The following is a 55,904-nucleotide window of genomic DNA, read 5'->3' on the forward strand; positions in this document are numbered from 1 at the left end:
GCGTGTGAGGGGGCGTGTTTTGTGTGTCCCGCCTTCGGGGGAGCGGTTGATGGTTGTGGGGTTTCGGTTGTGTTTCGCCCCCCCGGGGGGCGCCGCCCCCGAGGCCGTGCTGGAGCTGCCGGATGCGCCGGAGGGCGGGGCGGCGGAGGTGCGGGGCGGGTCGGTTACAGCCCCAGGTCCTTGATGATCTTGGCGACGTGGCCGGTGGCCTTGACGTTGTACAGGGCGTGCTCGACCTTGCCCTGTTCGTCGACGATGACGGTGGAGCGGATGACGCCGGTGACGGTCTTGCCGTACAGCTTCTTCTCGCCGAAGGCGCCGTAGGTCTCCAGGACCTTCTTGTCGGGGTCGCCGACGAGGGTGACCTTGAGGTTCTCGGCCTCGCGGAACTTGGCGAGTTTCTCGGGCTTGTCGGGGGAGACGCCGATGACGTCGTAGCCGTGGCCCGCGAGGAATTCGAGGTTGTCGGTGAAGTCGCAGGCCTGCTTGGTGCAGCCGGGGGTGAGGGCGGCGGGGTAGAAGTAGACGATGACCTTGCGGCCGCGGTGGTCGGCGAGCGAGACCTGCTTGCCGTCGGCGTCGGGCAGGGTGAAGGCGGGGGCGGTGTCGCCGGGCTGAAGTCGCTCGCTCATGGCTCTCCTCATGGCTGGGTGGCTGTGCCCCCGAGCGTAGCCACGTCCCCGATCGGGGGTGCTGTGGGGCGTACCCGCGACGGAGCTGACAGACTGTCCATCACGGAACATCGACATGACGGAGGCAGCGCGGTGTCGGAAGCCAGGACCCCTGCGCAGATCGAGGCGGACATCGCCCGTAGGCGGCGGGAGCTCGCCGTGACGCTGGACGAGATCGGGGTGCGGGTGCACCCGTCGACGATCGTCGGTGACGCGAAGGCGAAGGTGGCCTCGACCGTGGACCGCACCGCGGGACGGGCGTACGTCGCGGTCAACCGTGTGGTCTCCGACGCGCGGGCGCAGTTCGTCTCGCCGGACGGGGCGCCGCGGGTGGAGCGGATCGTGCCGGCCGCGCTGCTGGTGGTGGGCGTGGTGGGGCTATTGACCCTGTCCTCGCGCCGTCGCCGGGACTGAGTTCCTCCGTACGGACCGGGTCCGGCCCGCCTCCGTACCGGCGACCCCTACTTGTGCGGTCCCGTGCCCGCGGGGGCGGGCCGGGCAGGTACCGTCTTGGCGTGAGCGAGAACCCCACCCACGACAAGCTGCCCATCCGGATGCTGCACGACCGGGTGCTGGTCCGTACCGACATCCCGGAGGGCGAGCGCCGGTCGACCGGCGGCATCGTCATCCCGGCGACCGCGGCGGTCGGCCGCAGGCTGGCCTGGGCCGAGGTCGTCGCGGTCGGGCAGAACGTACGGACGGTGGAGCCGGGCGACCGGGTGCTGTACGACCCGGAGGACCGGGCGGAGGTCGAGGTCCGCAGCGTGGCGTATGTGCTGATGCGGGAGCGGGATCTGCACGCGGTGGCGGCGGAGCGGCTGGAGGGTTCGGAGGACTCGACGGGGCTGTATCTGTAGCGGTCCGCGGCGGCTGGGCGCCGTCCGTGGCGCGGGGGCTGGTGGCTGAGGTCACCAGCCTTTTTCGTGGGGTTTTTGCTACGGTTGCCGGGAACCCGACGAGACGCGCCGTACCGGGTAGGCAAAGACGACGCACCCCTGTTGAAGCTCGTTTTCACGGAGGTGCCGTCATGGCATGGATTCTGCTCACGATCGCCGGTCTGCTTGAGGTCGGCTGGTCGATCGGGATGAAGTACACCGAGGGTTTCACCCGGCTGTGGCCGAGTGTGTTCACGGTCGTGGGTATCGCGGCCAGCATGCTGCTGCTCTCGCAGGCCGCCAAGACGCTGCCGATCGGCACGGCGTACGGCGTGTGGGTGGGCATCGGGGCGGCCGGCGCGGCGGTGCTCGGGATGGTGGTGCTCGGCGAACCGGCGACCGCGGCGCGGATCTTCTTCGTCTGTCTGCTGCTGGTGGCGGTCGTCGGTCTGAAGGCGACCTCGGGCCACTGAGGGCTCGTCCCGGCCGCCCGGCCCCTCCTGGTCTCCCGGCCGCCTGGCCGCCTGACCCCCTCCTGGTCTCCCGGCCCGCCTGGTCTCCCGGCCGCTGGGTGGTCAGGAGGCCAGCAGGTCGTCCAGCTCGGAGGCGAAGAGCACGGCGGGGTCGATGCCCATGCCGGTGAAGTGGCCGGCCAGTTCCAGGGACAGGACGCCGTGCACCCGGGTCCAGGTCGTCAGCGCCCGGCGCAGCGTCGCGGGCGGCGCGGAGTGTCCGTGTGCCCACTGGCGGTGGTCGGCGAGGTGGGTGTCGAGCGCCGTCGCGGGGCGGTCCGCGGGCGGTCCGCAGGCGTCGAGGAGCGTCGCCATGATCTCGGCCGCGATGGCGGTGACGTCGTCGGGCGCGTGGTAGCCGGGGACGGGTGTGCCGTAGATGAGGAAGTAGCGCTGGGGGTCGGCCAGGGCCCAGTCGCGCAGGGTGTGTGCCTGCCCGGTGAGGTCGGCGCCGTCCTCGGCGGCGGCGCGGACGGCGTCGGCGATGCTGCGGTACGCGTCCCTGATGAGCGCGGTGATCAGTTCGTCGCGGCCGGCGAAGTACCGGTAGAGCGCGGGGCCGCTCATGCCCATCTGTTTGGCGATGGCGTTCAGGGAGAGGCCGGACGCTCCCGAGGCGGCGATCTGCTGCCGCGCGTGGTCCTTGATCTCCGTACGTACTTGGTCCCGGTACCGCTCACGGGGCGTCGCCTTGGCTGCGGCCATTACCCACCACGTCCCCTCTGGCTGTGCTGGCTGCTCTGGTGTGCTTTTCCTTGGGTGACAACTTATCGCCACGGATAGAGCATGCAGCGAACCGGTCCGACGGCACCTTGACAGCTTAGTGTTGACTCATCATTCTTGTTAATGCTTATAACTGTAGTGATCATTTATAGGTGCGGGCTGTGGTCCGCACCGTCCGCGCGATCTTCGAGGTTTCTCTCATCCGCGCCGGCCACGGCGCACGACGCTCCAGGAGAGCAGTCATGATCAGAGCCCGTAAGCGCTTCCGACCCGCCGCCGTCGTCATCGCCCTGGCGGCCACGGCGGCCCTCGCCGCCCCGGCGGTCGCGCTGCCCGCCCAGGGCGGCCGGCAGTCCTCCGCCGCGCGTATCAGCTGGCGCGACTGCGAGGACCGGGATTTCCAGGGCATGCGGTGCGGCACGATCCGGGTGCCGGTGGACTGGTCGCGCCCGGGCGCCGGCAGTCTCACCCTCGCCCTCGTCCGCCGCCCGGCCGACGACCAGGCGCACCGGCAGGGCACCCTGCTCATGAACGACGGAGCCGGCGGGTCGTCGATCGAGCAGCTGCGCCTGGCGATACGGTCCGGCTTCCCCTCGTACGCGGGGGCCATGACCGAGAGGTTCGACATCGTCGCGGTGGACCCGCGCGGAGTGGGGCAGAGCACGCCGGTCCGCTGCTCTGAGCCGCTCAAGCCCGCCGGTGTCAGCTACTTCCCGCGCGACCGGGCCGCGTTCGACACGCTCGTCGCCCACAACCGGGCCTTCGCCGAGAACTGCCTGCGCGAGAACGGCCCGCTCGTCGCCCACACCGACCTGACCAGCACCGCCCGGGACTTCGAGGCGGTACGGATCGGACTGGGCGAGCGGCGGCTGAACTGGTACGGCATCCACTACAGCACGCTGCTCGGGCGCACCTACGCCGATCTTCACCCCGGCCGGCTGCGCACCATGGTCCTCGACACGGCGCTGGACGACACCGGTTCGCCCACCGAGCGGATCGTCAAGGAGGCGGCGACCGCCGAGGACGCGTTCAACCGCTTCACCGCCTGGTGCGCCGGCTCGGCGAAGTGCGCCCTGCACGGCGAGGACGCGGCGGCCGCGTACGACGCCCTCGTCGCTCGCGCCGACCGCACCCCGATCCCGGCCCCCGGCGCGGGCCACCGGCCGCTGACCGGCGAGGACATCCGCGGCGCCACCCAGGACTACCTGTCCCTGTCCGCGTTCACCTGGCCCGCGCTGGCGCGGGCCATGGCCAAGGCCAGGACCGGCGACGCCACGGACTTCACCGTCGTGCCCGACGCCACGCTGGACCGCGTCCAGGTCCTGGTGCCCGCCTGCCTGGACAGCGCGCGCCCGGTGGCCACGTTCGGCGAACTGACCCGGCTGCGGCAGCGGGTGGCGCGCACCTCGCCCCATCTCGGCGGCGCCGTACGGTCGTGGACCGCGCTCGCCGGCTGCCTCGGCTGGCCCGTACCGGCCGTCCCCGTCGACGCCGGCGACCCGGTGCGGGGCGCGCCGCCCGCGCTGGTCCTCCAGTCCACCCACCAGGCCCTGGCCCCGCACAGCGCGGGGTACGCCATGGCGGATCAACTGCCCGGCAGCGTCGTCCTGAGCCGTGAAGGCGACGACTACAGCATGGTCCTGTTCTCCCGGTGTGTCCGCGATGCCGCCAACCGCTACCTGACCACCCGCGCCCTGCCCGCGCCGGACACCACCTGCACCGACTGAGCCGCGCTCCGGCACCGCCCATGGCGCTGTCGGCGCGGCGTGGAATCTAGGGATCGAGCAGCGAGTCCTGGTTGCCGAACGCGCCGTCGTCGTCGGGGCCGGGGGTCTCGGGCGGCGGGGTGGGGGCGCCCGTGGGCCGGGTCGGGGCCTCGGTGGGCGGGGTGTCGGAGGTCGGCGGTGAGCTGGGGGTGGTGGGGTCGGAGGAGGTCGGGGGGCCGCTGGTGGCGGTGGGTTCGTCGGAGGCCGAGGAGGCGGGCGGCTCGGAGGGCGTGGACGGTTCGTCGGAGGGGGCCTCGGCGCCGCCCTCCAGGTTCAGGTCGAAGTCCTCGGCGGGCTCGTCCCCCAGCGCGGCGGCGGTGTACGCGGCCCAGATCTGGGCGGGCGGGCCGCCGCCGTTCATACGGGGCTGGCCGGCGGCCCCGTACAGCGGCTTCTGGACGGCGCTGTCGGGGTCCTGGCCCATGACCGCGACGACGGTGGCCAGGTCGGGGGTGTAGCCCGCGAACCAGGCGGCCTTGTCGTCGTCCGCGGTGCCGGTCTTGCCCGCGGCGGGCCGTCCGGCGGCCTGGGCGGCGGAGCCGGTGCCGTTGTCGACGACGCTGCGCAGGATCGAGGTGGTGGTGTCGGCGGCGTCGCGCGGCACGGCCTGCTTCTTCCCCCGGCCGGGCAGGTCGACTTGCTCGGCGCCCTTGGTGGCCTTGGTGACCATCGTGTACGTGCCGTGCTCGCCGTGGCCCGCCAGCGTGGCGTACGCCTGGGTCATGTCGAGGACGCTGGCGGTGGCGACGCCGAGGGCCATGGAGGGGAAGGCGTTGAGGTTGGGGGTCTTCTTCGGCAGGCCGAGGGCCGTGGCGGTGTCCTTGACCTTCTGGGTGCCGACGTCCTCGGCCATCTGGGCGTAGACGGCGTTGACGGACTTGTCCATGGCCTTGGTGACGGTGACCCGGCCGTAGGAGACGTCGTCCTCGTTGGGCGGCGCGTAGCCGACGGGGCCGTTCGGGCCCTGCACCGGGCGGCGGTTGGTGCCGTCGTAGCCGGTGTTCGGGGCGATGGCCCGGCCGTCCTGGGTCTTGGAGCCGTTCTGCACGGCGGAGGCGAAGATGAAGGGCTTGAACGTCGAGCCCACCTGGTAGTCGCGGCGGGTCGCGTTGTTGACGTACTGCTTGGTGTAGTCGACGCCGCCGTAGAGGGCGACGACCTTGCCGGTCGCCGGGTCGATGGACGCGCCGCCGGCCCGTACGTACGAGTCGACCTTGCGGGAGTCGCTGAGCTTGTCCATCAACTGCTCGCGCACCGCGGTGACGAAGGCGTTCTGGCGCTTCTTGTCGATGGTGGTGGTGATGCGGTAGCCGCCGGTCGCCAGCGTCTGCTCGTCGATGAGCTTGTTGCCGGTCAGGTAGGACTTGACGGCCTCGACGAGATAGCCGCGCTGGCCGGACATGCCGGCGGCGGGCTTGGCCTTGCCGGGCACCGGGAACGTCATGGCGGCCCGCTCGGACGCGCCGAGCCACTTCTCCTTGACCATGCCGTCGAGCACGTAGTTCCAGCGGTTCACGGCCCGCTGCTTGTTCTCCGGGTGGGCGACGACGTCGTAGGCGCTGGGCGCGTTGAGGAGCGTAGCCAGATAGGCGCCCTGCGCGGTGCTCAGGTCGCCGACGTCCTTGCTGAAGTACGCCTGGGCGGCGGCTTCGATGCCGTACGCGTTCCGGCCGAAGTAACTGGTGTTCAGATACCCCTGGAGGATGCCGTCCTTGCTCTCCTCGCGGTCCAGCTTGATCGCGATGAAGAACTCCTTCGCCTTCCGGCTGAGGGTCTGCTCCTGGCCCAGGTAGTAGTTCTTGACGTACTGCTGGGTGATGGTGGAGCCGGACTGCTTGCCCTTGCCGATGACGGTGTTCCACGCGGCCCGCAGCATCGCGCCGGGGTTGACGGCCGACTCGGAGTAGAAGCCGCGGTCCTCGGCGGCGAGCGCCGCGTGCTGCACGGTCTTGGGGACCTTGCTGAGCGGCACGTTCTCGCGGTTGACCACGCCGTCGCGGGCGAGTTGGGAGCCGTCGGCGTAGAGGTAGACATTGCTCTGCGCGACGGCCGCGTCGTTCGGCTTGGGGATGTCGACCAGCAGATAGCCCGCGATCAGGCCGCCCGCGATGAGCAGCACGATGAGCAGGAAGCCGCCGAGGAGCATGCGCCAGGTGGGCAGGAGGCGGCGCCAGCCGGTGCGCCTGGGGCGGCGTCTGCCCGCCTTCTTGGGCGGCCAGCCGTCCGTCGTGGCGGCACCGTCGCCGGGCGGCTGCTGCTCTGGCTGCTGGTCGCTCATGTGTGGGGGGACTCCTCGGCCGCCGCCGGGGTTCGGCCCGGCGGGACGGATTTGTGGCGGGCGGTTCCCATATGTCTAGTACGTCCCATAAAACACTCTCGCACCATGCGTTCCGTGAATAGGGGGCGGCACGCACCTGTGACACCTCTGTAACGAGCCGTTCGGCCCCGGCTGTCCACCCCAACGAGTGAAAAATGTGTGGCATCGGCCGCGACCGCGTGGCTAGGCTCTGATCTTTTGCTGCCAGGTCCCCCCGCTGAGCGGGTGCGGGGCCGAGGCGGGGCCGAGAGCCGCCGGAGAGACGGCGATCCGAGCGGGAGGGGAGCACGAGATGCGGCTGTACGCAGCCGTCGCGGTGAACGGCTTCCGGCGGTACGCGACCTACCGGGTCGCCACCGCCGCGGGCGTCTTCACCAACACCGTATTCGGGTTCATCGTCGCCTACACCTTCATCGCCCTGTGGAGCGAGCGGCCCCACCTCGGCGGCTACGACCAGTCGCAGGCCCTCACCTTCGTCTGGGTCAGCCAGGCGCTGCTCGCCGCGTGCGCGCTGCTCGGCGGCGGCTTCCAGGACGAGCTCCAGGAGCGCATCCGCTCCGGGGACATCGCCGTCGACCTCTACCGGCCCGTCGACCTCCAGCTGTGGTGGCTCGCGAGCGAACTGGGCCGGGCCGCCTTCCACCTGCTCGGCCGGGGCGCCGTGCCGCTGGCCGTCGGCGCGCTCGCCTTCGACCTCTCCCTCCCCGCCTCCCCGCTGACCTGGCTGGCCTTCCTCCTCGCGGTCTTCCTCGGCATCGTCGTCAGCTTCGCCGTCCGCTACCTGGTGGCCTTGTGCGCCTTCTGGCTGCTCGACGGGGCCGGGGTCAGCATGGTCACCGGGCTCGCCTCGATCTTCTTCTCCGGCCTGCTGCTGCCGCTCAACGCCTTCCCCGGCGGCTTCGGGGAGTTCGTACGGACGCTGCCCTGGGCCGCGATGCTCCAGGTGCCCGTCGACGTACTGCTCGGACAGGCCACCGGCACCGGGCTGCTGACGGCGCTGGCGTTCCAGGCGGGCTGGGCGGTGGCGCTGCTCGGGGCCGGCCGGGCCGTCCAGGCGCTGGCCACCTCGAAGGCGGTGATCCAGGGTGGTTGACGGAATCCGGGCGTACGGGCTGATCGTCGCGATGTGGGTCCGCTCGACGATGGCCTACCGCGCGTCCTTCCTGATGACGACGGTCGGCAACTTCCTCGGCAGCGGCCTCGACTTCGTCTCGATCCTGTTGATGTTCTCCCACATCGAGGCGCTCGGCGGGTTCACACTGCCGGAGGTCGCGCTGCTGTACGGGGCGACGAGCACCTCGCTCGGCCTCGCCGACCTCTGTCTCGGCTCGATGGACCGGATCGGGCAGCGCGTGCGCGACGGCACGTTCGACACCCTGATGGTCCGCCCCGTGCCGGTCTTCGCGCAGGTCGCCGCCGACCGCTTCGCGCTGCGCCGGCTCGGCCGGATCTCGCAGGGCGTGCTGGTGCTGGGTTTCGGACTGGCGCGCGCGGACGTGGTGTGGACGCCGCTGAACGTGCTGCTCATCCCGGTGATGGTGGTCAGCGGCGCGGTGATCTTCGGATCGGTCTTCGTGGTGGGCGCGGCCTTCCAGTTCTGGGCGACCGAGGCCGCCGAGGTGCAGAATTCCTTCACCTACGGCGGCAACACGCTGCTCCAGTACCCGCCCACCGTCTTCGCCAAGGAGCTGGTCCGCGGGGTGACGTTCGTCGTGCCGCTCGCCTTCGTCAACTGGCTGCCCGCGCTGCGCCTGCTGGGCCGCGAGGACCCGCTGCACCTGCCCGGCTGGGTGGGCCTGTGCGGACCGCTGGTCGCGGCGGCGATGGCCGCGCTCGCGGGGCTGGCCTGGCGGAGCGGGCTCAGAAGCTATCGGAGCACGGGAAGTTGAGGGTGGAGGCGCACGATGCACGACAGCGACCGCACGACGCACGGCGATGACCCCGAGCGGTTCATCGAACTGGACGGCGTGCAGAAGGTCTTCGACGTACGGCGCAAGGCCGGGCTGCTGCGCCGCGAGAAGCGCGAGGTACGGGCCGTGGACGGCATCAGCTTCACCGTGCCGCGCGGCCAGATGGTCGGCTACATCGGGCCCAACGGGGCCGGGAAGTCCACCACCATCAAGATGCTGACGGGCATCCTGGTGCCCAGCGCCGGGCGGCTGCGCGTCGCGGGCGTCGACCCGTCGCGCGAGCGCACCCGGCTCGCGCGCCGCATCGGCGTGGTCTTCGGGCAGCGCACCACCCTGTGGTGGGACCTGCCGTTGCGCGACTCGTACCGGCTGGTGCACCGCATGTACAAGATCCCCGACGCCCGGTACCGGGAGAACCTCGACCGCTGCGTCGAACTCCTCGACCTCGGCGACCTGCTGGACGTGCCCGTACGGCAGCTCTCGCTGGGCCAGCGGATGCGCGGCGACATCGCCGCCGCGCTGCTGCACGACCCGGAGGTGCTCTACCTCGACGAGCCGACCATCGGCCTCGACGTGGTCAGCAAGGCCAAGGTCCGGGAATTCCTGCGCGATGTGAACGCCGAGCAGGGCATGACGGTGCTGCTCACCACGCACGACCTCACCGACATCGAGCAGCTGTGCGAGCGCGTGATGGTCATCGACCACGGGCGGCTCGTGTACGACGGCGGGCTGAGCGGCCTGCACGCGGTGGGGGAGAGCGAACGGACCCTGGTGGTGGACCTGGAGCGGGAGCTGCCGCCGATCGAGGACGTGCCGGGGGCTCGTACGGTCAGGGTCGAGGGGCCGCGGCAGTGGCTGGCGTTCGCGGCGACGAGCAGCGCGGCGCCGATCGTCGCGGCGGTCGCGGAGCGGTACCCCTTGGTGGATCTGTCGGTGCGGGAGCCGGACATCGAGGCCGTCATCGCGAAGATGTACGCGGAGCGGTCGGCTTCGTGACCTGCCCTCGGCTGCGCGTCGCGGGCATCGATCCGTCTCGGGAGCGCACCCGGCTCGCGCTTGCGTACAAGTAGCGCCCGGCCCTCTGAATGGGTCGGGCGCTGCTCTGTAGTCGGGATCTTGGTGGGTGGCTACGGACGGAGGAACTCCCCGTCCGACATGCCGCCCGCGAACGCGTCCCACTCGCCGGGGGTGAAGACGAGAGCGGGGCCGTTGCCCTTGTCCTTGCTGTCCCGCATGGCTACGCGGCCATCATCGAGGAACGCTATCTCGACGCACTGGCCGTTGTTCTGGGAGCGGCTGGACTTATGCCACACCGCGCCCGCGAGGTCTGAACTCATCATCGCGCAAACTCCTTTGCCGCTTGTCGAAGCATGTTCTGCGTGTTCTTGGCGTCCAGGGTCGCGTCCCAGATCGACGTGAACGCCTGGTCGTACCGCTCGATCTCTTGTGGCTTGTCGAGGTAGAGGTCACCGGTGAAACCCTCCATGTAGACGGTGGGCGGCTCCATCGGTTGACCGTCACCGCTGACAGGGAAGCGGAGGATGGTGAACGGGCCGGACATGAGTCCGTGATGCAAGCCTGCTGCGAACGGCACGACCCGCAGTGAGACGTTCGGCATGTCCATCGTCTCTGCCAAACGGTCCAACTGGCGAGCCATGACGTCACCGCCGCCGACCGGCTGGTGAAGAACCGCTTCACCGAGCGCCAGTTCCAAGGTAGGCGGGGCGGTCACCCTGGTCAGCAGCTCTTGACGCGCCAGTCGGACATGCACCCGCCGTTCGATCTCGTCGGACGCAACGTCGGGGTTGTCCGCCTGAATCAAGGCGCGGGCGTAGTCATCCGTCTGCACGAGGCCCGGAACCAGGTCCTTGATGTACTGACGCAGACTCGTCGCCGCGCCCTCCAAGCCGATGAACAGGTCGAACCCTTCAGGGATCACGTCACCGTAGGAGTGCCACCACCCTCGGTTCTTTGTCTCCTTGGCCAGGCCCATAAGACCCTTGGTCAACTCGGCGTCCGCGCCGTACACGCGGCACATGGCCTCAACGTCCAGGCTGCGCATGGACGTTTGCCCCGTCTCGATGCGCCAGATCTTCTGATCCGACCATTCCAGGGCCGTCGATGCCGCACGTACGGTCAGCCGCGCGCGATTGCGCAGCTCACGCAGGTGTCGCCCCAACTGACGGCGAGGCACGGTCGAGCCGCTTGCCGCTTCCACCACGTGGTGTACCTCCGATCTGGAATCCATCTTACATCCGAAATGGAAACCTACATCTACCCGATGTGGAATAGGGGATATGAGTTCGAATATGCGACTCCGGATTCTCGATATGGAGTGTTGCATATTCGAATAGTCCAGTGCTTCACTCGGTAACGCAGGGCATGAACCGCAGCGCTGAGAGTGAGCGCGGGCAAGGGAGGGCAGGACGTGAAGCCGCTGATGTTTGGCTATATGCGCGTACCGAGTGACATGCCTGACGAGGAGGTGCACCAGAGGCAGGCGGACATGACCGTGTACGCCGACGCCGAAGGTTTCACCCTCGCGACCGTGTTCCACGAGCTGTTGGACGGGCGAATCGACGCCTTCGGCGAGATGATCGAGGCCATCCAGCGCGCGGAAGCCCGCCACGTGATCATCCCGTCCTACCGCGACCTGGCCATTACCCGAGCGCTCCAGAACGCCATGATCCTGAACATCGAGCACGTATCCGCGCAGGTCGTGAGCTTGGACGAGTGCGCGTGAACCAGAGCCAGGACGACGAAGAACCCTTCTACTTCTCCCAGCGCGCCCGCTTCATGGATCAGCTCAGCTTTGCCGCTGTCGGCTCGGCGGTGAGTATGTCCCGCCACTTCATGAGGCTCACGCTCGGCAAGTGGCACGCCCGCTCCATCGAAGGGGACGCCACCCTCGTCGTCTCCGAGTTGGTCACGAACGCCGTGAAAGCGACCGGCGTTCTCGACCGCCGGCCAACGTGGCTGGAGCTGGAGACCTTGAACCTCGTGACCGTGCGCTTGGTCGGCCTCGACACCAGCGTCGTCATCGAGGTGTGGGATACATCCAAGGGAATGCCCGTCCTCCAGAAGGCGGACGACGACACCGAAGGCGGGCGCGGTCTCCTGCTCGTCCAGGAGACGACGAAGTGCTGGGGTTCCTACCGCACGCCGCGGGGCAAGTTGGTTTGGGCTGAGATCACGGTGCCCGAGGCGACTCCTGCCGTGCCGCCGCACCGCCGTAGGTCGGAGCGCTCCAACGTAGGGCCGGCCGCGCGGGCTGATCCCTGGCTCTTACGCCGCGTGCTCGTCGGCCTCCGGGCCGTCTGACCAACACTCGCCCCGGCAGAGAGAAGACGACGGGCACCCGCTGGTGGATCTGTCGGTGCGGGAGCCGGACATCGAGGCCGTCATCGCGAAGATGTACGCGGAGCGGTCGGCTTCGTGACCTACGGTCGATAGGCTGTCCGGTATGAGCGAACTCCCTGAGATGCGAGCCTCCGACGCCGAGCGCGACCGCATCGCCGAGGCCCTGCGGGAAGCGCTCGCCGAGGGACGGCTGGACATGGAGGAGTTCGACCAGCGGCTGGGGTCGGCGTACGAGGCCCGTACGCACGGCGAGTTGGAGGTCCTCGTGCGCGACCTCCCGGCGCCGGGCCGGGCCGGGGCGGACGTCTCCCGCAAGGCATCGCCGTCCGCCGCCGACCCGGCCTGGGCCGACCGCATCGGCGGCCGGGCCACCTCCCGCTGGGCCGTCGCGATCATGGGCGGCTTCCAGCGCGGGGGCGGCTGGACCGCGCCGCGCGTCTTCACCTCCGTGGCGTTCTGGGGCGGCGGCCAGATCGATCTGCGTGAGGCGCGCTTCGAGGACCGCGAGATCGTGATCCGCTGCTTCGCGATCATGGGCGGCATGGAGGTCGTCGTGCCGCCCGACGTCGAGGTGCACGTCAACGGCATCGGCATCATGGGCGGCTTCGACGACAAGGCCAGCGGGCCGGGCACGCCCGGCGCGCCGCGCGTCACCGTCACCGGCCTGGGCTTCTGGGGCGGCGTCGGCGTCACCCGCAAGGAGCGCAAGGCGGTGCGCGAGGAGCGGCGCAAGTCGCTGGAGTAGGGGTGAGGGCGGCGCGTCAGAGCGTTGCCGCCGCCCCCTTCTTGAGGCTGTTCAGATCCACCGCGCGGGCCATCGCGCGGTAGCCCTGGTCGCTGGGGTGCAGATGGTCGCCGGAGTCATACCTCGGGTTGAGGCGCTTCGGTGCGGCCGGGTCGCGCAGGGCGCGGTCGAGGTCGATGACGTCGTCGTAGACGCGGCCCGCGCGGATCTCCGCGTTGACCGCCTCCCGTACGGCCTCCAGCCGCGGGTCGTAGCCGCGGTGGCCGCCGAACGGCATCAGGGTGGTGCCGTACACCGGCAGCCCGCGCGCGTGCGCCCGCGCGACCAGCTCCCGCAGGCCCGCCACGATCCGGCGGGGGTCCCTCTGCTGCGGCAGCCGCAGGATGTCGTTGACGCCGAGCTGCGAGATGACGGCCCGTACGCCCGTCCGCGCGAAGACGTCGCGGTCGAGCCGGGAGAGGGCGCTGGGGTTGGCGGAGGCGCGGCCGTGCATGCCGCTCAGCAGGACGCGGTTGCCGCTGATGCCCTGGTTGAGCACGCCGTAGCGGGGCGCGTCCGGCTCGGTGCGCAGCCGGGCGGCGAGGAAGTCGGTCCAGCGGTGGTTGGCGCCCGCGGTGGAGGTGACGCCGTCGGTGATGGAGTCGCCGATGACGGCGACGGCGCCCTGGGCGTTCTTGTTCCACACGTCGACGCCGGTGAGATAGCGCCAGTACGGGCTCTGGCCGGTGTACGCGGTGCCCGCGCCGTCCTCGGTCCGGTCGCCGTGCGCGAGGTAGGAGGTCTGGCGGGCGTGCGGATGGTAGGTGACCGACCCGGAAGGCGTCGGGGAGTAGGTGGTGACCAGCAGGTCCGCGGCCGCGGGCACGGCGAGCCGGACGGGGTCGCTGACGACCGAGCGGCCGGCCGGGATGGTGACGCCGGTGCGGTTGCCGAAGGTGAGGCGGCGCATGGTGCCCGGTGCGGCGCCCGGGTCGCTGGGGGCGGCGGCCAGGGCCAGGGACGCGTGGGTGATGGCGAGCGGCTGGGTGCCGTAGAGGTTGGAGAGCTGGATACGGGCGCTGGTGCCGCCGATGCTGGTGTGCACCACGTTCCGTATCGACATGCCCGCGAAACCGCCGAGCGTACGGGGCTCGGCGGCCGACGCCGACGTGCCCCAGGTGCCGACCCAGGAGCCGGTGGAAGCGGGGGAGGCGGAGCCGCGGGACTCCTGCGGCGCCGCTTCCGACCGGCCGTCGCCGGTACGCGCCCCGATGAATATGGCGGCCGACATGAGGACCACCACGGCCGCCAGCGCGGCCAGCACGGCATAGGCCGAGCTGCGGGGCATGGGGGGCCTGGACATGGGCGGACTCTCCTCGCAGGGGCGCAGTCGGTACGGGATCAGCGGCGCCGTCGCAGTCCGATCGGTCTCCATGATCCCATGGCGGCGCGGGGGACTGCCCGGCGGACAGCGCGGTACCTGGGCAGCGCACCGCGAACCAGGGCGGCCGCCTGCGGCGCGGCCCCTACAGCTGGGACGCCGGGAACTCCGGGTCCGTTCCCCGAGTACCTCGTACAGGGACAATTGCCGAAGGACGGCTCGAACGGGTGGAGTGGATGGAACCGACGCACACGGAAAGATCGGCGAGGACCGCCGGGGCGGATGCCGCTGGGGCTGACGCCGCTGGGTCCGGCCCCGCCGGAGCAGGCACTGCCGGGGCGGCCGACGCCCCGGCAGACGGGTTCACGTACAGCGCCGCGGATGAGGAGAAGCGGCGCGGCGTACGCCGGATGAAGACGCTCGCGACGGGGCTGCTGCTCGCCGTCGCGCTGGTCTATGTACTGGCCAAGTGGGCGCAGTCCGCCGGGGCCGGGGGCTGGACGGGGTTCGTGGCCGCCGCCGCGGAGGCGGGCATGGTCGGCGCGCTCGCCGACTGGTTCGCCGTCACCGCGCTCTTCAGACGGCCCATGGGGCTGCCCATCCCGCACACCGCGATCATCCCGACGAAGAAGGACCAGCTCGGGCAGAGCCTCGGCGAGTTCGTCGGGGAGAACTTCCTCTCCGGCGACGTGGTGCGGCAGCGGCTGCGCGCGGTGGGCATCGGCTCCCGGCTGGGCGCCTGGCTCGCCGAGCCCGAGCACGCCGACCGGGTCACCGCCGAACTGGCCACGGCGCTGCGCGGCGCGCTGAGGGTGCTGCGCGACTCCGATGTGCAGGCGGTGGTGGGCGAGGCGATCACCCGGCGGGCCGACGCGCAGGAGATCGCGCCGGGCGTCGGCAAGATGCTGGAGAAGGTCGTCGCGGACGGGGGCCACCGCAAGCTGGTGGACCTGGTGTGCGTACGGGCCCACGACTGGCTCGTCGAGCACAGCGCGTCGGTGATGGACGCGGTCACCGGCGGTGCGCCCGGCTGGACGCCGCGGTTCGTGGACCGCAAGGTCGGCGACCGGGTGTACAAGGAGCTGCTGCGGTTCATCACCGAGATGCGGGACATGCCGGACCACCCGGCGCGGGGGGCCGTGGACCGGTTCCTGCGGGACTTCGCGGGCGACCTCCAGGCGGACACCGAGACCCGGGCGCGGGTGGAGCGGCTGAAGTCGGAGGTGCTGGGCCGCGGCGAGGTGCAGGACCTCATCGCCTCCGCGTGGAGCTCGGTGCGGGCCATGATCGTGGCGGCGGCCGAGGACGAGCGCAGCGAGCTGCGGCTGCGGGTCCGGGCGGCGATCCTCTCGCTCGGCAACCGGATGTCGGGGGACGAGCGGCTGCGGGCGAAGGTCGACGGGTGGCTGGAGGACGCGGCCGTCTACGTCGTGACGACCTACCGGGACGAGATCACCTCGCTGATCACGGACACGGTGGCGGGCTGGGACGCGGAGCACACGTCGAAGAAGATCGAGGCGCACATCGGGCGGGACCTCCAGTTCATCCGCATCAACGGCACCGTGGTGGGCGCCCTCGCGGGGCTGTGCATCTACGCGCTGTCGCAGGCGTTCGGCGGGTGAGGATTCTTCGGTGGTGAGGGGCCTTCGGCGGTGAGGAGCCTTCGGTGGTGATGGTTCGTCAGGGGTGATTCGTCTTCGGCGGGTCGTTTCTCTGGCGGTCCGCGCCCGCAGGGCCTACCGTGCGGCGGATGCGGGAGCGGATTCCGGTGGTGGTGCGGGGGCGGCGGGGCCGGCGGCCCCTGGGGGCGCGGCTGCTGTGGGGCGGCGCGGAGCTGGTGGTGACGCTCGGGGCCGTCGTGCTGCTGCTCGTCGCCCACCAGCTGTGGTGGACGAACCGCGAGGCGCGGGCGAGCGCGCGGGACGAGGTCGCGGAGCTGGAGCGGGGGTGGTCGGCGGGGGCCCCTTCCGAGGATCCGGCGGACCCCGAGGCGCCGCCTTCCGCCGACGGGCGGGGCACCCCGTCCGCCGAACCCTCCGTGTCCTCGGGCGAGGTGACGACGGGCACCGGCCGTAGTGCGCCCCGCCGGGACGCCGCGTACGCCGTCATCCGCATCCCGAAGATCGGCGTCACCGCGCCCGTGGCGCAGGGCATCAGCAAGGCGGGCGTCCTCAACAAGGGGTACGTGGGGCATTACGTCCACACCGCGCAGCCGGGGAAGCGGGGGAACTTCGCGCTCGCCGGGCATCGCAATACGCACGGAGAACCGTTCCGCCGCCTCGACCGGCTGCGGCCCGGGGACACCGTGCGGATCGACACCGACACCGCCCGCTACACGTACACCGTCGAGCGCACGCTGCCGCAGACCTCGCCCTCCGACGGCACGGTCATCGCCCCGGTCCCGTACAGCTCGGCGCACCCCGCCTACCGCTACGCGGAGCCCGACTCGTATCTGACGCTGACGACCTGCACGCCGGAGTTCACGTCGACGTACCGGCTGGTGGTGTGGGGGAGGTTGACGGCGACGGAGCCCCGTTAGGGTCTGCGTCGTGCTGAAACGTCCCGCCCTGTTGTGGCTGCTGGTGCCGTACGCGCTCTTCCTGGGCGCGCTGCCGCTCGTCGACCGCGTCCATCCGACCGTGCTCGGCCTGCCTTTCCTCTTCTTCTGGCTGCTCCTCGCGACGCTGCTGACGCCGCTCGCGGTCTGGTTCGCCTGGCGCTCCGACCGGCGGCGGCACAGCCGCGCCGGGCACGGGCGCGGCCCTGACGGGCACGGGCGCGGCCCTGACGGGCACGGGCGCGGCCTCGACGGGCACGGGCGCGGCCTCGACGGGAACGGGGGCGCCGCGTGAACGCCACCGTCGCGACGTCCGTCTTCGGCGTCTTCATGGTGCTCACCGTGGGCCTCGGGCTGCTCGCGGTGCGCGGGCGCGGCTCCGGCGGCGGGCTGGCCGACTGGTCGGTGGGCGGCCGGAGCCTGGGCCCGGTCTTCATCTGGGTGCTGATGGCGGGCGAGGGCTATACGAGCTTCAGCTATCTGGGCGCGGCGGGCTGGGGGTACAACTACGGAGCTCCGGTCCTGTACGTCATCGCGTACATGTCCTGCGGCTACGCGCTCGGCTACGTCGTCGGGCCCATGCTGTGGTCGTACGCCCGCCGGCACGGCCTCGTCTCGATCACCGACATGGTCGCGCACCGCTACGGGCGGCCGTGGCTCGGCGCGTTGGTGGCGATCCTGGCGACCGTCTGCCTGTTGCCGTACATCCAGTTGCAGATCATGGGGATGGGCGTGGTCGTCACGACGATCTCCTACGGCGCGATCAGCCTCAACTGGGCGTACTTCGTGGCCTTCGCCGTCACCACCGGCTTCGTGGTGGTCAGCGGGCTGCGCGGCAGCGCCTGGGTGTCGGTGCTCAAGGACGTGCTGGTCGTCGGGACGCTGGCGTTCCTGGCGATCTATGTGCCGCTGCACTACTTCGACGGCTACGGGGCGTTCCTGGACCGGATCGTGGCCGAGAAGCCGCAGTGGCTGACGTTCAGCGGGCACGGGGGCAGCGGGATGGGCGAGGGCTGGTTCGTGACGACGACGTTCCTCAACTCCCTCACCGTGGTGATCTTCCCGACGACCGTCGCGGGCTATCTGGGCGCGCGCAGCGCGGACGGGCTGCGGCGCAACGCGGTCTTCCTGCCCTTCTACAACGTGCTGCTCTTCGTGCCGATGCTGCTGGGCATGGCGGCGATCTTCGTGGTGCCGGGGCTGGTCGGCGCGGACTCCAATCTGGCGCTGTTCAAGCTGGTCGTGGACGCGCTGCCGGCCTGGGCGGTCGGGGTGGTCGGGGTGGCGGCGGCGCTCTCGTCGATCGTGCCGATGGCGGTGTTCATGCTGGTGATCGGGACGATGTGGGGGCGCAGCGTGCTGGGCGCGGTGCCGCGCCTGGCGACCCGGCAGAAACTGTTCTCGCAGGTCGTGGTCGTCGTGGCGGGCGCGCTGGCGCTGCTGCTGACGTACACCATGCCCCAGACGCTGGTGCGGCTCTCGCTCATCTCGTACGAGGGCATGGCACAGCTCGTGCCCATGGTGCTGCTGGGGTTGGTGTGGCGGCGGATCACGCTGTGGGGCGCGCTGAGCGGGCTCACCGTCGGGGCCGTCATCGTCTGCGCGCTGGTCTTCACCGACCACGACCCGGTGTGGGGGATGAACGCGGGGATCGTCGCGCTGGCCGCGAACGCCGTCGTGACGCTCGCCGTCAGCCGGTGGGGACCGCGTACGGCCGACCCGCGGCCGGACGAGGAGGTGCTGGCCCGGGACGACGAGGACTTCGCCGGGCCGGGCGGGAGCGGGGACGGGGGCGGGAGCGGGGGCGCGGAGGAGGCCGCGGTCAGTAGCCGTCCGTAGCGGTCGCCGCCTTGGTGACCTTCTCGCCGTCGCCGGAGACGGCGAACCACAGGCCCATCTTTCCCTGGCCGTTGACGTCGCCGGCCTTCTTGTCGCCGGTGAACCAGTAGACCGGCCAGCAGTCGACGGCGAGCTGCTTGGTGCCGTCGGGGCGGGTCACGGTGGAGATGAGCTTGGCCGGGATGCCGGTGAGTTTCGTCTTGTCGGCGGGGGTCGCGGGCTTCCAGGTGTCGAGGCAGGCCCCGGTGCAGCCGAACCTCATCGGCCAGGCGCTGTCCTTGTTGAAGCGGTAGAGGGTCCGGCCCCGGCCGTCGGTGAGGATCTTGCCGAGGGCGGGGTTGTCGGAGAGGGCGACTCCGGCGGCGCCGTTCGCGGTTGCTCCGCCGGGCTTCGCTCCGGTCTTCGCTTTGGCCTTCGTCCCAGCCTTAGCCCCGGCCTTAGCCCCGGCCTTAGCCCCAGCCTTCGTCCCGGCCTTCTTTCCGTCCGGGGCCAGGGCGTGCCAGGTGCCGCCCACCCCCTGGCCCTTGGCGACACCGGGTTCGGAGTCCTTGGCGTAGCGGTACACCGGCCAGCCCGCGAGGGTGAGCTGCGCGGTGCCGTCGGCCCGTGCGACCCGGCCGAGCTGCCCGGCGGCGATGCCCGCGGACGCGGTGGCGTCGTCGGCGGGGACGGCCGGCCACGCCTTCGCGCAGTCGCCGTCGCAGGCGGATGCGGGCGGTTCGGCGGTGTCCTTGTCGAAGCGGTAGAGGACGGCGCCCTTGCTGTCGGTGACGACGGGGCCGATGCCGGAGACGTTCCGTACGGCCAGCTTCTTGGCGGCGGCGCCCGCCCCGGCCCCTGCCTTGGGGGCGCCGCTGCCGTAGCCGGACCCCGACCCGGACCCGTAGCCGTCGCTGTCGTCGCCGGAGCCCGGTGCGAGGGAGGAGCTTTTGCCGGCCGGTACGGACTTGCCGCTGCCCTGGTACGAGTCCCCGCCCCCGCAGCCCGCGGCGGTCAGTGCCAGCACCGCGACGGCCGCGCTCGCGAGCGCCGTGTGACGTCGATTGCCCATGATCTCTCCTCTGCCGGTTCTGCCGGTTCTGCCGGTGATCCGCCGGAGCGTGCGCGCCTCCGCCGTCGCTGTGGGGATACGGGGGCTGGGAGGGGGCTGCTCAACCGCTGCGGGAGTTGTCACATCACGTCGTACGGCGGGCAGTTCACGGCGGAATGCGTGGCGTGCGGACACCGATCGGCCCTGAGAGTGAACAAAGGCGTCCGGAGTGGGGAACCAGGTAGCGGCAGATTCGGTCGCCGGAGTACGGGGCGATTGTCAGTGGTGCCCGATAGAATCTGAGGAACAGAACATCACCGCGTGTACGGCATAAGGAAGGGAGAGGTCATGAATTCGGTCTTGCGCGCGCACATGGGTCTGCTCCTGTTCCTTGTCGCGGGCCTGCTCCTCTCCGAGAGCGGCTGGCTGAGCGCGGTGGCGCTCGCCGCCACCACCGCGGTCGCGGCGGCAGTGCTCACCTGTGCGGTCATTTCGGCCCGTACGAGCTATCCGCTCGCGACGAACCGCGTACGTACCGCGATACGGGACCGGGAGCGCCGGACGGCGTTCCTGGCCCAACGCGATCCCGATGCACCCGGCCGTTCCCGGCCGCGAGCGCCGGGCCGTCCCCTCCCGACGGCCGCGTAGGCGCCTCTTCTTTCTCATACCTGTCTGATCTTTCTCGTTTCGCTTCCGCCCTGTTCGGGCCGATTCGATCCGATCCCCGTATGCGACGCGGAGCCCGTGCGGCTCGTCACGCCGATATCCCATTCCGGCACGACGAGACCTCGTGGAGGGCTCACCCATGTCCGTATTCACCTCGCCATTCGCCGCACTCGGCGCGTTCCTCTCCCACTGTGCCGGCCTACTCGAACCGCTCTTCGGCGCGTCCGCCACGGCCGCCGCGGTCGTCCTGCTCACGCTCTGCGTCCGGCTCGCCCTGCACCCCCTGGCCCGCTCGGCCGCCCACGGTGAGCGGGTGCGCGCCGAACTCGCTCCGCGGACGGCCGAGCTGAGGCGCGAGCACAAGAAGGACCCGGAGAAGGCGCAGCGCGCGGTGGGCGAGCTGTACAAGGAGGCCGGGGCCTCGCAGTTGGCGGGCTGCCTGCCGATGCTGGTCCAGTTGCCGGTCTTCTCCGTGATGTACCACCTCTTCTCCTCCGGCTCCGGCGGTGCGGGACTCCTCGGCCACACACTGCTGGGCGCTCCGCTCGGCGGCCGGTGGGCGGGGGCGCTCGGCGACGGCGGGGTGTTCGGGCCGCGGGGGCTGGTCTACCTGGGGCTGTTCGCTCTGGTCGCTGCGGTGGCCACGTGGACGTACACGCGTGCCCGCAAGACGGCCGCCGCCTCGGCCGCGCTCGCGCCGGCCGGCGGACCGGCCGGTGAGCCCGCGATCCCCGGGATGGCGGGGATCGGCAAGCTGCTGCCGCTGATGTCCTTCGGCACGCTGGTCAGCGTCGCGGTGGTGCCGCTGGCGGCCGGGCTGTATCTGGCGACGAGCACGGCCTGGACGGCGGCGGAACGGGCGCTGCTCCAGCGCGTACGCACGCCGCGTCCCGAGGCGGAGCGGCGGCCCGGCGCGGGGGCCTGATGAGCCGTCAGTGACACCGGTTCGGGGGAATGGGTGAGCGTGTCCTCTCTCCTCGATGCCAGCAAGATGCATATTTCCATACATGAAGAGGAAAAAGACTGAAAAGCTGAAGAAAGCGGGCCTGACGGGCGCGCTGGCAGGCGTCATCGGCATGCTGATGGTCTGTCTGTTCGCTTCCTGGGGTGTGGCGAAGCCGCTGCCGGAGGGACTGGGGCCCTGTGTGCCGGGCGGTTGTCCAGGCGGCCATCCGGACCTGGACAACGGAGCCGTCGTCGGCCGTGACGACGGCATCGGCACCTTCGTCGGCTTCGTCGGCGGCGACTACCTCGCCGGTGGATCGGCGGCGGAGGCCGAGGGCAGGCTCGTCGCCCTCGGCGCGATCGCTCCCACGGCGGTGCACGACCCTGGTGCCGCCCGGCCCTACCGGGGGCCGCGGCCCGAGCTGACCGGAACCGCGGCCTGTTACGCGTACGACCGGGGCGTACCGCGCAAGGCCACCGGCACCGCGGTCAACCAGGGGCACGAGACGGTGTTCACCGGGGACGGCACCTCGAAGCTCCAGGTGTTCGACGTCGACTTCGACATGGTGGGCCGCGACGGCGGCGACCAGGGCATCACCTTCACCGGCATCCCCGAGGGCGCCACGGTACTGGTCAACATCACCGGTCCGGCTCGCACGATCAGCTCGTACACGGGCGCCCTGCCGGGCGGTCTGCGTGAGCGGCTGCTGTGGAACTTCCCCGACGCCACGCAGGTCACCCTCAAGGGCAGCGCCCAGTTCCAGGGCAGCGTGCTGATCGGCCGGCCGGAGAGCATCACGACGGTGTCGGTGCCGGGCGTGAACGGCCGGTTCCGCACCGCCGGTTCGCTGACGCACGCGTCGACGCCGGGAGCGAAGCTCCACCGGTACCCGTTCAACGGGGACCTGCCGGAGTGCGCGGGGAAGTCGCCGTCTCCGTCGGTGACTCCTTCGAAGGCTCGGTCGGAGAGCCTGCCCGAGAGCCGGTCGGGGAGTCCTTCGGAGTCACCGTCAGCGTCCTCGTCGCAGAGACCGTCCGAATCGCCTTCGGAGTCGCCCTCCGCGCACCCTTCGAAGCCCCCGTCCGCGTCGCCCTCCGCGAGCCCTTCGAAATCCCCCTCCGCGAGCCCGTCGGAATCGTCGCCGTCGGAATCGCCGTCCGAGACTCTGTCCGAGACTCCGGCCGAGTCCCCGTCGCGGAACCACCCCGCCCCCGCCCCCGGCCCCGATGGGACGACCGGCGGCGGTGAGGCGCTCGCGCGCACCGGTCCGCCGATGGCCGAGACGATGCTGGTCGGCGCGTCGGTCGCGGCCGTCGGCGCGGGTGTCTGCCTGGTGCTCCTCTTCCGCTCGCGCGGACGCCGCTCATGAGGCCGGGACGCGTGGTGTCGGAGGGTCAGCCGAGGTAGCGCTCCAGCGCGTCGACGACCAGCGCGTGGTCTTCGGCCTGTGACAGGCCGGAGACCGCGACGGTCCCGATGACGCCCGTACCGCGCAACCGGATCGGGAACGCGCCGCCGTGCGCCGCGTACCGGTCCAGGTCCAGCCGGGAGGAGTCCTCGAAGGTGCGGCCCTTGGCGCGGAAGCGCGCGCCGACGAGGTAGGAGGACTCCGCGTACCGCTCCACGACACGGCGCTTGCGGTCGATCCAGGCGTCGTTGTCGGCCGATGTGCCGGGCAGCGCGCAGTGGAAAAGCTGCTGGGCGCCGCGCCGGATGCCGACGGTGACGGCCGCGCCGCGCTCGCGCGCCAGCTCGACGAGGAGGGCGCCGAGCCGCCAGGCGTCGTCGTTGCCGAAGGCGTCGAGGACCAGCCGCCGCTCCTGTTCCGCCAGCTCCGCGACGGCCTGCTCCGCCTCGGCTTGCTCCGTCTCGGCGCTCACTCGGCCGCTCCGGCGGTGGCGATACGGACTGTACGGGCCTCGGCGGCGCTGGTGCGGGCCGCTTCCAGTACCCGCAGCGTCGCCGCCGCCTCGGCCGCGGTGACCGGCGGCGCGGCGCCTTCGTGCAGGGTCTCGGCGATGGCCGCGTAGTACGCGGGGTAGTCGCCCGGCAGGGTCGGTACGAGGTCGCCGCCGCCCGTCTGCGGTGACTCGCCCGAGCCGATCCGGCCCCAGGCCGACTCGGGCTCCACGCCCCAGACCGGACCGTCGTCGCCGGGCCGGCGGCCCTCGCGCAGGGCGGCCTCCTGCGGGTCGAGCCCGTACTTCACATAGCCCGAGCTGGTGCCCAGCACCCGGAAGCGCGGGCCGAGCTGGGCGGTGGTGGCGCTCATCCACAGATGGGAGCGGACGCCGCTCGTGTGGGTGAGCGCGATGAAGGTGTCGTCGTCGGCCTGGGCGCCGGGGCGGCGCACGTCGGCCTCGGCGTAGACGGCGGCGGCCGGGCCGAAGAGGGCGAGGGCCTGGTCGACCAGGTGGCTGCCGAGGTCGTACAGCAGCCCGCCGAGCTCCGCCGGGTCGCCGGACTCCCGCCAGCCGCCCTTGGGCCGGGGCCGCCAGCGTTCGAAGCGGGACTCGAAGCGCAGCACGTCGCCGAGCTGCCCGTCGGCGATGAGCTGCTGGACCGTACGGAAGTCGTTGTCCCAGCGGCGGTTCTGGAACGGGCTCAGCAGCAGCCCGCGGTCGGCCGCCAGGGCGGCCAGCTCCTCCGCCTCGGCCGCGGTCGCGGCGAGCGGCTTGTCCACGACGGCCGGGAGCCCGGCTTCGAGCGCGGCGCGGGCGAGCGGCACATGGGTGCGGTTGGGGGAGGCGATGACCACCAGGTCGAGGTCGGCCGCGCGGCTGAAGAGCTCCTCGGCCGTGTCGACCGTACGGATCCGGGGGTGCTCGGTGAGCGCCTGCTGCCGCCGCTCGGGGCTGGCGGTCACGACGGTGTCGAGGGCGAGACCGTCGGTGGTGGCGATCAGGGGGGCGTGGAAGACGGAGCCTGCCAGGCCGTAGCCGACGAGGCCGACGCGGAGAGGGGAGCCAGTGGTGCCATCCATGCCGACCACTTTGACAACGCTGTTGCCAAAGTGCAAGCGACAGAGACAATGGGTCGGTGCGCAGAAGTAATCCCGGAGCCAATCTCACCGCTTTGCGCGGGCACAACGCCGCTCTCGTGCTCGGCCTGCTGCGCGACGCGGGCGAGGGCGGCGTCAGCCGTCTGGAACTGGCGGGCCGTACGGGCCTCACCCCGCAGGCCGTCAGCAAGATCACCGCGCGGCTCCGCGCGGACGGCTTCGCGGCCGAGGCGGGCCACCGCGCCTCCACGGGCGGCAAGCCCCGCACGGTGCTGCGCCTGGTCCCCGACGCCGGGCACGCCATCGGGCTCCATCTCGACCGGGACGAGCTGACCGCCGTACGCACCGACCTGGCGGGCCGTACCGTCGCGGCCCGCACCGCCCCGCTCGACTTCGGCGCGGGGGCGGCGGCGGTCGTGGAGACGGCGGCGCTGGCGGCCGAGGCGCTGCTGGGGGAGGCGCCGGCGGGGGAGGGGCGCGCCGTGCTGGGGGTGGGCGTCGCGGTCCCCGGGCCGCTCGACCACCGGGACGGCGTGCTGCGCCGCGTCACCGGCTTCCCGCGATGGGACGGCTTTCCGCTGCGCGCCGCCCTCGCGGCGCGGCTGGCGCTGCCCGTCGTCGTCGACAAGGACACCAACGCCGCCGCGCTCGGACTCGCGCTGGGCGGCGGCGCCGGTGCGGACTCCTTCGCCTATCTGCACCTCGGTACGGGCCTGGGGGCCGGGCTCGTGCTCGGCGGCGGGGTGTACCGGGGCGAGCGCACGGGCGCGGGCGAGTTCGGCCACCAGGTCGTCCAGCTGGACGGCCCGCCGTGCGGGTGCGGCGACCGGGGCTGCGTCGAGGCGCTGTGCCTGGCGGCGGTCGCGGCCGGTGACACGGCGGGCGCGGCCCGGCTGCTCGGGGTGGGCGCGGCCAACCTCGTACGGCTGCTGGACATCGGCCGGGTGCTGCTCGGCGGCCGCACCCTGCTGCGGGCGGCGGACGCGTACGTACAGGGGGTGGGCGCGGTGCTGGCCGAGGACGCGGCGCGCGGGGACGGGCGCAGGGTCCCGGTGACCGTGGCTCCCGGCGGGGCGCGGACGGTGGTGGAGGGGGCGGCGCAGCTGGTGCTGGCGCCGTTGTTCGGGCGGTCCGGCGGGGCGTTTCCGGCCCGGTCCGATTGACGGAAAATCCGCTGTTCGGGCGGGATGTGGGGACCATTCGGGGGTAGCCGGCCGCGATGTGCGACGGTGCCGGGGCGGCCGGTGCGATGTTCTGACGGCCCGTAACTTCCCGTCAGCGGAGGCCGCCGATGCGCCTGCCCCGTGCCCTCGCCGCCGTGAGCGCCGCTGCGCTCGCGCTCGTACTCGCCCCGGAGACCGCCCTCGCGGCGCCCGGCGACCCCGGCGGGAAGCCGCCGGGCTGCGGCGCCGCCCGCAGCGCGGAGTTCCCGGTCGCCGCACGGCTCAGCGGCGGCCCCGGCGCATACGAGAAGGGCGGCGGGTGGCGGGGCTGGCGGCTGGAGCTGCGCGATGCCACCGGCGCGGGGTGCCACGCCGTGCACCCCGTCGCGGTCCTCGCCGACCGGGGCCGCGTCCTGCGGCCCCGGGACATCCGGATGGAGTTCTACGACGCGCGGGGGCGGCGCTGGTGGCCCGTACGGTTCGTGCGGACCGACGAGGCGGAGAACGTGGGGGTCTTCGGCGACGGCCCGCCCGATCTGCCCGGCGCTCCCGGCTTCCCCGGCTTCGCCGTTCCCGCCGGGCGGTCCGTCGTGGTGCCGGTGCGGCAGCGCTTCACCGAGGACGCGCCCGAGGGGCCGGTCACCGAGACCGTCACCGCCGTGCGGCGGCGCGCCGACGACGGCGACTGGGTCGGCCAGTCCGGGGACTACGCCTTCACCGTCAAGCGGCCGAGCGCGCCGAGCGGGCGGCGGCTGCCGGTGAAGAGCGGTGACAGCGCGGAGACCACAGAGACCACAGGGAGCGCAGAGAGCACCGAGAGCACAGAGAGCGCGGGGCACCCCTCCGACGGCATCGCCGACGGTGACACCGACGGCCGCGCCTCCGGGCCGCCCGTCCTCGCCGACACGGGCTCGGGCACCCCCCTCCTCGGGCTCGGCGTCGCCTCGGCCGTGCTCGTGCTCGGCGGCGGGGCGCTGCTGGCCGGGGTGCGGCGGCAGCGGCGCTGAAGTGCGAGGATCACGCTCGTGGACTACCCAGTGGACTACCTGATGGACCAGGCGCCCGGCGCACCGGTCCGGTCCGGCATACCCGAGCACGGGCGCATCCCCAAGTACTACGCGGTGAAGGTTCAGGTCGCCGCCCTGCTCGATGAGTTGGGGGAGGACGGGCTGCTGCCGACCGAGCGGGACCTCGCGGTGCGGTTCGAGGTCTCGCGGGAGACCGTGCGGCAGGCGCTGCGCGATCTGCTCCTGGAGGGGCGGCTGCGGCGGCTGGGGCGGGGCACGGTCGTGGCGGGGCCCAAGCTGGAGCAGCCGCTGTCGCTCGCGAGCTACACGGAGGGTGTCCGGCGGCAGGGCCGCCGGCCGGGCCGCGGGCTGATCGGCCTGGACCGCTCCCCGTGCTCGGCCGCGCTCGCCGCCGATCTCGGGCTCGAACAGGGCGAACCGGTCTGGCACATGGAGCGCGTCCTGCTCGCCGACGACGAACGGGTGGGGCTGGAGAGCACGTACGTGGCGGTGGAACGCGTTCCCCGGCTGGATACGGAGTTCGAACCCGACTCCTCCTTCTACGGGTATCTCCGCGACCGGCTCGGCATCGGCTTCGGCAGCGCGGACGAGCGGCTGGAGACGGTGCTCGCGACGCCGCGCGAGGCGCTGCTGATCGGGACGCCGCCCGCGCTGCCGATGCTGCTGATCCACCGGATGTCGCGGGACACGCGGGGGCTGCCGCTGGAGCGGGTGCGCTCGCTCTACCGGGGCGACCGGTTCTCCTTCACAGCGCGCTTGGAGGGCTCGGACCAAGAGCACTGAGAGCGGGCCGCGCCGATCCGGTCGACTGAGGGCGGGCCGCGCCGATCCGGCCAACTGAGGGCGGGCCGCGCCGATCCGGCAACTGGTCAGGGCCCCCGGCTCACCCCTCGCGCGGCCGCTCGACGGGCAGGGAACCGACGGGGCACCCGGGCACCCCCGCGGTGTCCCGCGTGATCGCCTCGACGTTCTCGGCGGCCTTCTCGGGGTCGGTCGTCCAGAGCGTGTAGAAGTCGAACGGGCAGTCCGCCACGCCCGCCGCACCCTCCCCGGCGTCATGGAGCGCGGAATAGCCGCGGTGCAGCAGCTTGTACAGGTGGTTCTGGGACTGGTCGTGGGCGCGCGCGTCGCGGATGGCGGAGACGGAGAGCTGCGCGTACTGGACGCCGTACGCCTCCTCGCCGGTCTCGCCGAGCGTACGGCCGTCGAACCCGACGATCGAGGAGTGCCCGAAGTAGGAGTACACACCGTCGAAGCCCGCGGCGTTGGCGACGGCGACGTAGCAGTTGTTCGCCCAGGCCATCGCCTTGGCCATCATGATCTGCTGGTCCTTGGCGGGGTACATATAGCCCTGGCAGCGCACGATCAGCTCGGCGCCCTTCATGGCGCAGTCCCGCCAGATCTCCGGGTAGTTGCCGTCGTCGCAGATGATCAGCGAGATCCGCAGGCCCTTGGGGCCCTCGGAGACGAAGGTGGAGTCGCCCGGGTACCAGTGCTCGACCGGGCACCACGGCAGGATCTTGCGGTACTTCTGGACGATCTCGCCGCGGTCGTCGATGAGGACGAGCGTGTTGTACGGGGGCTTGCGGGGGTGGTCCTCGTGGCGTTCGCCGGTGAGTGAGAAGACGCCCCAGGTGCCCGCCTCGCGACAGGCCGCGGCGAAGATGCCGGTCTCCTCGCCTGGGATGGTGGCGGCGGTGGCGTACATCTCGTCGGTGTCGTACATGATGCCCTGGGTGGAGTACTCCGGGAACACCACGAGGTCCATGCCGGGCAGGCCGGTCTTCATGCCCGCCACCATCTCCGCGATCCGGCCGGCGTTCTCCAGCACCTCGGCCCGGGTGTGCAGGCGGGGCATCTTGTAGTTGACCACCGCGACACCGACGGTGTCCGGGCTGGACGAGATGTCACCGTGTCGCATCGTTCTCCTCCTGTGCGGTCGTCGGCCTCCGGCCGTGCGCCCACAAGTCTCGTACCGCCAGGCCCAGTTGTCAGGGTGTGGCGGGCGGGGCGGAACGCCGGGCGCCCCCTCCGCACCGTCGGCCCCGGCCCCCTCCTCGACGCCTCCCGTCCCCATCTGTGTCGGAAGTCACCGAAGGGGACGCCTTTCCCTCCCTGGGGAATCACGGAAAGATAACGGGTCTAGGCCAAACTTTGCGGCCTGTTCACCGCGGCGCCGCTTCCGGGCCCGCCGCGGGTCACCCGATCAAAGGAGCGTTCCGGTCATGCGAGTCATAGTCGTCGGAGCCGGCGTGGTGGGAACCATGCACGCCTGGCAAGCGATAGAACGCGGCCACGAGGTCGTACACATCGAGCGGGAAGCCGAGGCCAGAGGGGCCTCGGTGCGGAATTTCGGGCTCGTCTGGGTCAGCGGCCGCTCCGGCGGCGAGGAACTGGAGACCGCGCTGCGCGCCCGTGAACTGTGGGAGGCCGTCGGCGAGCGCGTACCCGGCCTCGGGTTCCGCGCCAACGGCTCCCTGACCGTGCTCACCAACCCGGTGGAGCTCGCCGTCGCCGAGGCCGCCATGGCCCGCCCCGACGCCGCCGCCCGCGGATACGCGCTCCTCACCGCCGAGGAGACCCGCGCCGCCAACCCCGCCCTGCGCGGCAGCGCCGTCCTGGGCGCCCTGTGGTGCGAGCGCGACGCCGCCGTCGAGCCCCGCGTCGCGCAGCGCGCCCTCAAGGACACGCTGCTCGAATCCGGCCGCTACACCTTCCTCGGCGGCCGCGAGGTCCGCGAGGTCACCGGCGAGCGCGCCGTCCGCGACGACCACGGCGACGTGCACACCGCCGACGCCGTCGTGCTGTGCACCGGCGCCTGGCTCGGCGGCCTGGCCAAGGAGCTGGCGCCCGACCTGCCCGTACGGCGCGTGCGCCTCCAGATGATGCAGACCGACCCGCTCGGCGAGCCGCTGACCACTTCCGTCGCCGACGCCGACAGCTTCCGCTACTACCCGGCCTACGCCGGCGGGGCGCTCGACGCCATGGCGGCGGCCCAGCCGCAGCCGCCGGCCGCCGCCGAGCACCGGGCGCAGCTGCTGATGGTCCAGCGCGCCGACGGCGGGCTCACCATCGGCGACACCCACGAGTACGCCGCGCCCTTCAACTTCGACGTCGTCGAGGACCCGTACGAGCACCTGGCCGGGGTCGTCGAATCGCTGCTCGGCCGCCCGCTGCCCACGGTCCGCCGCCGCTGGGCCGGGGTGTACGCGCAGTGCACCGACACCGGGCGCATCGTGCACCGGCAGCAGGTGCGCGACGGCGTCTGGCTGGTCACCGGGCCCGGCGGCCGTGGCATGACCTGCTCTCCGGCGATCGCCGAGCGCACCGCGAACGAACTGGGATGGTGAGAGAGTTGACCGCGCAGCACACCCCACGCGACAGCGAGCACGGCGCCGGGCACGGCATCGAGCTCGTCGTGCTCGACATGGCGGGCACGACGGTCGCCGACGGCGGCCTCGTCGAGCAGTCCTTCGACGCCGCCGCGCGCCGCCTCGGCGTCGAGCCCGGCTCGGCCGACCACGCCGCGAAACTCGACTACGTACGCGCCACCATGGGCGAATCCAAGATCTCCGTCTTCCGCCACCTCTTCGGCGACGAGGAGCGGGCGCAGCGCGCCAACGCCGAATTCGAGGCCACCTACGGCGCGCTGGTCGCCGACGGCCGGTGCGCGCCGATCCCCGGCGCCCGGGAGGCCATCGAGCAGCTCAAGGCCGACGGCCGCAAGGTCGTCCTGACCACCGGGTTCGCCCGCGTCACCCAGGACGCCATCCTCGACGCGCTGGGCTGGCGGGACCTGGTCGAACTCACCCTCTGCCCGGCCGACGCGGGCGGCCGCGGCCGCCCGTACCCGGACATGGTGCTCGCCGCGCTGCTGCGCACCGGGGGAGCCGACGGGGTGCAGCGGATCGCGGTGGCGGGCGACACGTCGTACGACATGATCGCCGGCCGGCGCTCGGGCGCGAGCGTCGTCGCGGGCGTCCTCACCGGCGCGCACGACGCCGACGCGCTGCGCGAGGCGGGGGCGACGCACGTCCTGGGCTCCGTCGCCGAGCTGCCGGCGCTGCTGGCGGAGGCCGCCGCGCGGCCGTCCGGGGCCCCGGAGACGCGGACGTGACGACGTCGGCGAAGCCCGGCGGGGCGGTACTCGCCCCGCCGGGCGGCGGCATCGCCTTCGAGGGCGTGTCCGTCGCGTACGGCGGGAACGTCGTGCTCGACAACCTCGACCTCACCGTCGAACCGGGCGAGGTGCTGGCCCTGCTCGGGCCGTCCGGCTCCGGCAAGACCACCGCGCTGCGCGCCGTCGCCGGTTTCGTCGAGCCGGTGTCGGGGCGGGTGCTGATCGGCGGCCGCGACGTCACCGCGCTGCCGCCGTACCGGCGCGGCGTCGGGATGGTCGTGCAGCAGTACGCGCTCTTCCCGCACCTGCGGGTCGACGCCAATGTGGCCTTCGGCCTGAAGGCGCGGAAGGCGCCGCGGGGCGAGATCGCCGGGAGGGTCGCCGAGGCGCTGGAGATGACCGGCATGGCCTCCTACGCCAGGCGCTATCCGCGGGAGCTCTCCGGCGGCCAGCAGCAGCGCGTCGCCATCGCGCGGGCGCTGGCGACACGCCCCGGGGTACTGCTCCTCGACGAGCCGCTGTCCGCGCTCGACGCGCAGCTGCGCTCCGGGATGCTCGCCGAACTCTCCCGGCTGCACCGGGAGTTGCCCGACGTCACCATCCTCTACGTCACCCACGACCAGGTCGAGGCGCTGACGCTGGCCGACCGCATCGCGGTCATGGACCGGGCCCGGCTCCAGGACTGCGGCACCCCGCAGGACCTCTACCGCCGCCCGCGCACCGAGTTCACCGCCTCCTTCGTCGGCAACTCCAACCTGCTGCCCGTCACGGTCCGCCCCGGCGGTGTCGCCTTCGCCGGCACGGAGCTCACGGTCGCCACGGGCGACGCCGCCGAGGGGGCGACGGCCACCCTGTGCGTACGGCCGCACCTCGTCGGCCTCGGCGCGGGCCCGAACGCCCTGCGCGGCAGGATCGCCGAGGTCCAGTGGCGCGGCTCGACCCACCGCCTGTACGTCGACGTCGACGGCCACCGCGTCAAGGCGGACCTGCGGGAACTGCGCGAGACCCCGGCGCTCGGCGACGAGGTCACCCTGCACTTCGCGGCGGACGACGCGGTGCTGCTGCCGGTGGGGGCGTCCGATGGCTAGCCCGTACCGGGGGCCGGGGCCGGTGGCCCGTAGGCCCGGGCCCGCGGCGGAGAAGAAGCCGCGCCGCACGGCGCGTCGGCGCACCGTGCCCACCTGGGCGTACGCCGCTCCCCCCGTCGCCGCCCTCGGGCTCGTCTTCCTCTATCCGCTCGCCCTGGTCGTATGGCAGTCCGTGTCGCCGGACGGCGGCGGGCACTCCGTCGCGGCGTACAGGGACGTCCTCGGGCAGGCATCGTTCCGCGACGCGCTGGGGAACACGGTCGTCATCGCCGTCGGCGCCACCGCCGGCTGCCTGGTCCTCGGCTCCGTGCTGGCGCTCGTCATCGCCTTCGTGCCGTTCCCCGGCGGCAAGGCGCTCAGCCGGTTCATCGACATCTTCCTCGCCTTCCCCTCCTTCCTCATCACCCTCGCCCTCCTCTTCATCTACGGCACCGTCGGCATGGCCAACGGCCTGTGGACGGACGCGACCGGCGCGGCGAGCGGCCCCTTCGACTTCCTGCACACCCCCTGGGGCGTGCTGCTCGCGGAGATCACCTACTTCACGCCGTTCGTGATGCGGCCGCTGCTCGCCGCCTTCTCGCAGGTGGAAACGGCACAGCTGGAGGTCGCGGCGTCGCTCGGCGCGCGGCCCGCCCGCATCGTGCGGCAGGTGATCCTGCCCGAGGCGCTGCCCTCCCTCGCGGCGGGCGGCAGCCTCGTCCTGGTCATGTGCCTCAACGAATTCGGCATCGTGCTCTTCACCGGCGCCAAGGACGTCACGACCCTGCCCATGCTCGTCTACAGCAAGGCCATCCTCGACGGCGACTACACCGGGGCGTGCGTCGTCGCGGTCGTCAGCATCGCCCTGTCGGCGGCGCTCTACGGCCTGTACCGCGCCGTCGTCACCCGTACCGCGAACGCCGGAGGTGCGCGCCGTGCTCGTGCATAGCCGCGCCGCCCGCTGGGCGGTATGGGCCGTGTTCCTCGCCCTCTTCCTGCCGGTCTTCGCGCTGCCCTTCCTGGTGATCCTGGCCGCGTCCTTCTCCACGGCGTGGAGCGGCGCCTTCCCGTCCGGCGCGACCCTCTCGCACTATCAGGACATCGCCGAGGGCGACTCGTTGGACGCCCTGACCGCCAGCCTCGTCACCGCCCTCACCGCCGGCCTCCTCGCCTTGGCCGCGGGTACCTGGGCCGCGCTCGCCGCCGACGTGCTGCGCAGACGCGGGCGGCGCGTCATCGACGCGCTGTTCATGCTGCCGGTCGCGGTGCCGTCCGTGGTCGTCGGGCTGTCGCTGCTGGTCGCCTTCTCCCAGCCGCCGATCCTCCTCAACGGCACCCGGCAGATCGTGATCGCGGCCCACGCGGTCCTGGTCACGGCCTTCGCCTACCAGTCCGTCAGCGCCGCCATCGCCCGCCTCGACCCGGCGTACGAGCAGATCGCCGCCAGCCTCGGGGCGCGCCCTCGGTACGTACTGCTGCGCGTCAAGCTCCCCCTCCTGCTGCCCTCCCTCACGGCGGCGGCCGGGCTGTGCTTCGCCCTGTCCATGGGCGAGTTGAGCGCCACGATGATGCTCTACCCGCCGGACTGGCTGCCCCTGCCGGTCAAGATCTTCGGCGCTACGGACCGGGGCTCGCTCTTCGCCGGCGCCGCCCTCGCCGTGGTGCTGATGGCGACGACGCTGCTCGTCCTGCTCGGCGTCGGCCGAATCCGCACCCGGGCCTCGTACCGGTAGGCAACCGGCAAGGCCCGTCTCCCATAACCCTCCACAAGGAGTACGACACGTCATGCCCAGCTACCTCAAGCCGATCGCCGCCGCCTCCGGGGCCCTCGTGCTCGGCGTCACCGTCACCGCCTGCGGCGGCGCGTCCACCGCGGACGGCAAGGCCAAGGAGATCACCGTCTACAGCGCGGACGGGCTGAAGTCCGAGAAGGGCGACGGGTTCTACGACAAGGTCTTCAAGGACTTCGAGCGGCGGACCGGCATCAAGGTCAACTACGTCGAGGGCGGCTCCGGGGAGGTGGTGCAGCGGCTGACCCGGGAGAAGTCCAACACCAAGGCGGACGTCGTCGTCACCCTCCCGCCCTTCATCCAACAGGCGGCCGGCAAGGGGCTGCTGACCTCGTACAAGCCGCGGGGCTCGGACAAGGTCGCGGCCGGGGACAAGGACGCCGGCGGCACATGGACGTCCGTCGTCAACAACTACTTCTGCTTCATCTACAACAGCAAGGAGCTGAAGCAGCCCCCGAAGAGCTGGGAGGACCTGCTGGACGGCGGGTTCAAGGGCAGGCTCCAGTACTCCACGCCGGGCGTCGCGGGCGACGGCACGGCCGTACTCGTCAAGGCCATGCACGACTTCGGCGGCAAGGACGCCGCCATGGGCTATCTGAAGAAGCTCCAGGCCAACAACGTCGGCCCGTCCTCGTCCACCGGGCAGCTCGCGCCCAAGACCGACAAGGGCGAACTGCTCGTCGCCAACGGCGATGTGCAGATGAACTACGCCAACATGAAGTCCATGCCCCACCAGGGCATCTTCTTCCCCGCCGCGTCCTCCACCGGCAAGCCCACCACCTTCGCCCTGCCGTACGCGGCCGGGCTGGTCAAGGGCGCCCCGCACGCCGCCAACGCCGAGAAGTTCCTCGACTACCTGCTCAGCGAGGACGTGCAGCGGGAGGTCTCCGCGGTCGGCGGCGGTTTCGCGGCCCGTACGGACATCAAGGCCACCGACAAGAACGCGACCGCGCTCGCCCAGATCATGAAGGGCGTCGAGGTCTTCCAGCCGGACTGGGCGGACATCGACGGCAACCTCCGCTCGTACGTCGAGGACTGGAAGGCGGCGACGGCGAGCTGACCGGGCCCCTGCGGCCGGGCTTCTCACACGCGTACGACGGCTCGCGAGGCCGCGGCGAGTGCGCGGGCCGTAGCGCTGGTCGGGGGGCGTGCACTATCGTCCGGCTGACCCCGACAGGACCGGCTGACCGGCAGGACCGGCTGACCGGCAGGGCACCGAAGGCTGCCCCCGACTCTGCCCGTGGGCTCTTGCCGTAGGGCACGGATGTTCGGGATCATCACGCCGTCCACCCGGAATGACGGCAAGGATGGCAGCGATGCGCCCGCACGACGAACGTCCGCGTACTTCCGCCGCGGGCACGCGGGTCGAAGCCCGGCCGACGGCCCGGACCGCCGACCGCCCGGCCGGTGGCGGCGCGGGGTCCGCGGCCCGCCTCAAGGCGTTGCAGTCCGCGGCCGGGAACCGCGCGGTCGTGCAGACGCTCAGCACGGGACGGCCGGCCCGTACCGAGCCGGCCGCGCCCGCGGACCAGATCGAGCTCGCGGACCTGTCCGGGCGTACGGAGCCCGCCGAGCGTACGGACCGCGCCCAGAACGCCCCCGCGCCCGCGCCGACGGCGGCCGGCCAGGGTACCCAGGCGCCCGCCACCGGTGCCGCGCCCGGAGCGACGGAGACCGCCACCGCGGCCGCGGCCGAACCCCAGGGCGCGCGCAAGTGGGTCAAGAAGCTGCTGTCGAAGCCGTCCGAGAAGCTCGAAACCGTCAAGAAGCTCCTCGACCCCATCGACTTCGGCTCCAGCCGCATCGTCTCCCCCGTCGTGTCGGGCAAGTGGGCCGAGGCGGCCAAGGACTCGGACAAGGAGGGGGTCGCGCAGGCGGTCGAGGGGACGCTCGCCACCGACGTCATGGGCGCGGCGGTCGACTCGGTGGCCACGGCCCGCGACACGAGCGGGGCCCTGAAGGCGCAGGGCGGGCTGAACGAGCTCAAGGAGAAGAAGGGCGTCGACTGGCGCTCCCTGCGCCGCGACCGGAACAGCAAGGGCGGCGACGCCGCCCAGGACATCACCACCACCGTCAGCGACGGCATCGGGATGGCCAAGGGCGGTCTGAAGGTCGCCGGGCACGTCGCTCCGTCGGCGCTCGGCGAGACCGCCGGCGCCCTGACGATCGTCATCTCGATCAGCAAGGTCGTCCGGGACATCCGCTCCGTGGTGCGCACCCACCGCATGAAGCGGAACCTCGCCGGGGTGAACGCGCCGCCCGCGAAGTTCGAGGGGACGATCGAGAACAAGCTGCTGCGCAAGGACATCGCCCGGGCTCGCGCGGCCATGTCGGCGCCCCGTGCCGAACTGGCCGAGCGGCAGTCCCGCCCGACCTCGTCGTCCCGGCCGGAGGGCGGCCCGGAGAACGCGGCGGCCATGCGCCGCCTGGAGGAGGAGGTCGCCGCACTGACCGCCCAGATCGAGCAGCTGGAGGCGGAGGCGGCGGAGAAGGCGCCCGCCTACGAGGAGTCGGCGGAGCGGGTCGCGGAGGTCGGCGCGTACGCGGTCAAGAAGCGCGGGCGCCGCCGCGTGAAGAAGGGCGTGTCGGCCGCCGGCAACCTCGTCAAGGTGGCCGGCGCGGGGGCGAGCGTCGCGCTCTTCGCCGGGGCCATCGCCGTGACGTCGCCCGTCGGCTGGGGGCTGGCCGCCGCCGCGGCCCTGCTGCTCGGCGGCCTCGCCCTCTACAAGGCGTGGAAGTCGGTCCGCAAGCGGTACAAGATCATCATGGCGGAGCAGGCGGCGGCCGCGAAGACGGGCGAGAACGCCGAGGCGGAGGGCGCCGAGCACGCCGAGGGCGCCCCCGCCGTGCCGGGCGCGGACCCCGCCGCCGTGGAGTCGGCCACCCAGCTGACCCCCATGCAGGCGATGGGCAAGGCCCTCGCCTTCTGGAAGTCCGTCGGGCCGGGCAAGCGGCAGCGGATGGCGGGCGAGCTGTACGAGCTGGCCAACGGCAGCGACAACGAGGTGCGCACGGCGGCATGGGAGCTGCTGAAGCACCTCAACATGGGCCCGGAGAGTCTGCGCATGAGCCCCGGCGACTGGGAGGTCGACCTCAAGGACCCGGAGCAGAAGGAGAAGTGGACGAAGCTGATCGAGAACCGGCTGGCTTCCTGACCCGGGGCACGAGGCGCAGGACGGGCGCGGCCACGGGACGGGCGCGGACACGAGACGCGAGACGGGCGCGGCGCCCATAGGGGCCGCGCCCGTCGCTGTCCCACCGTCCCGCTGTCCCGTCGTCCCGCCGTCAGATGAGGTCCACCAGGTCCGCGATCGAGTCCACGACCCGGGTCGGCCGGTACGGGTAGCGGTCGATGTCGTCCTTGCCGGTCAACCCGGTGAGCACGAGGAACGTCTCCATCCCCGCCTCCAGCCCCGCCAGCACGTCCGTGTCCATCCGGTCGCCGATCATCGCGCTGGTCTCGGAGTGGGCGCCGATGGTGTTGAGCCCGGTCCGCATCATCAGGGGGTTCGGCTTGCCGACGAAGTACGGTTCCTTGCCCGTCGCCTTGGTGATCAGCGCGGCCACGGAGCCCGTCGCGGGCAGCGCCCCCTCCGGGGAGGGCCCGGTGTTGTCGGGGTTGGTGGCGATGAAGCGGGCCCCGTTGTTGATCAGCCGGATCGCCTTGGTCAGCGCCTCGAAGGAATAGGTCCGGGTCTCACCCAGGATGACGAAATCGGGGTCCGTGTCGCTCAGCACATAGCCGGCGTCGTGGAGCGCGGTGGTCAGTCCCGCCTCGCCGATCACATAGGCGGTGCCGCCGGGGTGCTGGGTGTCCAGGAATTTGGCGGTGGCCAGCGCCGAGGTCCAGATGTTCTCGACCGGCACGTCCAGCCCGATCCGGTTCAGCCGCGCGTGCAGGTCGCGGGCCGTGTAGATCGAATTGTTGGTGAGCACGAGAAACGGCCTGCCGGAGTCGCGCAGCTTCTTGATGAAGGCATCGGCCCCGGGCACCGGAACGCCCTCGTGCATCAGCACGCCGTCCATGTCGGTCAGCCACGATTCAATGGGCTTGCGCTCTGTCATGGGTGAGAACTCCTGCCATACGCGGAATCATGGGATGGCCATCCTATTCATTCACGCGAACGCGGTGGCTTTGCCATATTTTCTCCCCTTTCTTACAAGCAGTCTCGTCCGGTCTCCGGCTCGTACCGTCCCTGCGGGCGGCTCGGTGGGCTTGCGGGGGACAGGACGGTCGATCCGTCACCTGATGGAGTAATACGGACACGGAGCGGATGCGAGCGGCGTCCGCAAGGTGAACCTTCGAAAGCACCAGGAGGTTCGCCATGGGTTCTGTCCGCGGCACTGTCCGCCTCACGCTCTGCGGCGCGTTCGCCGTCGCCGCCGTCGTCGCCGCCCCCGTCTGCGCCCAAGCCCAAGATCAGGCCCAAGACCAAACCCAAGATCAGGCCCAAGACCAAACCCAAGGTCAAGCCCAAGACCAAACCGACCCCTACGCGGCCGACGAGACGCCCGGCGCCGTCCGGATCGCCCCGCTCACCGGCGCCCCCGGCGGCGAGGTCGCGCTGCGGGTCTCCGGCTGCCGGACCGACAAGGCGGTGGCCAAATCGGAGGCGTTCGTCGCCGACGCCAAGCTGGCGAAGGACTCCGACGGGCTCTTCGGCGAGGCCGCCCTCCGCTCCACGGTGAGCGTCGGCGAGTACGCCGTCACCGTCGCCTGCGCGGGCGATGACGAGGTGGCCCAGGGGAACCTGACCGTGACCGCCGACGGCTCCTCCTCCCCGGCCTCGCCCGTAGCGCCGGTACCGGCCGGAGGCGGTGGCACCGCGCCCCGGATCGAGGAGGCGGGCGGCCCCGAGCCGTACGGACTCGTCCTCGCGGGCGGCGCCGCGCTGATGCTCGGCGGGCTGTTCCTGCACCGCCGCCGGCGCGGCGGCGCGACGACGGACCGCTGAGAGGGACGGGGCCGCGGAAGATGGAAGACGCGCACAGCAGCGGCTACGGCCGCATGGTGATCGGAGTGGTCTGGGCGGCGCTGCTGCTGGGCCTGTGGCTGTGGGGGCGGGAGATCACCGAGGGGCGGGGCAGCGCGACGCCGACGACCGGCGACGTCGCCGCCGTCGGCCGGCCCGCCGGTCATCCGCTGCCCCCGGCCCACGGCCCGCTGCCGGACGCCCGGCCGCGCCGGATCTCCATCGAGTCGCTGGGCGTACGGGCCCCGGTCGTCGCCCGCGGGCTGGACGCACGGGGCGCGGTGGACCCGCCCCCGTACGAACGGTCCGGGGAGGTCGCCTGGTACCGCGGCGGACCGCGGCCCGGCGGCGTCGGCGCGGCCGTCCTCGTCGGCCACCTCGACACCAGGACCGCCCCCGCCGTCTTCCACCGCCTCGGCGGCGTCAAGCCGGGCGCGCGGATCGAGGTGGCCCGCTCGGACGGGTCCGTCGCCGAGTTCACGGTCGAGGACGTCTCCGTCTTCGCCAAGAACCACTTCGACGCCGGACAGGTCTACGGGCCGCGCGCCGGACACCGCGCCGAGCTGCGCGTCATCACCTGCGGCGGCTCGTACGACCGGGCCCATCACGCGTACTCCGCCAATGTCGTGGTCTCCGCCTATCTCACCGGCGAGCGTCCCGCGCCGCGCGTGTGATCCGGCGGCTGACGAGCCGCGTGCCCGCCGCCGGCGCCTGAATCGGCGATCGCCGACGCGCTGCGCCGAACGGGTGGGCGTCGGGCGTGCCGCCAACCGGGCCGGGGCAGCGGCCCGCTCCCCTCGGGGCCGCCGACCCGGACCGACCTCGACCGCGGGAGCCAGGACTGCGGGAGTGGTCCGGCGCGACCGCGGGAGGCTTGGTGCGGCCGGGGGCCGGGGCCACGGCGAAGATTTTAGGACATCAGCTCCCGGTCCACCAGGGTGAGTTGATGCCAAGTTGCCCGGCGGACACGGAGCGCCGTCGGCGCCGGTGCGGTGCCCGGAGGGTGGCCGGGCGGCCCGTACGGCGGCGCTGACATGCCGGTATCCGGAGAGTGCCGGTGAGGGAGGACGCCCGCCGGGGGTCGCTGAATGGCCGTAACAGCTTCTCGGTACAGGCCGGCCGCCGGGGCCCCCGTGTCAGGATTGGCGGGACCGGATTTGTCCCGCTGAGGGCCTGGGCCATTCCAGGAGTGCAGCCAAGGGGGAGTGGATGTACGGCAGTCACACCGGCCGCAGGCACCGAGCCGGAATCAGCACGGCACAGGCGGGGGCGGCGGTGGGGGTGCTGCTGCTGATCGCCGGCTGCTCGTCCTCCTCCGACAAGCCCGACAAGGGCGAAAACCCCACGCAGCGGCCGAAGTCCACGGCCCCCTACTGGGTCAACCCCGACAGCACGGCCGCCAAGCAGGCGGCGAAGCTGCGCGCGGACGGCGAGAAGGACGACGCCGCGCTGATCGACAAGATCGCCGCCCAGCCGGTCGCGGAGTGGGTCGGCATCGACGACCCGGAGGGCCAGACACGCGGCTTCACCGAGGCCGCGGCCAAGGCGGGCCGCGAGGCGCTGCTGGTCCTCTACAACATCCCGCACCGCGACTGCGGCCAGTACTCCCAGGGCGGCGCCGCCGACGGCGACGCCTACCGGGCCTGGCTGGACAAGGCGCTGCGCGGCATCGGGGACCGCCGCGCCACCGTGGTCCTGGAGCCGGACGCGCTGCCGCACATCGGGGACGGCTGCACCCCCGCGCAGTTCCACGAGGAGCGGTTCGCGCTGCTCAAGGAGGCCGTGGACAAGCTCAAGGCGCTCCCCAACACCAAGGTCTACCTGGACGCGGGCAACCCGAACTGGGTCACGCCCCCGGACCGCATGGTCGACCCGCTCAAGCGGGCGGGCATAGACGCAGCCGACGGCTTCGCCCTGAACATCTCCAACTTCCAGACCACCGAGGCGAACAAGGAGTACGGCGACAAGCTGTCCGGGCTGCTCGGCGGCAAGCACTACGTCGTCGACACCAGCCGCAACGGCAACGGCCCGCTGGCCGGCGCCGACCACGAGAAGACCTGGTGCAACCCGGCCGGCCGCGCGCTCGGCGAACCGCCGACCGTCAAGACCGGCGACCCGCGCGTGGACGCCTATCTGTGGATCAAGCGACCGGGCGAGTCGGACGGCACCTGCAAGGGCGGCCCCGGCGCGGGCACGTGGTGGCAGAAGTACGCGCTCGAACTGGCCCGCAACGCCCGCTGAACCGGCCCGGGGCGCGGGGCTGTCCGGCCCCGTCCGGCGGTGGCCGGGAACGGACGCCGCCCGGCCCGGACCTCTGTGAGCATGCGGATCTGCCCGGTCGCCCGTACCGGCTCAGGGGGGCCGCGCCATGGCGAGCCGAGCGGACCGGCGCGTGCCCGCGCCCCTGCGGGCCGCCTCGGCCGCCCGGCTGCTGTGGCGGGCGTCCCCCGGGCACACCCTCGCGCTCGGTACGGTCGTCCTCGCCGCCGCGGCCACCGCCGCGCTGGTCGTCGTCGCCACCGGCCTGCTGGTCGGCGCGTTGCCCGCCGTCGTCGGCGCCGGGCTCGGCTCCGCCGCCGGCCGCCATCTGCTGGTCGTCCTCGCCGCGTTCGGCGCGCTCGCCCTCGCCCGTACGGCCTTGGGCGCCCTCCAGTCCGGGCTGACGGACGCGCTGCGGCTGCGGGTCGCGGACGCGGTGGACGACCGGGTGATGGCCGCGGGCAGCGGCCCGTACGGCATCGCGCACCTCGAAGACCCCGCGTACGCCGACGTCCTGCGGCTCGCCACGGGCCCCGGCACCCGGCCGGACGCGCTGGCGGAGCTGGTGCCGGAGGTGGTGCAGCCCCGGCTCCAGGCGCTCGCGCTGATCGGGCTGCTCGCGCCGCTCGCCTGGTGGGCGCCGGTGCTGCTGTGCGCGGCCGGAGCCCTCACCTACCGCACCAACCTGGGCGTGGCGCGCAGCGTGCACGGCAGCATGGCCGCGACGAGCGGCGCGATCCGCCGGTCCGGGTACTTCCGGAGCCTCGCGCTCGACGCGGGACCGGCGAAGGAGATCCGGGTCTTCGGCCTCGGCGAGTGGGCGGCCGGCCGGATGACGGAGATCTGGCGCACGGCGATGGCGGCCGTGTGGTCCACCCGGCGCGCGGCGACCGGCCGCGCCTACGGCGCGGTGCTCTTCCTCGTCCTGGCCGAGGCGCTGGTGCTGGGGTACGCGGCCGTCGCCGCGGCGCGCGGGGAACTGGGGCTCGCGCGGCTCGTGATCGTCGTACAGGCGGCGCTCGGGCTGCCGGTGCTGGGCTGGGCCGGGGACTTCGACTACCTGGTCCGCGACGCGCTGCTGGGGCTGCGCTCGCTCGCCGCCCTGGAGGAGCGGGCGGCGGCGGCCGGGGCCCCCGCCGGTATGGAGGGCGCGGACGCCGCCGCCGTGCGCACGCTCGGCCCGCCCCGCCGGGAGATCGCCGTCGAGTCGGTCACCTTCGCCTACCCCGGCACCGGCCGCAACGTCCTCGACGGGCTCAGCCTGCGCATCCCCGCCGGGACCTCGGTCGCGATCGTCGGCGCCAACGGCGAGGGCAAGACCACCCTCATCAAGCTGCTGGCCCGGCTGTACGAGCCGGAGGGCGGGCGGATCACGGTCGACGGGACCGACCTGCGGGCGGCCGGGCCGGACGAGTGGCGCCGCCGACTGGCCGTGGTCTTCCAGGACTTCGTGAAGTACCCGCTGCCGCTCCGCGTCAACGTGGCCTTCGGCGACCTCTCCGCCGCCGAGGACGGTGCGGCTCTGGAGGAGGCGCTGGCCGCGGCGGGCGGCGCCGCGCTCCCGGGGCGGCTGGGGTCGGGCTGGGACACGGTCCTGTCCCGGCAGTTCACCGGCGGCGCGGACCTCTCCGGCGGCCAGTGGCAGCAGGTCGCGCTGGCCCGGGCGCTGCTGGCCGCCCGGCACGGCGCCGTCCTCGTCCTGGACGAGCCCACCGCCAACCTCGACGCCCGCGCCGAGGCCGAGTTCTTCGACCGCTTCCTGGGGGCCGCCCGCGGGGCCACCACGGTGCTCGTCTCGCACCGCTTCTCCGGGGTGCGCCGCGCAGACCTCATTTACGTGCTCGACGGGGGCCGGGTCGCGGAGAGCGGCACGCATGAGCGGCTGGTGGCGCTGGGCGGGCGGTACGCGCGCATGTACGCGCTCCAGGCGGCCCGCTTCGCCGTCGGGGACGCCGAGGACGCCGGGGACGCCGGGGACGTCGGGGGTGCCGGGGACGCTGAAGACGGGGCGCCGGCGCCGAAAGCCCCGCCCGTACTCCCGCCCGCACCCGCGCCCGTACCTCATGAATGCGAGTCCGAAGCCGATGCCGACGGCGCCGATCTCGGCGCGGAGCCCCGCCGGATCGGCGGTTCCCTCGCCGCGCTCGGCACGCTGATCCGAGGGGCGTTCCGGGAGGCGAAGGGCGGCGCGGCGCTCGGGCTGCTGCTGGTGCCGGCCGGGGCCGGGGTGGCGGCGCTGCAGGCGCTGTGGTTGCGCGACATGGCCGACGGCGCGCAGCGGCAGGAGCTGGGGGCGACCCTCACCGCCACGGCGCTGCTCGTGGTCAGCCTCGGCGCGTGGCAGGCCGTCGAGCTGGCCGGGGTCGCCGCGCGGATCGGGCTGAGCGAGCGGGTGGGGTTCGCGTTCGACCGGACGCTGGCGCGTCTGACGGCGGGGATCGCGGGGCTGCGGCATCAGGAGTCGCCCGCGTTCCAGGACCGGCTGCAACTGCTGCGGAGCCGGGCGCTCGCGATGGGCGGGCTGCTGAACTGGCTGCTCAACCTCGTCGAGGAGTTCGCGGGGTTCCTGGTGACCGCGGTGCTGCTGGCCACGGTCCATCCGGCGCTGCTGGCGCTGCCGCTCGTGGGGCTGCTCGCGCTGCGCGTCCAAGTGGCCGGCCGCCGGGCCGCGGCCCGCGCGACGGACGCGTCGGCCGCCGACTACCGGCTCGCGGCGCTCCTCACCGGCCTGGCGGCCGACCCGGCCGCGGGCAAGGAGCTGCGCGTCTGCGGTCTCGGCCCGGAACTCCGCCGCAGGCGGCGGGCGGCCCGGCGGCGGGCCGACGCCGTGATGCGGCGGGCGCAGTGGCGGGTGGCGGCCATCGGGGCCGTCGCCGGGGCGCTGAACACGCTCTCCCTTGTCGCCGCCGTCGGCTTCGTCGCCGCCCTCGCCGCCCGCGGGCAGGCGAGCCTGGGCGCGCTGCTGCTCGCGGTGGTGCTGGCCGGCCGGTTCGTGGGGCACGTGGCCGGGCTGGTGAGCACGACCGGGGTGGTGGTGGACCTGGTGCAGAGCGCCGAGCGGTTCCGCTGGCTGCGCTCGTACGCGCGCCGGGCGCGGCCCCCCGCCCCGACCGCCGCCGTCCCCGCCGGACTCGGCCGCGGCATCCGCGTGGAGGGGCTGTCCTTCAGCTACCCCGGCACCCGCCGCCGCGTCCTGCGCGACGTCAGCGTCGAACTGCCCGCGGGGAGCGTGGTGGCGCTGGTCGGGGAGAACGGCTCCGGCAAGACCACCCTGGTCAAGCTGTTGTGCCGGCTGTACGAGCCGACCGGCGGCCGGATCCTCCTGGACCGGACCGAGCTGGCCGCCTGTGCCCCCGCCGCCTGGCGGGCCCGGCTGAGCGCCGGGTTCCAGGACTTCGTCCGCTTCGAGCTGCCCGTACGTGAGAGCGTCGGCGTCGGCGACGTGGAGCGCGTGGCGGACGGCGGACGGGTCCGGGCGGCGCTGGAGCGGGCGGGCGCGGCCGAGCTGCCCGGCACGCTGCCCGACGGTTTGGAGACCCCGCTCGGCCGCCGCTGGGAGGGCGGGGTGGACCTGTCCGGCGGCCAGTGGCAGAAGGTGGCCCTGGGGCGGGCGCTGATGCGCACCGACCCCCTGCTGCTCGTACTGGACGAGCCGACCGCGTCCCTCGACGCGGAGACGGAGCACGCGCTGTTCGAGCGGATCTGCGCGGCGGCCCGGGCCGGCTCGGGGGCGCGGATCACCCTGCTGGTCTCGCACCGCTTCTCGACCGTACGGGCCGCCGACCTGATCCTCGTGCTCGACGGCGGCCGCGTCGCGGAGGCCGGGTCCCACCGGGAACTGCTGGCGCTGGGCGGGCGCTACGCCTCGATGTACGGGCTCCAGGCCGGCGCCTACCGGTAGGCGCGGCGGCCCGGCCCCGGGCGGCCGCCGCCGTCCTCGCGGAGCGTGGCCTCAGAGCCTGTGCCACGCCCCTGGCCGGGCGTGCGATGCCGGGTGCGCACGCGGGCGGCGTTGCCGGAACGCCCTGGGGGCTCCGGTGCGAGGGCCTTGCGGCGCCTCGCGATCCGCGCGCACCGGACGGCCGCGCGCCGACCCGGCCGGGGACATGGCGCAGGCCCTCAGCGCCGTATCAGCTGCGTCGACTGCTCGTCGAGTTCGGCCGCGGGCTCCGGTGCCGGTCTGCGGGCCGAGTCGCTGACCTTCAACAGCAGCGCGATGAGGACCCAGTTGGCGACCTGGGACGAGCCGCCCTGGGCGAGGAAGGGCAGGGCCTTGCCGGTGAGCGGGATCAGCCCGGTGACGCCGCCGGACACCACGAAGACCTGGAGCGCCAGCGCGCTGGCGAGCCCCGCGGCGAGCAGCTTGCCGAACGAGTCGCGGGCGTCGAGCGCGGCCCGCAGCCCGCGCTCCACCAGCAGCGCGTAGAGCAGGAAGACCGCCGTCATGCCCGCGAGGCCGAGCTCCTCGCCGACGCTGGTGAGGATGAAGTCGCTGCGCGCGGCGAACCCGATGAGGTCGGGGCGGCCGGAGCCGAGCCCGGTGCCCAGGATGCCGCCGCTGCCGAAGCCGAACAGGGCCTTGGCGAGCTGGTCGGAGCCGGCGCCCGGGTCGTTCAGGGCGGCGAAGGGGTGCAGCCAGGCGGAGATGCGGCCGTGCACATGCGGCTCCATGGCGCCTACCACGGTCGCGCCGACGGCGAACATGAGCAGGCCGGTCACCACCCAGCTGGTGCGCTCGGTGGCGATGTACAGCATGATCACGAACAGCCCGAAGAAGATCAGCGAGGTGCCGAGGTCCCGCTCGAAGATCAGCACCAGCAGACTCAGCAGCCACACGGCGGCGATCGGGCCGAACTGCCGCCCGCGCGGCAGCGAGAAGCCCAGCACCCGTCGGCTGGCCAGCGCGAGGGCGTCCTTGTGCATCGTCAGATAACCGGCGAAGAACACGGCTATGACGATCCTGACGAACTCACCGGGCTGGAACGACAGCGACCCCAGCCTGATCCACCGCTTCGCGCCGAGCGTGTCCGCGCCGAAGAACACCGGGGCGATCAGCATCACCAGGGCGATCGTGATGCTGATGTAGGTGTACCGCTGGAGGTGCCGGTGGTCCTTGAGGAAGATCAGCACGGCGACGCAGACCGCGATGCCTATGGCGCCCCACATCAGCTGGGTCGGCGCCACCGTCACCGCCGTCTTGGGGGAGCTGAGGGCGAACGCGAGGTCGAGCCGGTGGATCAGGACCAGCCCCAGACCGCTCAGCGCGACGGCGATCGGCAGGATCAGCGGATCGGCGTGCGGGGTGAATCTTCGCACCGCCCAGTGCGCCCCCATGGCCATCGCCGTCATCCCGAGGGCGTACATGGGCAGCTCCGCCGGCAGCTTCCCCTCCGTGGCCAGCCCCACCGACGCGTAGCCGAACAGCGTCAGCAGCACCGCCAGGACCAGCATCAGCAGCTCCGCCCGCCGGCCGCGGGACTCCTCGGGCCGCGCCTCACGGGCCGAACCCCTTCTGCCTGCGCCCATCCCCATGCTCCTCAGTCGAATGTCGGTCTCATCGCGGCCGCCAACGGCGGACCCGGCTCCTGGTGACACGGCACGAGTCCGCCCGCTCATCTAGAGACTTGGGAGGTCACGCAAGGTTGCGTGATGATGCAACCGCCGAGGAGAGATTAGTCATGCGCGCGGAGCCGGCTGACCGTGCACCCCCTGTGGGCCCGCTGTGCGGGGCTTGTGTACGGGCCCGCACCGTCGCGGCGCGGGGCTTGTGCATGGGCCCGCACCGTCGCGGTGCGGGGCGGCGGGGGGCTTCGGGACCCTTGTCCGCGCCCGCCGGGTCGCCGCACCCCGCCGCCCGGGTCGGCGGCGGCATGAGGAGAGCGCCGGCGGTCAGGCCGGCGCTCTCCTCCCGGGGGTTCCCTGTCGCTGCCCCGGTCAGCCGCGGTGCGCCGGACGGCGCACCGCGGGCAGGTCACTTCAGCCAGTGCGGGTCCCGCGGTTCCACCTTGTTGAGGTACCCCATGAGCTGCGCGTGGACCGTCAGCTCGGCCATGGCGGACTGGAGCCGCACGATCCGGCCCACGGACTCGGGGTCGCCGACGCCGCTCAGCCACTCGGCCATCAGGGAGGCCGTCGCCAGGACCCGGTCGCGGAGCGCCTGGCACACCCCCGTGGGCCCGTGTGCCACGGTCACCTCGGTGATCTCGGACCACAGCTCCGCGCCGCGCGGTGCCATGCCGAGCTCGACGCCCGTGCGGTACAGCCGGTCGTAGTCGAGGCGCTGGTACCAGTCGCGGGTCTCCTCGCTGAGCTCGCCGGTGGCGAGGACCGCGGCGACCTCGGCCAGCAGCTCGTCGGCGTGGCGCAGCCGCTTCTCGGCCGAGGCGACGTACACCCCCGCGACGGCCGGGGCGTCCTCGTGCTCGGCGAGTTCGAGCGCCTTGAAGAGGTCGCTGGTCGCGGCGAGCAGTTCGACGCCGGCGTGCTGGGCGAGACGCTTCTTGTCGCTCAGGGCCCGCTGGGACAGCTGGAGCGCCTTGTTGCAGACTTGAGTCATCCGTTCTTCCTCCTTAAAGAAGTTGGCGGGGCGTGCCGGACCGTCAGCCGACCGCGGTCGACACGTTGGTCATTCCGAAGATGTTGATGATGGCTATCGCCTGTCCGCGGATTCGAATCCGGTCGAATTCCGTGATCGATTTCCAGGCGAATTGCTGCCACTCGACGGGACCTTGGGCGCCGGCGGTACGGGCGAACGTGTCGAGTTCTGCGGAGAATTCCCGCAGCGTGTCGACGAAACCACCGAATGCCGACTCGTCCCCGCCCTCGGCGTACTGCGCGGCGATGGCGCGCAGCGATTCCTCGTCGAGCGCCACCAGCCCCTGCGCACCCGCCTCGCGCAGCACGTCGAGCACCTGGACGCCCTCTCGTCCCGCCGCCCGCAGACGTGCGTCGTGCACGGCGTGGAAGCCCAGCTCACGGGCGATTTCGCGGGACGACTCGTAGTCCGCCAGCGCCGACCCGACCGCGGCGGCGGCGCAGGCGACGCGCACCTCCGCCTGGCGCTGGTCGCCCAGTTCCAGGTCGCGGTGGACGAGGTGCAGTTCGCTGCCCGCCCGCATGAAGTGGGCCGAGCCGGTGGCGACGGGCGCGTCGACGCTGTCGTAGAGGTCGCGGAGGGCCCCTTCGGATGGCGACGGAGCCAGCGGAGGCTTTTTGTTGCAGACCTGACTCATTATGCGTTGTCTCCTTCGGAGATTTCCATTCCGGTCCCTGGACGGCAATCACATGAATGCCGCACGGAGTGCGGTGCGGGAAATCATCGGGTGGCAGAGGTTGTCTGATCAGGGAAATGCTTGCACAATCACTTAAGTCTCCTCGGGGAAAATGGCCGCCACCGGACAGGTTCGGATGGGCCCGGACAGCAGGGCGGCACACGGGGGCTGCGGTGTACACGACCGGGCGGATCGAACGGGGGAAACATGGGTGGGGGGACCGGAGGATTCGAGGGAATATCGCCGGGCGGTGACCGCGAGGATCTCGGCGGCATCGACAGCGTGGAGGAGCTGGCCGCCCTGCTGCGCCGGCTGCGCCGCAGGGCGGCCCGGCAGCGGGGCGACTCGCAGCTGACCTACCGGGAGCTCGCGGCCGGCACCGGATGGGCGCACGGGGCCATCGGGGACTACTTCGCGGGCAAGACGCTGCCGCCCACCGACCGCTTCGACGTCCTGGTCCGGCTGCTCGGCGCCACCGGACCCGAACTCGGCGCGCTCGCCACGGCGCGCGACCGGGTGGAGGAGCGGCGCCGGGCCCGTACGCGGCCGGCCGCCGACGGGGACGGCGGCGGCCCCGCCCGCGCCCGGCCGGACACCGTGCCCCGCGAGTTACCGCCCAACCCGCCCGTGCTGTGCGGGCGGGTCCACGAGCTGGCCTCCCTGGACCTGCTGCGGCCCCTCACGCCGCCCGGGCCGTGCCCGATCGCCGCGCTCGACGGGCCGGGCGGCGTCGGCAAGTCCGCGCTCGCCGTGCACGCCGCCCACCTGCTGGCGGACCGCTTCCCCGACGGGCAGCTCTACGCCGATCTGCGCGGCGCGGGCCCCGGGCAGGACCCGCTCGCGCCGGCCACGGTCCTGGTCCGGTTCCTGCGCGCCCTCGGCGCCAAGGGACCGCTGCCCGTCAGCGAGGCGGGGGCCGGGGCGCTGTACCGCGCACTGGCCGCGAACCGGCGGCTGCTGGTCGTGCTGGACAACGCGTACGGCGCCGCCCAGGTGCGGCCGCTGCTGCCCGCCGCGCCGAGCTGCGCGGTCCTGGTCACCAGCCGCCGCGTCCTCGCCACCGTCGACGGCGCCGTCCATCTGCATGTGGGCCTGCTGCCGATGGAGGAGTCGCTGACCCTGCTCGGCGCGTACGCGGGCCCGCGGCGGCTGGCCGCCGACCGGCCGGCGGCGGAGGCGATGGCCGGCTACTGCGGGCACCTGCCGCTGGCGCTGCGCATCGCGGGCGCCCGGCTGGCGGCCCGCCCGCACTGGCCCGTACGGGTCCTCGCCGACCGGCTCGCCGACCCCCGGCACCGGCTCGACGAGCTGGAGTACGCCGATCTGCGGGTCCGCGCCACCTTCGAGGCGGGCTACCAGGGCCTGCTCGGCGGCGGCGAGGCGGACCGGCTGGCCGCAGAGCTGCTGCCGCTGCTCGCCGAGGCCCCGGGCGAGCTGACCGCCGGGGACGCGGCGCGCCGGACGCACCGGGCGCCGCACGAGGCCGAGCCGGTGCTGGAACGGCTGGTCGACGCCCAGCTGCTGGAGTCGCCGGCCCCCGGCCGCTACGGCTTCCACCCCCTGCTGCGGCTGTTCGCGCTGGAGCAGGCCGGGCCGCCCGTACCCCTCGCGGACCGGGCCTCGGTGGACCGGACCGCGGCGGACCGGCGCCCGGAGGACCGCCGTCCGGCGGCCCGCCTGCTGCCGGACCGCCTGCCCCTGGACCGCAAGCTGCCGGGCCGTCAGCTGGCGGAGGTCCGGCTCGACGAACCGCGCCTCACGGACCAGCGGCTTCCGGGACCTTGAGCCACACCGCCTTCGAGGGCGTGCCCTGGTCGTCCACCACATTCACCATGTACCAGCCCGGCGGCACCAGCGACGGGTCCTTCGGCAGCGTGACCGTGACACTGTCCGCGGTCTTCGTGTAGTCGAGCGCGATGGAGCGCTGCTCGATGTTGGTCACATGCGTGAAGGAGCCCGGCCGGATCAGGCGGGCCTTGCGGATCGTCGCGGCGTGACCGGTTTTGAAGGTGGTCCTGCCGCCCAGCTTCACCGTCCGCGGCCGGGCGCCGGTGTCCTTCAGATCCGGCCGCGAGTCGTTGTAGAGGTACGGCGGGGTGTAGAGGTCGATCTGCTGCTGGAACGTGCCGGGCTTGGTGTTGCCCTTGTCGCCGTAGAGCGAGTCGGAGCCGAAGGTCATGACCCGGCCGTCGGGCAGCAGCAGCGCGCCCGAGTGGTAGTTGCGGCCGACCAGCGGGTCGGCGACGGCGTGCTTGCCGTTGGTCTTCGGGTCGTAGATCTCGGCCTTGAGGACGTTGGAGTCACTGCGGCCCCGGTAGTCGCCGGAGCCGTTGGTGGTCAGCACGGTGTCGTCGGGCAGGATGACGCTGCTCGGGTAGCGGGCCTTCGCGTACAGGTCGGGGCCGTCCTTGAAGCGCGGGTCCTTCGCGTGCAGGTCCACGATGCGGGTCTTGGCCGTCGACTTCTTGTCCTCGCCGACGCCGCCGCCGCCGAGCACCATGTACCGCTGGTCCTGGGCGGGCGGCAGCAGCACCGACATCGAGGTCTCCAGCGCGTCCGGGTCGCTCATGCCGGGCACCGTCTTGAAGGCGTTGCTCTTGAGGTCCCAGACGCCGGGGACGCGGCCCTGGTCGGCCGGTCCGTAACCGGCGTTGGAACCGGTGTAGAAGATCTTGCCCTGGTCGGTGAGGAAGAGGGCCGGGTAGGTCGGGAAGAACCGCTGCTTGGGCAGGTACGTCCACTTCTTGGTCTTCGGGTCGTAGACCTCGTTCTTGCCCGGGACCACCTGGCCGATCTCGTCCAGGCCGGAGACCGAGAGCACCTTGCCGTCCTGGAGCGTGGTCAGCGTCGGATACCAGCGGGCCTCGTTCATCGGGTCGACCGTGATGTAGCGCTCGGAGACCGGGTCGAACTCGTAACTGTCCTTGATCCCCTGGAAGTCCTTCTTGTCGAACGACAGCTTGTTGGCGATGCCGTAGAAGTTACGGGCGTCCGCGCCGGTCAGCCCCTTGATGGTGTAGTTGTCGGTGAGCCCGGTCTCGTGCTCGGCCCCCTTCTCCAGGGCCTCCACATAGACGCGCGCCGTGCTGGCCGTGACGGTGACCTTGCCGGTCTTCGGGTCCTTGGCCTTCTTCGCGCGCGGCACCAGCAGGTTGTCCTTGGACGCGAAGGACTTGCCGGTCGCCTTGCCCGTGAAGACCGTGCCCGCCGGGAAGGTCCGCGGCCGGTCCGGGTCCTCGTTGTGGACGACCATCAGGCCGCCGGCCCGGGTGACGTCGCCGCCCAGCTTCTCGTAGCGCTGGGTGCCGCCCGCGACCAGCAGCTTGCCGTCCGGGAGCTGGGTGTGCCCGGCGCAGAAGAGGTCCTTCGGGGTGGGGATGTTCTTGAAGGTGTTCTTCTCCGGGTCCCACAGGACCGTACGGAAGGACTTGGCCTTGAAGTTGGCGGCGTTGTTGCCGGAGCCCGCGACGAGCAGCACCTTGCCGGTGTGCAGCAGGGCCGCGTGAATGGTGTTGATCTTGTACTGCTCGGGTACGTCGATCACGTTCCAGTGGCCGTTGCGCGCCTTGTACTCGGGTTGGTTGATCTTGTAGTCGTGGTACTTCTCGGAGGCGAAACCCCAGATCGCCGGCCCGTTGAGCCCGGCCAGCACGAGGACCGCCGCCCCGCCGATGGCTATCCGGCGGGTGCGGCGGCTCGGACGGTACTTCATCGGTCGGATCCCCCAAGAGCGAGCTGGGCGGTCTGGTTCTGCGGGTCGCCGCGGTCACGCCGGTCTCTTCTGTCCCGGCGCAGCGTCCACGCCCAGGCCAGGATCGGCGCCACCGTGATCAGCAGCGCCAGCGTCGCCCAGGTCCGCATCGCCACGTGCGTATGGCCGAGCAGGAACGAGGCCACCAGGGAGCCGCCGAAGACCAGCAGGAAGAAGAGGTGCACCCGGAAGGTGCCGAAGAGCGTGTCGGGGCTGGCCGAGTCGCCCTTCGGCGTCACCACGAACGTGCTCTTGCGGCGCAGCACCGCGTCCAGCAGCGAGCGCGCGTAGATCGGCGCGGAGAGCGCCGACATCACCATGCCGGCCAGGCCGCCCGAGCCCTCGGGCTCGTGGGGCGAGACGTTGTGGCGACGGTTCCAGATGTAGAGCCCGATCTGGAGGGCCGCGGCGTCGCTGTAGAGCATCATCCAGACCTCGGAGTTGATCTGGATGCCCGAGGCGCCGAGGCCCAGGAAGAGCGCGCAACTGAGCCCGCCCAGCATCCAGTTCACCGCCGTCATGGGGTAATAGATGACCATCAGCGTGTAGTTGAGCAGCTTGCCCGGCGACAGCGTGAAGGGGCCCTTCCAGAACTGCTTGAGTATCGTCTCGTACGTCCCTCGCGACCAGCGCAGCTGCTGGGTGAAGAAGTCCGTCCACGCGTTCGGCCCCTCGCCGACGGCGAGCACGTCCGGCGTGTAGACCGAGCGCCACTTGCGGCCGGTGCCCGGGTTGCGGTGCCGGTGCAGCTCGAAGCCGGTGGCCATGTCCTCGGTGATCGAGTCGTAGAGGCCGCCGATGCCCTTGAGGGCGCTGATGCGCACGGCGTTGTTGGTGCCGACGAACATGGGCGAGCCGTAGCGGTTGCCCGCCCGCTGGATCAGGGCGTGGAAGAGGAACTGCTGGCTCTCGGCGGCCTTGGTGACGGCCGCGTCGTAGTTGCCGTAGACCTGCGGACCGACGACGAAGGCGATGTCGGGGTCGCGGAAGTACCCCAGCATCCGCTCAAGGAAGTTCGGCAGCGGCACATGGTCGGTGTCGACCGAGGCGAAGAAGTCGTAGTCGTCGCCGTGCGCGTCGAGCCAGGCGTTGTAGTTGCCGTGCTTGGTCTTCGCGCGGTGCGGTCCCTTGGGCCGGTTCCACTTCTCGACGCCCTTGCGGGAGAAGTGGTGCACGTCCAGCCGCCTGCAGACCTCCTTGACCTCGGGGTCGTCGCCCTCGTCGAGCAGCCATACGTGCAGCAGCCCCCGGTGGCGCAGCCGTACGGCCGCCTCCAGGGTCCTCGTCACCATCTCGATCGGCTCCTTGCCGGGCACGAACGAGGTGAGGAAGGCGACCTTGGTGCCGGTCTCGGGCACCACCGGGATCGGGTCGCGGGCCACCAGCGTCGCATGCGCGTTGGAGGTGACGTTCAAGGTGCGGAACAGCTCGATCAGCCCGATCGACACCAGCATCACGGTGTCGAGGACCTTCATGGACGTGGTCGCGTGGTCCCGCTCGGTCCAGTGCGCGGGCTGCATCAGCCACAGCAGCAGGGCGAGCGAGACGACCGGGGCGGCGCCGAGCAGCAGCGCCGCGCGTATCCGGTGCGGTTCGTCGGCGAGCAGACTGCGGTAGCGGACCCGGTACGGGCGCCCCGGGTCGGGCTTGGTCAGCGGCCCCGCGAGCCGGCTGTAGTGCTCGTAGTCGTAGCGCGACGGCGGGCGGCGGCGCGACGCCGGGAGCCGGCCGGAACCCGTGTGGTGCGGGTCCTGGTGCTGGCGCGGTATGCGCAGTCGGGTCGTCGCGGACGGGTCGTATGCCTGTTGGTCACCGTGCCGGGCGCCGGTAGGCGTCGACGTCATGAGTCATCCCCCCGCACGCATGCTGGCTGCGTGTCAGTTTCCGAGCCCGTGGATCCCCCTCGACCGCGCGGGCTCGTCCGTGTCGGCCGCCACCTGGACACGGCGCGCGACGACCGTCTTCCGGCGGCTCATTCCGCCGCCGGACCCCCTGTACGAATGTCCCCGGGATTCCCCAACCCGGGTGTTGTGCGGCGTCGTTGGAGCCGTGGGAGCCAATGACGCCAGGCAAGGGTCCCCGACCCCGCCACATGATCGCAAGGGTGATACGAGCTGTTTACCGGGCAAAGCGGTGCGCTGAACCAAGTCGTGTACGGATGTTGCCGAAGTGGTCACGGATGGCCGCTTCCGCTCGTACGGCGTCACCGGAGCGCACCGCCGCGAGGATCTCCCGGTGCTGCGCACAGGTGACCGCGGGGTCCGTGCGCGGCTCGACCAGATCCGTGCGCACCCGGTGGAAGGCGACCCAGAACGCCTCCAGGACCTCGCTCAGCAACGGGTTGTCCAGTCCGCGGTGGAGGGTCGCGTGAAAGGCCCGGTCGGTCTCCGCCCGTACCGTCCCGGCGGCGGCCTCCTCCTCCATCCGGGCCACCAGCGCGTCGAGTTCGGCCAGATCGGCCTCGGGCACCCGGCCCGCCAGCCGCGCTATCAGGCCGGTCTCCACGGCCTCGCGCAGTTCGAGCAGCTGGAGCAGGTCGTCCTCGCCCCGGTAGTGCCCGGCGACGGTGCGGAAGATCAGGCCCTCGATCATGGGCGCCATGGTCATGGGGCCCACATAGGTGCCGAATCCGTGCCGGATCTCGATGATCCCCATCGCCTGCAGCGCCTTCTGCGCCTCGCGCACCGAGTTGCGGCTCACGCCGAGGAGCTCCATCAGCTCGGTCTCGGTGGGCAGCGGGGCGCCGGAGGGGAGCCGCTGGTCGATGATCAGCTTCTTGATCCGTTCCTGGATGTCATTCGCCATCCCGCGACTGTGCACCGCGACCTCCGATGTGAACAGAGATAAAGACTGAGGGCCCCTCGCCAATGGCGAGGGGCCCTCAGTCTTACGTGCGCCGCCAGGGACTCGAACCCCGGACCCGCTGATTAAGAGTCAGCTGCTCTAACCAACTGAGCTAGCGGCGCGCGCTGACGGGAAAACTCTACCGGATCTCCGGGGGTGCTCCGGACCACCGGAGAGCGCCACGGTGGCGGAGTGAACTCGGCGTCCGGGTAAAGGGCCGAAAGTCCTTTGGTTTATGGACTTTGGACTGCACAACCTACCGTTTTGCTCTGTGAAGATCATGTCTGTTGCGCAAGATCATCAGTTGCTCCGTCAACATGCGGTTTGTCCGGGTAGTTGAGAAGCTGTGCCGAGTGCGGATGCGCGACGGGAACTTCACGGCCTGGAGGGGACTCGTATGTCGATGCCGGTGTTTGAGGAATTCGATCCCCCGGGCGATTGCGCTTGCGGGGGATGCGTACAGCGCCGCCGGGCGCTGCTGCACGCGGTGCCGGCCCGCGACGGCGGCCACCCGGCCGCGTACGGCGCCCGCCGGGCCGTCGTGCTCGTCGCCGCCGCGGGCACGGTGCTCGGCGGCGGCGCGGGCGCGGCGATAGCCGCCGGCCCCGCTCCGTCCGAGGCCAATAGCGCAGATGTACGAAATGACGGGGTGTCGGACGCGCCTGCCGAGGCCACCCCGCAGGGCCGCGCCGGCGCGCTGTACGGCTCCGACGGCGAAGGGGCCGGCGGCCGGGGGCGGGCGATGGCGCTCGCCGTATCGACCCGCACCACCACCCGCGACGCGATACTCGACCGCGCGCAGCGCTGGGTGAACCAGCAGGTTCCGTACAGCATGAGCCACTACTGGTCCGACGGATATCGGCAGGACTGCTCGGGATTCGTCTCGATGGCCTGGAATCTCGGCAGCAACCAGTGGACCGGCAGCCTGTCGCAGTTCGGCACCCGGATATCGAAGAGCCAGTTGCAGCCGGGCGACATGCTGCTCTTCCACAATGCGGCCAACCCCGGGGCGGGTTCGCACGTCACCGTCTTCGGCGGCTGGGCGAATTCCGCGCATACGCGGTACATCGCGTACGAGCAGACGCGCCCGCATACGCTCAAGCGCAGCACCCCCTATGCCTACTGGAACAACTCCAGCCGTTATGTGGCCTATCGCTACAACGGGGTAGTGGGCGGCGGCAGCGGTAACGGGAACGGCAGCGGTAACGGGAGCGGCTCCACCTCCTTTCCCGGCGCCGGTTCCTTCGGCCCCGGCGCGTACAACTCCGAGGTGACCCGGCTCGGACGGCTGCTGGTGAAGCGCGGCGGCGCCAAGTTCTACTCCGAGGGCCCGGGGCCGCGCTGGTCGGAGGCCGACCGC

General features: G+C 72.2%; 50 protein-coding genes, 1 tRNA gene and 1 riboswitch (1 of these 52 cut by a window edge). Of the genes, 33 read left to right on the forward strand and 18 right to left on the reverse strand.

Features of this window, described 5'->3' with window-relative positions:
* Positions 1-164: 164 nt before the first annotated feature.
* On the reverse strand, positions 165-632 hold the full coding sequence (bcp, locus tag AC07AB_RS17615; RefSeq protein ID WP_478567187.1) for a thioredoxin-dependent thiol peroxidase: 468 nt from the start codon (positions 630-632) through the stop codon (positions 165-167).
* A 132-nt stretch (positions 633-764) separates the two neighbouring features.
* On the opposite strand from bcp, the gene AC07AB_RS17620 reads away from it, so the two are divergent.
* The 3 genes from AC07AB_RS17620 (at position 765) to AC07AB_RS17630 (ending at position 2,019) form a co-directional block, all read left to right on the forward strand.
* Positions 765-1,085, forward strand: coding sequence for a DUF3618 domain-containing protein (locus tag AC07AB_RS17620; protein WP_478567190.1), 321 nt, complete (start codon positions 765-767; stop codon positions 1,083-1,085).
* 140 nt (positions 1,086-1,225) lie between these two features.
* A complete protein-coding gene (locus tag AC07AB_RS17625; RefSeq protein ID WP_478567852.1) occupies positions 1,226-1,528 on the forward strand; it encodes a GroES family chaperonin in 303 nt (100 codons plus the stop codon).
* Between the two features lie 74 nt (positions 1,529-1,602).
* A riboswitch (guanidine-III (ykkC-III) riboswitch) is annotated at positions 1,603-1,665 on the forward strand.
* Positions 1,666-1,698: 33 nt separating this feature from the next.
* Entirely contained in the window at positions 1,699-2,019 is a 321-nt protein-coding gene (locus AC07AB_RS17630; protein ID WP_478567193.1) for a DMT family transporter, read from the forward strand.
* 102 nt (positions 2,020-2,121) lie between these two features.
* On the opposite strand, the gene AC07AB_RS17635 is transcribed toward AC07AB_RS17630, so the two are convergent.
* Positions 2,122-2,763, reverse strand: a complete 642-nt coding sequence (locus AC07AB_RS17635; protein ID WP_478567196.1) for a TetR/AcrR family transcriptional regulator — start codon at positions 2,761-2,763, stop codon at positions 2,122-2,124.
* A gap of 260 nt (positions 2,764-3,023) precedes the next feature.
* Here AC07AB_RS17635 and AC07AB_RS17640 point away from each other — a divergent pair, with 260 nt between their 5' ends.
* On the forward strand, positions 3,024-4,508 hold the full coding sequence (locus tag AC07AB_RS17640; protein ID WP_478567199.1) for an alpha/beta fold hydrolase: 1,485 nt from the start codon (positions 3,024-3,026) through the stop codon (positions 4,506-4,508).
* 46 nt (positions 4,509-4,554) lie between these two features.
* Here AC07AB_RS17640 and AC07AB_RS17645 read toward each other — a convergent pair whose 3' ends face one another.
* On the reverse strand, positions 4,555-6,825 hold the full coding sequence (locus tag AC07AB_RS17645; protein ID WP_478567202.1) for a transglycosylase domain-containing protein: 2,271 nt from the start codon (positions 6,823-6,825) through the stop codon (positions 4,555-4,557).
* 331 nt (positions 6,826-7,156) lie between these two features.
* Here AC07AB_RS17645 and AC07AB_RS17650 point away from each other — a divergent pair, with 331 nt between their 5' ends.
* From AC07AB_RS17650 to AC07AB_RS17660, 3 genes are read left to right on the forward strand one after another with little or no spacing between them, the layout of a single operon-like run.
* A complete protein-coding gene (locus tag AC07AB_RS17650; RefSeq protein ID WP_478567205.1) occupies positions 7,157-7,957 on the forward strand; it encodes an ABC transporter permease in 801 nt (266 codons plus the stop codon).
* A 31-nt stretch (positions 7,958-7,988) separates the two neighbouring features.
* The gene (locus AC07AB_RS17655) at positions 7,989-8,753 is read left to right on the forward strand and encodes an ABC transporter permease (RefSeq protein ID WP_478567855.1); all 765 of its coding nucleotides are present in this window, start codon (positions 7,989-7,991) and stop codon (positions 8,751-8,753) included.
* Between the two features lie 15 nt (positions 8,754-8,768).
* Positions 8,769-9,770, forward strand: a complete 1,002-nt coding sequence (locus AC07AB_RS17660) for an ABC transporter ATP-binding protein (protein WP_478567208.1) — start codon at positions 8,769-8,771, stop codon at positions 9,768-9,770.
* Positions 9,771-9,901: 131 nt separating this feature from the next.
* Here AC07AB_RS17660 and AC07AB_RS17665 read toward each other — a convergent pair whose 3' ends face one another.
* Both AC07AB_RS17665 and AC07AB_RS17670 read right to left on the reverse strand, forming a co-directional pair.
* Positions 9,902-10,114, reverse strand: coding sequence for a DUF397 domain-containing protein (locus tag AC07AB_RS17665; RefSeq protein WP_478567211.1), 213 nt, complete (start codon positions 10,112-10,114; stop codon positions 9,902-9,904).
* Positions 10,111-10,995 (reverse strand): helix-turn-helix domain-containing protein, encoded by an 885-nt coding sequence (locus AC07AB_RS17670; protein WP_478567214.1) that lies wholly within the window; start codon positions 10,993-10,995, stop codon positions 10,111-10,113. The genes AC07AB_RS17665 and AC07AB_RS17670 overlap by 4 nt, the downstream gene beginning before the upstream one ends.
* Before the next feature lie 207 nt (positions 10,996-11,202).
* On the opposite strand from AC07AB_RS17670, the gene AC07AB_RS17675 reads away from it, so the two are divergent.
* The 3 genes from AC07AB_RS17675 (at position 11,203) to AC07AB_RS17685 (ending at position 12,879) form a co-directional block, all read left to right on the forward strand.
* Entirely contained in the window at positions 11,203-11,517 is a 315-nt protein-coding gene (locus tag AC07AB_RS17675; RefSeq protein WP_478567217.1) for a recombinase family protein, read from the forward strand.
* On the forward strand, positions 11,514-12,095 hold the full coding sequence (locus tag AC07AB_RS17680) for an ATP-binding protein (RefSeq protein ID WP_478567220.1): 582 nt from the start codon (positions 11,514-11,516) through the stop codon (positions 12,093-12,095). The genes AC07AB_RS17675 and AC07AB_RS17680 overlap by 4 nt, the downstream gene beginning before the upstream one ends.
* Before the next feature lie 142 nt (positions 12,096-12,237).
* Entirely contained in the window at positions 12,238-12,879 is a 642-nt protein-coding gene (locus tag AC07AB_RS17685; RefSeq protein ID WP_478567223.1) for a DUF1707 SHOCT-like domain-containing protein, read from the forward strand.
* 16 nt (positions 12,880-12,895) lie between these two features.
* On the opposite strand, the gene AC07AB_RS17690 is transcribed toward AC07AB_RS17685, so the two are convergent.
* Complete coding sequence (locus tag AC07AB_RS17690; protein ID WP_478567226.1) at positions 12,896-14,221, reverse strand: SGNH/GDSL hydrolase family protein; 1,326 nt, start codon at positions 14,219-14,221, stop codon at positions 12,896-12,898.
* 254 nt (positions 14,222-14,475) lie between these two features.
* On the opposite strand from AC07AB_RS17690, the gene AC07AB_RS17695 reads away from it, so the two are divergent.
* From AC07AB_RS17695 to AC07AB_RS17710, 4 genes are all read left to right on the forward strand, one after another.
* Positions 14,476-15,861 carry a DUF445 domain-containing protein gene (locus AC07AB_RS17695; RefSeq protein ID WP_478567229.1) on the forward strand — a complete coding sequence of 462 codons (1,386 nt, stop codon included), beginning with the start codon at positions 14,476-14,478 and terminating at the stop codon, positions 15,859-15,861.
* Positions 15,862-15,989: 128 nt separating this feature from the next.
* Complete coding sequence (locus AC07AB_RS17700) at positions 15,990-16,778, forward strand: class E sortase (protein WP_478567232.1); 789 nt, start codon at positions 15,990-15,992, stop codon at positions 16,776-16,778.
* A 10-nt stretch (positions 16,779-16,788) separates the two neighbouring features.
* Positions 16,789-17,091: a DUF3311 domain-containing protein gene (locus tag AC07AB_RS17705; RefSeq protein ID WP_478567235.1), complete on the forward strand. Its 303-nt coding sequence runs from the start codon at positions 16,789-16,791 to the stop codon at positions 17,089-17,091.
* Positions 17,088-18,635: a sodium:solute symporter family protein gene (locus AC07AB_RS17710; RefSeq protein ID WP_478567238.1), complete on the forward strand. Its 1,548-nt coding sequence runs from the start codon at positions 17,088-17,090 to the stop codon at positions 18,633-18,635. The genes AC07AB_RS17705 and AC07AB_RS17710 overlap by 4 nt, the downstream gene beginning before the upstream one ends.
* On the opposite strand, the gene AC07AB_RS17715 is transcribed toward AC07AB_RS17710, so the two are convergent.
* The gene (locus tag AC07AB_RS17715; protein ID WP_478567240.1) at positions 18,619-19,686 is read right to left on the reverse strand and encodes an SCO0930 family lipoprotein; all 1,068 of its coding nucleotides are present in this window, start codon (positions 19,684-19,686) and stop codon (positions 18,619-18,621) included. The two genes, AC07AB_RS17710 and AC07AB_RS17715, sit on opposite strands and share 17 nt — an antisense overlap.
* Before the next feature lie 327 nt (positions 19,687-20,013).
* Between AC07AB_RS17715 and AC07AB_RS17720 the strand changes: the two genes are divergently transcribed.
* The 3 genes from AC07AB_RS17720 to AC07AB_RS17730 all read left to right on the forward strand — a co-directional run bounded on the left by AC07AB_RS17720 (position 20,014) and on the right by AC07AB_RS17730 (position 22,646).
* A complete protein-coding gene (locus tag AC07AB_RS17720) occupies positions 20,014-20,313 on the forward strand; it encodes a DUF6412 domain-containing protein (protein ID WP_478567243.1) in 300 nt (99 codons plus the stop codon).
* Positions 20,314-20,470: 157 nt separating this feature from the next.
* Positions 20,471-21,256 carry a YidC/Oxa1 family membrane protein insertase gene (locus AC07AB_RS17725; protein ID WP_478567246.1) on the forward strand — a complete coding sequence of 262 codons (786 nt, stop codon included), beginning with the start codon at positions 20,471-20,473 and terminating at the stop codon, positions 21,254-21,256.
* A gap of 82 nt (positions 21,257-21,338) precedes the next feature.
* Positions 21,339-22,646: a choice-of-anchor A family protein gene (locus AC07AB_RS17730; RefSeq protein WP_478567249.1), complete on the forward strand. Its 1,308-nt coding sequence runs from the start codon at positions 21,339-21,341 to the stop codon at positions 22,644-22,646.
* Between the two features lie 25 nt (positions 22,647-22,671).
* Here AC07AB_RS17730 and AC07AB_RS17735 read toward each other — a convergent pair whose 3' ends face one another.
* Both AC07AB_RS17735 and AC07AB_RS17740 read right to left on the reverse strand, forming a co-directional pair.
* Positions 22,672-23,157: a heme-degrading domain-containing protein gene (locus AC07AB_RS17735; protein WP_478567252.1), complete on the reverse strand. Its 486-nt coding sequence runs from the start codon at positions 23,155-23,157 to the stop codon at positions 22,672-22,674.
* Complete coding sequence (locus AC07AB_RS17740; protein ID WP_478567255.1) at positions 23,154-24,260, reverse strand: Gfo/Idh/MocA family oxidoreductase; 1,107 nt, start codon at positions 24,258-24,260, stop codon at positions 23,154-23,156. The genes AC07AB_RS17735 and AC07AB_RS17740 overlap by 4 nt, the downstream gene beginning before the upstream one ends.
* Before the next feature lie 56 nt (positions 24,261-24,316).
* Between AC07AB_RS17740 and AC07AB_RS17745 the strand changes: the two genes are divergently transcribed.
* The 3 genes from AC07AB_RS17745 to AC07AB_RS17755 all read left to right on the forward strand — a co-directional run bounded on the left by AC07AB_RS17745 (position 24,317) and on the right by AC07AB_RS17755 (position 27,252).
* Positions 24,317-25,441, forward strand: a complete 1,125-nt coding sequence (locus AC07AB_RS17745) for an ROK family protein (RefSeq protein WP_478567258.1) — start codon at positions 24,317-24,319, stop codon at positions 25,439-25,441.
* A 128-nt stretch (positions 25,442-25,569) separates the two neighbouring features.
* Positions 25,570-26,448, forward strand: coding sequence for a hypothetical protein (locus tag AC07AB_RS17750; RefSeq protein ID WP_478567261.1), 879 nt, complete (start codon positions 25,570-25,572; stop codon positions 26,446-26,448).
* A gap of 30 nt (positions 26,449-26,478) precedes the next feature.
* A complete protein-coding gene (locus tag AC07AB_RS17755) occupies positions 26,479-27,252 on the forward strand; it encodes a GntR family transcriptional regulator (RefSeq protein WP_478567858.1) in 774 nt (257 codons plus the stop codon).
* 100 nt (positions 27,253-27,352) lie between these two features.
* On the opposite strand, the gene AC07AB_RS17760 is transcribed toward AC07AB_RS17755, so the two are convergent.
* The gene (locus tag AC07AB_RS17760) at positions 27,353-28,390 is read right to left on the reverse strand and encodes an aliphatic amidase (RefSeq protein ID WP_478567264.1); all 1,038 of its coding nucleotides are present in this window, start codon (positions 28,388-28,390) and stop codon (positions 27,353-27,355) included.
* A gap of 304 nt (positions 28,391-28,694) precedes the next feature.
* On the opposite strand from AC07AB_RS17760, the gene AC07AB_RS17765 reads away from it, so the two are divergent.
* From AC07AB_RS17765 to AC07AB_RS17795, 7 genes are all read left to right on the forward strand, one after another.
* Positions 28,695-29,819 carry a TIGR03364 family FAD-dependent oxidoreductase gene (locus AC07AB_RS17765; RefSeq protein ID WP_478567267.1) on the forward strand — a complete coding sequence of 375 codons (1,125 nt, stop codon included), beginning with the start codon at positions 28,695-28,697 and terminating at the stop codon, positions 29,817-29,819.
* A gap of 5 nt (positions 29,820-29,824) precedes the next feature.
* Positions 29,825-30,586 (forward strand): phosphonatase-like hydrolase, encoded by a 762-nt coding sequence (locus AC07AB_RS17770; protein ID WP_478567270.1) that lies wholly within the window; start codon positions 29,825-29,827, stop codon positions 30,584-30,586.
* Positions 30,583-31,677, forward strand: coding sequence for an ABC transporter ATP-binding protein (locus tag AC07AB_RS17775; RefSeq protein ID WP_478567273.1), 1,095 nt, complete (start codon positions 30,583-30,585; stop codon positions 31,675-31,677). Before AC07AB_RS17770 ends, AC07AB_RS17775 begins: the two co-directional genes overlap by 4 nt.
* Positions 31,670-32,605, forward strand: coding sequence for a 2-aminoethylphosphonate ABC transporter permease subunit (locus tag AC07AB_RS17780; protein WP_478567276.1), 936 nt, complete (start codon positions 31,670-31,672; stop codon positions 32,603-32,605). Before AC07AB_RS17775 ends, AC07AB_RS17780 begins: the two co-directional genes overlap by 8 nt.
* On the forward strand, positions 32,592-33,389 hold the full coding sequence (locus AC07AB_RS17785; protein WP_478567279.1) for an ABC transporter permease: 798 nt from the start codon (positions 32,592-32,594) through the stop codon (positions 33,387-33,389). Before AC07AB_RS17780 ends, AC07AB_RS17785 begins: the two co-directional genes overlap by 14 nt.
* A 52-nt stretch (positions 33,390-33,441) precedes the next feature.
* Complete coding sequence (locus AC07AB_RS17790; RefSeq protein ID WP_478567282.1) at positions 33,442-34,506, forward strand: 2-aminoethylphosphonate ABC transporter substrate-binding protein; 1,065 nt, start codon at positions 33,442-33,444, stop codon at positions 34,504-34,506.
* Positions 34,507-34,762: 256 nt separating this feature from the next.
* On the forward strand, positions 34,763-36,601 hold the full coding sequence (locus tag AC07AB_RS17795) for a hypothetical protein (protein ID WP_478567285.1): 1,839 nt from the start codon (positions 34,763-34,765) through the stop codon (positions 36,599-36,601).
* Between the two features lie 130 nt (positions 36,602-36,731).
* On the opposite strand, the gene AC07AB_RS17800 is transcribed toward AC07AB_RS17795, so the two are convergent.
* On the reverse strand, positions 36,732-37,511 hold the full coding sequence (locus tag AC07AB_RS17800; protein ID WP_478567288.1) for an HAD-IIA family hydrolase: 780 nt from the start codon (positions 37,509-37,511) through the stop codon (positions 36,732-36,734).
* Positions 37,512-37,771: 260 nt separating this feature from the next.
* On the opposite strand from AC07AB_RS17800, the gene AC07AB_RS17805 reads away from it, so the two are divergent.
* The 4 genes from AC07AB_RS17805 to AC07AB_RS17820 all read left to right on the forward strand — a co-directional run bounded on the left by AC07AB_RS17805 (position 37,772) and on the right by AC07AB_RS17820 (position 44,579).
* Positions 37,772-38,401, forward strand: a complete 630-nt coding sequence (locus tag AC07AB_RS17805) for a hypothetical protein (RefSeq protein ID WP_478567291.1) — start codon at positions 37,772-37,774, stop codon at positions 38,399-38,401.
* Between the two features lie 20 nt (positions 38,402-38,421).
* Positions 38,422-39,093: a class F sortase gene (locus AC07AB_RS17810; RefSeq protein WP_478567293.1), complete on the forward strand. Its 672-nt coding sequence runs from the start codon at positions 38,422-38,424 to the stop codon at positions 39,091-39,093.
* Positions 39,094-39,628: 535 nt separating this feature from the next.
* Positions 39,629-40,660 (forward strand): glycoside hydrolase family 6 protein, encoded by a 1,032-nt coding sequence (locus AC07AB_RS17815; RefSeq protein ID WP_478567296.1) that lies wholly within the window; start codon positions 39,629-39,631, stop codon positions 40,658-40,660.
* Between the two features lie 127 nt (positions 40,661-40,787).
* Positions 40,788-44,579 (forward strand): ATP-binding cassette domain-containing protein, encoded by a 3,792-nt coding sequence (locus AC07AB_RS17820; protein WP_478567298.1) that lies wholly within the window; start codon positions 40,788-40,790, stop codon positions 44,577-44,579.
* Positions 44,580-44,797: 218 nt separating this feature from the next.
* On the opposite strand, the gene AC07AB_RS17825 is transcribed toward AC07AB_RS17820, so the two are convergent.
* The 3 genes from AC07AB_RS17825 to AC07AB_RS17835 all read right to left on the reverse strand — a co-directional run bounded on the left by AC07AB_RS17825 (position 44,798) and on the right by AC07AB_RS17835 (position 47,910).
* Positions 44,798-46,204 carry an FtsW/RodA/SpoVE family cell cycle protein gene (locus tag AC07AB_RS17825; protein WP_478567301.1) on the reverse strand — a complete coding sequence of 469 codons (1,407 nt, stop codon included), beginning with the start codon at positions 46,202-46,204 and terminating at the stop codon, positions 44,798-44,800.
* A gap of 445 nt (positions 46,205-46,649) precedes the next feature.
* The gene (locus AC07AB_RS17830) at positions 46,650-47,234 is read right to left on the reverse strand and encodes a hypothetical protein (RefSeq protein ID WP_478567303.1); all 585 of its coding nucleotides are present in this window, start codon (positions 47,232-47,234) and stop codon (positions 46,650-46,652) included.
* Positions 47,235-47,277: 43 nt separating this feature from the next.
* Positions 47,278-47,910, reverse strand: a complete 633-nt coding sequence (locus tag AC07AB_RS17835; RefSeq protein ID WP_478567306.1) for a hypothetical protein — start codon at positions 47,908-47,910, stop codon at positions 47,278-47,280.
* A 246-nt stretch (positions 47,911-48,156) separates the two neighbouring features.
* Here AC07AB_RS17835 and AC07AB_RS17840 point away from each other — a divergent pair, with 246 nt between their 5' ends.
* Positions 48,157-49,734: a helix-turn-helix domain-containing protein gene (locus AC07AB_RS17840; RefSeq protein WP_478567309.1), complete on the forward strand. Its 1,578-nt coding sequence runs from the start codon at positions 48,157-48,159 to the stop codon at positions 49,732-49,734.
* Here the strand turns inward: AC07AB_RS17840 and glxA are convergent.
* The 4 genes from glxA to AC07AB_RS17860 all read right to left on the reverse strand — a co-directional run bounded on the left by glxA (position 49,706) and on the right by AC07AB_RS17860 (position 54,666).
* Positions 49,706-51,661, reverse strand: coding sequence for a radical copper oxidase GlxA (gene glxA, locus AC07AB_RS17845; RefSeq protein ID WP_478567312.1), 1,956 nt, complete (start codon positions 51,659-51,661; stop codon positions 49,706-49,708). The genes AC07AB_RS17840 and glxA overlap by 29 nt on opposite strands.
* Positions 51,658-53,544: a glycosyltransferase family 2 protein gene (locus AC07AB_RS17850; RefSeq protein WP_478567315.1), complete on the reverse strand. Its 1,887-nt coding sequence runs from the start codon at positions 53,542-53,544 to the stop codon at positions 51,658-51,660. The genes glxA and AC07AB_RS17850 overlap by 4 nt, the downstream gene beginning before the upstream one ends.
* A gap of 274 nt (positions 53,545-53,818) precedes the next feature.
* A complete protein-coding gene (locus AC07AB_RS17855; RefSeq protein ID WP_478567318.1) occupies positions 53,819-54,505 on the reverse strand; it encodes a FadR/GntR family transcriptional regulator in 687 nt (228 codons plus the stop codon).
* 87 nt (positions 54,506-54,592) lie between these two features.
* Positions 54,593-54,666, reverse strand: a tRNA-Lys gene (locus tag AC07AB_RS17860).
* Between the two features lie 275 nt (positions 54,667-54,941).
* On the opposite strand from AC07AB_RS17860, the gene AC07AB_RS17865 reads away from it, so the two are divergent.
* Positions 54,942-55,904, forward strand: the 5' portion of a protein-coding gene (locus tag AC07AB_RS17865; RefSeq protein ID WP_478567321.1) for a peptidoglycan-binding protein. Its footprint extends 393 nt past the window's final position; 963 of the gene's 1,356 nt are visible here — the first part of the coding sequence; its start codon is at positions 54,942-54,944; its stop codon lies beyond the right edge, outside the window.

It is taken from the genome of Streptomyces sp. NPDC044033 (genome assembly GCF_056434425.1).

Bases quoted from the DNA above. Each gene is read 5' to 3' on its own strand.
- bcp (WP_478567187.1), bottom strand. From the start codon at position 632: ATGAGCGAGCGACTTCAGCCCGGCGACACCGCCCCCGCCTTCACCCTG.
- AC07AB_RS17625 (WP_478567852.1), top strand. From the start codon at position 1,226: ATGCTGCACGACCGGGTGCTGGTCCGTACCGACATCCCGGAGGGCGAG.
- AC07AB_RS17630 (WP_478567193.1), top strand. From the start codon at position 1,699: ATGGCATGGATTCTGCTCACGATCGCCGGTCTGCTTGAGGTCGGCTGG.
- AC07AB_RS17635 (WP_478567196.1), bottom strand. From the start codon at position 2,763: ATGGCCGCAGCCAAGGCGACGCCCCGTGAGCGGTACCGGGACCAAGTA.
- AC07AB_RS17640 (WP_478567199.1), top strand. From the start codon at position 3,024: ATGATCAGAGCCCGTAAGCGCTTCCGACCCGCCGCCGTCGTCATCGCC.
- AC07AB_RS17645 (WP_478567202.1), bottom strand. From the start codon at position 6,825: ATGAGCGACCAGCAGCCAGAGCAGCAGCCGCCCGGCGACGGTGCCGCC.
- AC07AB_RS17650 (WP_478567205.1), top strand. From the start codon at position 7,157: ATGCGGCTGTACGCAGCCGTCGCGGTGAACGGCTTCCGGCGGTACGCG.
- AC07AB_RS17655 (WP_478567855.1), top strand. From the start codon at position 7,989: ATGTGGGTCCGCTCGACGATGGCCTACCGCGCGTCCTTCCTGATGACG.
- AC07AB_RS17660 (WP_478567208.1), top strand. From the start codon at position 8,769: ATGCACGACAGCGACCGCACGACGCACGGCGATGACCCCGAGCGGTTC.
- AC07AB_RS17665 (WP_478567211.1), bottom strand. From the start codon at position 10,114: ATGATGAGTTCAGACCTCGCGGGCGCGGTGTGGCATAAGTCCAGCCGC.
- AC07AB_RS17685 (WP_478567223.1), top strand. From the start codon at position 12,238: ATGAGCGAACTCCCTGAGATGCGAGCCTCCGACGCCGAGCGCGACCGC.
- AC07AB_RS17690 (WP_478567226.1), bottom strand. From the start codon at position 14,221: ATGTCCAGGCCCCCCATGCCCCGCAGCTCGGCCTATGCCGTGCTGGCC.
- AC07AB_RS17695 (WP_478567229.1), top strand. From the start codon at position 14,476: ATGGAACCGACGCACACGGAAAGATCGGCGAGGACCGCCGGGGCGGAT.
- AC07AB_RS17700 (WP_478567232.1), top strand. From the start codon at position 15,990: ATGCGGGAGCGGATTCCGGTGGTGGTGCGGGGGCGGCGGGGCCGGCGG.
- AC07AB_RS17715 (WP_478567240.1), bottom strand. From the start codon at position 19,686: ATGGGCAATCGACGTCACACGGCGCTCGCGAGCGCGGCCGTCGCGGTG.
- AC07AB_RS17720 (WP_478567243.1), top strand. From the start codon at position 20,014: ATGAATTCGGTCTTGCGCGCGCACATGGGTCTGCTCCTGTTCCTTGTC.
- AC07AB_RS17725 (WP_478567246.1), top strand. From the start codon at position 20,471: ATGTCCGTATTCACCTCGCCATTCGCCGCACTCGGCGCGTTCCTCTCC.
- AC07AB_RS17730 (WP_478567249.1), top strand. From the start codon at position 21,339: ATGAAGAGGAAAAAGACTGAAAAGCTGAAGAAAGCGGGCCTGACGGGC.
- AC07AB_RS17740 (WP_478567255.1), bottom strand. From the start codon at position 24,260: ATGGATGGCACCACTGGCTCCCCTCTCCGCGTCGGCCTCGTCGGCTAC.
- AC07AB_RS17750 (WP_478567261.1), top strand. From the start codon at position 25,570: ATGCGCCTGCCCCGTGCCCTCGCCGCCGTGAGCGCCGCTGCGCTCGCG.
- AC07AB_RS17760 (WP_478567264.1), bottom strand. From the start codon at position 28,390: ATGCGACACGGTGACATCTCGTCCAGCCCGGACACCGTCGGTGTCGCG.
- AC07AB_RS17765 (WP_478567267.1), top strand. From the start codon at position 28,695: ATGCGAGTCATAGTCGTCGGAGCCGGCGTGGTGGGAACCATGCACGCC.
- AC07AB_RS17780 (WP_478567276.1), top strand. From the start codon at position 31,670: ATGGCTAGCCCGTACCGGGGGCCGGGGCCGGTGGCCCGTAGGCCCGGG.
- AC07AB_RS17790 (WP_478567282.1), top strand. From the start codon at position 33,442: ATGCCCAGCTACCTCAAGCCGATCGCCGCCGCCTCCGGGGCCCTCGTG.
- AC07AB_RS17795 (WP_478567285.1), top strand. From the start codon at position 34,763: ATGCGCCCGCACGACGAACGTCCGCGTACTTCCGCCGCGGGCACGCGG.
- AC07AB_RS17800 (WP_478567288.1), bottom strand. From the start codon at position 37,511: ATGACAGAGCGCAAGCCCATTGAATCGTGGCTGACCGACATGGACGGC.
- AC07AB_RS17805 (WP_478567291.1), top strand. From the start codon at position 37,772: ATGGGTTCTGTCCGCGGCACTGTCCGCCTCACGCTCTGCGGCGCGTTC.
- AC07AB_RS17810 (WP_478567293.1), top strand. From the start codon at position 38,422: ATGGAAGACGCGCACAGCAGCGGCTACGGCCGCATGGTGATCGGAGTG.
- AC07AB_RS17815 (WP_478567296.1), top strand. From the start codon at position 39,629: ATGTACGGCAGTCACACCGGCCGCAGGCACCGAGCCGGAATCAGCACG.
- AC07AB_RS17820 (WP_478567298.1), top strand. From the start codon at position 40,788: ATGGCGAGCCGAGCGGACCGGCGCGTGCCCGCGCCCCTGCGGGCCGCC.
- AC07AB_RS17825 (WP_478567301.1), bottom strand. From the start codon at position 46,204: ATGGGCGCAGGCAGAAGGGGTTCGGCCCGTGAGGCGCGGCCCGAGGAG.
- AC07AB_RS17830 (WP_478567303.1), bottom strand. From the start codon at position 47,234: ATGACTCAAGTCTGCAACAAGGCGCTCCAGCTGTCCCAGCGGGCCCTG.
- AC07AB_RS17835 (WP_478567306.1), bottom strand. From the start codon at position 47,910: ATGAGTCAGGTCTGCAACAAAAAGCCTCCGCTGGCTCCGTCGCCATCC.
- AC07AB_RS17840 (WP_478567309.1), top strand. From the start codon at position 48,157: ATGGGTGGGGGGACCGGAGGATTCGAGGGAATATCGCCGGGCGGTGAC.
- glxA (WP_478567312.1), bottom strand. From the start codon at position 51,661: ATGAAGTACCGTCCGAGCCGCCGCACCCGCCGGATAGCCATCGGCGGG.
- AC07AB_RS17850 (WP_478567315.1), bottom strand. From the start codon at position 53,544: ATGACGTCGACGCCTACCGGCGCCCGGCACGGTGACCAACAGGCATAC.
- AC07AB_RS17855 (WP_478567318.1), bottom strand. From the start codon at position 54,505: ATGGCGAATGACATCCAGGAACGGATCAAGAAGCTGATCATCGACCAG.